Here is a 42,121-nt window from a genome sequence, read left to right as displayed (position 1 = left end):
TCCCGAAGCCGCCCACGATGGTTCCGGTGTCGGCGTTGTAGTCGTTGAAGAAGTTGCCGAGCGCGTTCGGCGAGGTGTGCAGGATGTTTTCCAGATCCATGTGGTGATCGACCAGGTTCTGCGTCACGTCGGCCAGCCGGGCGATCTGCTCGCTGGTCTGGTTGCGCGTCCCGGCGATGAAGCGCTGCACCTCGCCGACCGCCGTCGACAGATCGGTCAGCGCCGCGTCCAGGTCGGATCGGCTGTCGTCGACCACGCTGGTGAGGGTGGCCAGGCGGTCGTTGAACTGGACGATCTGCACGTTGCTGTCGCGCAACGCGCCGACGAAGGTCTGCAGGTTCTTGATGATGTCGACGATGTTGCCGCTGCCGTTGGCGAGGATGCGGCCCACGCCGGACAGTTGGCCGAGGGTTTGCCGCAGCTTGTCGCCGTTGCCGTCGAGCGCGTTGGCGGCGCTGTCGATGAACCGGCCCACCGACGTGCCTGATACACCGCTTTTTGGTCCCAAATCCGTTGCCAGACGCATCAATTGGGTTTTGACCTCGTCCCATTCGACCGGCACCGCGGTTCGTTCCACCGGGATGATCGCGCCATCGCGCATCACCGGTCCGCTGTCGCGATACGCCGGCGAGAGCTGAACGTAGCGGGCGGACACCAGGTTCGAGGCGACGATGACCGCCTTCGCATCCGCCGGAATCGGCACATCGCGGTCGACCTCGAGCGTCATCTTGGCCTGTGTGCCCTGCGGCTGAATGGATTTGATGCTGCCGACCTTGACACCTGAGACCCGCACCTCGTCATGAGGGTAGATCGCGGTGGCGGTGGTGAAGTAGGCGGTGATGGTCTTCGGGCCGAACACCGTATTGCGGACGAGCACGGCAGCGCCTGCAGCGATCAGCCCGACCAGGACAACCGCCGCCACGGCCATCAACCTGTTTCGGGGAATCCGCGAGGTCATTGTGATCCTCCGACCCTGCCGCCCAACGTGCAGCCTGGGCACACCGGAATACCGTTGTACGGCCAGGGAGTCAGCGACCGCGGCAACGGTGACGGGTGGCCGGGGCCCTTCGAAGTATCGAAGGTGCGGAATCCCCAGAGGTAGTCGAAGATCGGTTGGAAGAGTTGTGGGACAAGGAAGTTCGGGACGAAAGCCGAGTAGGCGTACATGCTTGAGATGCCCTCACCGACGGTGACCTCGAATTTCTTGAGCCCTTGCAGCGCTTTTCCGATATTGTCGCGGTTCTTCTCCAGCATCGCGGTCACCGAGTTCAGCTTCTCGAGCGTCGGGGCCAATTTGGCTTCGTTGTCGTGCACCAACCCCGTCAGCTGCTTAGACACCGCCGAGGTGTTCGCCAGCAGGTCGACGATCTCCTGCCGGCGTGCCACCAGCACCTGGAGCAGAGTGTCGGAGTTGAGGATGAGCTTGTTGACCTGCTGGCTACGCTCGGAGAGAATCCCGGTGACGTCGCCGGCGCTCTTGAACAGCTCGCCCAGGTTCTTGTTGCGGCTGTTGAGCGTGCGCGATAACCGGGTGAGTGCATCGAAGGCCGGGCCCATTTGGGGGGCGATCTGGTCGAGCGTCGCCGAAAGCGTGTCCAACGACTGGTTCAGCGCCGCGGTATTGGTTCCGGCAGTATCGGTCGTCAGGTCGCTGACCGCTTCCGTGAGCGAGTACGGCGACGACGTGCGCGAGACGGGAATGAGTGCCATCGGGTGCATCGTGCCGCTGCCGGCGGACTCCAACGCCAGCATCCGCTCGCCGAGCAGCGTGCCGGTACGGATGTGCGCGGACGTCTCCGACCCCAACAGGACGTTGCCCTTCATCGCGAATGTGACCAGCGCATCGCCGTGGCGCAGCCTCACATCCGACACCGTGCCGACCTTCACGCCCGAGACGATCACGGGGTTGCCGGTCGCAAGGCCGCCGGCTTCCGTGAACAGCGCCTGGTACCTGACCATCGTCGCCCACGAGATGAACCGGTCGGGCGACAGGCCCACCAGGATCACCATCACCGCCAAAACGACGCCGATAAGGCCGGCCTTGACGAGCCCAGCTCCGCGATACTTGAGCATCAGGGTTCCGTGCACCTTCCCGCTTCTGACCTGAAAATCGGGGCCTTCACCGTCCTGCCCTGAAGATCCGTACCGCGCAGTTCCAACATGCAGAGGTAGTACGGGATGGTGGCGCCGTTCACGCCGAGTCGGACCAGCTTGCGGTAGTTCTTCGGCGCCTTCTCAATCGCCGCGTCGAGGCGGTCCTTGTCGCCATCGAGAATCGGCGCCAGCCGGCTCAGCTGATCAATGGTGCCCGCGAGCGGGGGGCGCGCGCTGGTCAGCAGATCCGCCAGCGAGGCGGTTCCCCGGTCCAGGGCGTCGATCGCCGAGCCGATGGTGTTGCGGTCGTCCGACAACCCGCTGACGAGCCGCTCGAGACGATCGATCGCACCCGAGAACTTGGTGCCGTCCTTGGAGATCGTGCCGATCACGATGTTGAGGTTGTCGATCAGTTGCTGCACGGTTTGGTCGTTGTCGGCCAACGCGTTTGAGAACGACGTCGTCTTGGAGAAGAGTGATTCGAGCGTTCCGCCCTGCCCCTGGAAGACCTGCAGCAAGCCTGCAGTCAAGGCGTTGACGTCTTGCGCATTCAGCCCCTGGGTCACGGGTTTCAGCCCGCCGAGCAGCAGATCGAGGTCGAGTGCCGGTGCTGTGCGGTCAACCGGAATCTGACCGCCGACGGGCAGCCGCTTGGGTGAGCCCGGACCGTCGACGAGTTCGAGGTAGCGATCCCCCACCAGGTTGAGGTAGCGGACCGCCGCCCTGGTGCCCTCGGTGAGGACGACGTTGCGGTCGGCGTCGAAGTGCACCACGACTTTCTTGTCCGGCTGCAGCGAAACACCGTTGACGGTGCCTACCCGGATGCCGGCGACCCGCACCGACTGCCCGGGCTTAAGACGCGACACGTCGGAGAACACGGCCGAATACCCGTTCGTGGCACCGGTGCGGTACTGGCCGAAGATGAAGAACAGGAAGGCGGTCAGCATCGCCATCACGACCGCGAAGATCGTGAACTTGATCAGAGTGGCGCGGGTTCTCATCCGGGCATTCCCACCATGGCGGAGTTGCGTGGCGGGCCTGCGATCGGCCCGTACAACAGCTGTTTGAGCAGATCGGAGTTGATCAGCAGCTGCGGGTTCCCGTACCCCACAGGGTTGGCGCCGATATCGGTGATGAATTGCGGCGGAGCCGAGTTGAACGGAATTGCCGGCAGTCCCAGGCACTGCGGTCCACCCGTCGCGGCAACCTTGGGCAGGTTTGTCGGATACCGGTAACGCTCGCCGCCCCACGTGAGGCTCGCCGAGATGTTGATGCTCGGTTCCGACAACGGGGGACTGTGGGCTATCGTTACCAACCCGCCGAGACTGCAGGTGAGCGCCTCATGATACTCGTTGGTCAGGTCGGTGGTCGGCACCAGCAGGTGCATCACGTTCGTCAGCGGTTGGCGGTTCGTCGACAAGACGTCGTTGCCGATGTCGGCCAAGCCGATCGCGCTGATCAGCAACGCATCCAGGTTGCGCTGCTCCTCGACGAGCGTCTTGCTGATTCGCGTCGCGTTGGCCGCGGTTTTCACCAGATTCGGTGCCGCGTCGGCGTAGGCGTTGGACACCACCGGCAAGACCGAGAGGTCGTGCCGGAATGCCGGAAGGCTCGGCTCCAGCCTGGCCAAGAACGAATCCAGATCGCTCAGCGACTGGCCAAGCTGTGGACCCCGCCCACTGAACGCCTGGGCGAGCGCACCCAGCGACTCGTTGAGCTTTGGTGGGTCGATGTGCTCGAGGACCGAAACCAACTGCTGGAACACCGTATTGACTTCGACCATGACGTGCTGGCCCTGCAGCGTCTGGCCCGCGTGTAGCCGCTGAGCCGACGGTTGCGCCGGTTCCACCAACAGGACCGACTTCGCGCCGAATACCGTCGATGACGCGATGTCGACAAGCACGTTGCCGGGAATGAAGCGCAATTGCGAGGGGTCCATCGCCAAGTGGATGGCCGCCTTGCCGTCGGGCAGCGAGTCGATCGAGGCGACCTTGCCAACCTGCACGCCGCGCAGCTTGACCTTGGCGTCCGGGTTCATGACCAGACCGGCGCGTTGCGAGATCACGGTCACCGGCACGGATTCGGTGAAGGAGCCCTGAAACAGGCCCACTGCCACGGCGAAAATCACGCCAATGATGACGACAGTCGCCAACCCCAGCAGGGGCGCCAGATAGCTGCGCCCGGCGGGCCGGGCATGGCCGGCGCGCGGAGGTCGCCCGGCGGCCGCGCGACCGGCTGGCACACTCTGCGTCACTGCCGTTCCACCTCCTTCGCTAACCGGACAGGTTGAAGTTGCCGTTCGTACCGTAGATAGACAGCGAGACCAACAGCGTTACGGACACCACGACGATGAGCGAGGTGCGCACCGCGTTACCGGTCGCGTTGCCGACACCGGCAGGCCCCCCCGAAGCGAAATAGCCGTAGTAGGTGTGGATCAGCAGGATCGTGAGCGCCATCAGGATGGCCTGCAGGAACGACCACAACAGGTCGATCGGGTTCAGGAAGGTGTTGAAGTAGTGCTGGTACAAGCCCTGCGACTGTCCGAGCAGGAAAGTCGTGGTGAACTGGCTGGCCACGAACGACAGGATGACGGCGATCGCGTACAAGGGTGTGATGGCCATCATTCCGGCCAGGATCCTGGTGCTCACCAAGTAGGCAACCGGCCGAATCGCCATGCTCTCCAACGCATCGACTTCTTCGTTGATCCGCATGGCACCCAGCTGGGCGGTCACCCCGGCGCCGAAGGTGGCCGCCAGACCGATCCCGGCGACCACCGGTGCCGCGATGCGCACGTTGATGAACGCGGACAAGAAGCCCGTCAGCGCCTCGATGCCGATGTTGCCCAGCGAGGTGTAGCCCTGAATGGCCAGGGTGCCGCCCGCCGCAAGCGTCAGGAAGCCGACGATCACAACGGTTCCGCCGATCATCGCCAAAGTGCCTGCGCCCATGCTTATCTCGGCGACCAGCCGAACGACTTCGCGCGTGTAGCGGGTAGCGGCGAAGGGCACTCCGGCGAGCGCCTTGCCGTAGAACAGGGTGTGGTCGCCGATCCGCCCCAACGAGGCGACCGGCCTCTCGAATTGGCGGATTAATCGCGGATATGTGGCCCTCAGCGCCATTGGCAGCCCCTACTTCGCCGTCATCTTGATGCCGATCGCGGTCACGACCACGTTGACGACGAACAGTGACATGAAGGCGTAGACCACGGTCTCGTTCACCGCGTTGCCAACGGCCTTGGCGCCCCCGCCGGTGATCGAGAGGCCCCGATAGCAGGCCACCAAGCCGGCGATGAGGCCGAAAAGGGCTGCCTTGACACACGAAATGATGACCTCTGGTACGCCCGTGAGCAGCGTGATACCTGCGGCGAACGCGCCGGGATTGACGTCTTGCACAAAGACCGAAAAGACGTAGCCGCCAAGGACGCCGATGATCACCACGAGGCTGTTGAGCAAGAAGGCGACCAGTCCGGAAGCCAGCATCCGCGGGGTGACCAAACGTTGCACCGGGTTGATGCCCAGCACCTCCATCGCGTCGATCTCTTCACGAATTGTTCGTGCTCCCAAGTCCGCACACATTGCCGTGGCACCCGCGCCCGCCACGATCAAAACCGTGACCAGCGGTCCGAGCTGGGTGACCGCACCGAACGCGGCGCCCGCACCGGATAGGTCCGCCGCGCCCAGTTCGCGCAAGAGGATGTTGAGCGTGAAGCTGACGAGGACGGTAAACGGGATGGCTACCAGCAGGGTGGGAGCCAGCGATACCCGCGCGACGAACCAGGACTGCTCCAAGAACTCACGCCACTGGAAGGGCCGGCGGAACACGAATTTGACCGCATCGGCCGACATTGCGAACAACGCTCCGACGGCCTGCATGGGCCCCGACATGTCCCATTTCAGTTTCAGCTGGGGCAATCCCGCTGACCAGTGGTCGGCTCCCTTAGTTGCCATCGGCCTCAGACTCTTTCCTGAGTTACGAGACCGACAGTCTTGTTGTCGCGTACTGACTGCTGTAGATTTGGCCGAAGCGAGGGCCACCGGGGCGTGCAGGCGACGGCGAAACGCCCTGTGGGCGGCCGGAATCCGGCAGATGCCTCGGGCATGACAGCGCTGTCCATCCTCACGCCAGGACCTCCGTTCTGTTGCGTGAGTAGACGCTTCAAAACGTGGGGCCCCGTGTCTTGAAGCGTCCGGCGATTATGACTCATGCCGAGTCCAGGCGGAACGGAAAATGCATAACCGTTATCCGACAATCCATCAGCACACCGCTTAGCCAGGGCGACTGACGCACAACGGACGCGACGGTCGGCACAAACATCAAGGGCTCCTCCGGCTCTAGGTGACGGCGCCGGCCGTCTTGAGTTCGATGATGCGGTCCCAGTCGAGCCCGAGTTCCACCAAGATGTCGTCGGTCTGCTCGGCGAAGCCGGGCGCCGGGCCGGTCTGTGGGGCCGCGACGTCGAACTGGACCGGATTCGCGACCAACTCGAGTTCGCCTGCCTGCACGATGTACTCGTTGGACCGGATCTGTGCGTCTTTGGCGGCTTGCAGGGTGTCCTGCACGGGCGCCCAGGGACCGGCCAGCGTGGCGAAGCGTTCGCTCCACTCTTCCAGCGTGCGGGTGGCGACGACCTTGGTCAGGATCTCCACCGCCTCCGCTGTGTTGGCGGCGATCTTCTCCACCGTTTCGAAGCGCGGGTCCTCGGCCAGCTCCGGCAGGTCGACGTGCCGGCAGACGTCGGCCCAAAACTTGGTGGGCTGCATCATCACGAAGGAGATATAGCGACCGTCGGACGTGGTGTAGAGCCCGACCAAAGGATTGTTGGGGGCGCCGTGCACGCCGGGCGGCGGCGCTTCAAGCCGCTGGCCCAGATAATTGGTCAGCGCGACCGTGTGTCCCATCGACCAAAGCCCACTGCCGAGGAGCGACACGTCGACGACGGACGGCTCGCCGGTGCGCTCCCGTTTGAGCAGCGCCGCTGCGATGCCACCGGCGAGGTTGGTGCCGGAGATGGTGTCGCCGTACGCCGGGCCGGGCGGCCCGATCATTCCCGGCATGCCGGCGGGCGTGATGGTCGCTGCGGTTCCGGCCCGGCACCAGAACGCGGTCATGTCATAGCCGCCCTTGACCGACTCTTCGCCCCGCGGGCCGAGCGCGCTTCCCCGCGCGTAGATGATCTTCGGGTTCACCGCCCTGATGTCGTCGATGTCGATCCCGAACTTCTGGCGGGCGCCGGGCAGGAAGCTGGTGAGGAACACATCCGATCGGCGGGCCAGCTCGTAGAGCACCTCCTTGCCCCCGGGCACCGACATGTCCAGCCCGATGCTGCGCTTGCCGCGGTTCGCGTGTTCGATGTTCGGGTTAGGGTCACCCTCGACGCGCAGCATGCCGGTCTGTCGCAGCCCTCGCTGCGGATCGCCGGTGACCGCGTGCTCGACTTTGACCACGTCGGCGCCCCACTCGGCGAGCACCGCGCCCGCCGACGGGACGAACCCGTACATGGCGACTTCCAGGACGCGGATGCCCTCGAGCGGCCTCACGCCGTGGCCCCGTTCGCCGCCGGAACCGCATACGTTTTGCGTTCCAAGAATTCCTCCAGCCCGGCCACACCCATCTCGCGGCCCACCCCCGACTGCTTGAAGCCACCGAACGGGCTGTCCGCGCCGAAGTAGTTGCCGCCGTTGATCGAGAAGGAACCGGTCCGGATCCGGCGCGCCACCGCAAGCGCCCGGTCCTGGTCGCCGCTGAAGACCGCGCCGGCCAGGCCGTAGATCGAGTTGTTGGCGATGCGCACCGCGTCGTCGTCATCGTCGAACGCGATGACGACGAGCACCGGTCCGAAGACCTCCTCCTGAGCGATCTCGCTGCCGGGATCGACGTTGGTCAGCAGCGTCGGCGCATAGAAGTAGCCCGGCTCCAACCGCTGGCCACCGGTGACCAGGGTCGCGCCCGCGGCGACGGCCCGCTGCACCATGCCGTCGACCTTGTCCCGCTGGCGCTCGTTGATCAGTGGGCCCATGTAGGTTTTCGGATCGGCCGGGTCGCCGTGGCGCACCTTGGCGAAGTTCTCTGCGACCAACGCGACGATCTCGTCGTGATGCGACCTGGGTACCAGCAGCCGAGACGTCAGCGCACATCCCTGCCCCGCGTGGGTCACCATGCTGAATGCCGCGAACATGGCCGCGCCGGCGAAGTCGGCATCGTCGAGCACGATGGCGGCCGATTTGCCACCCAGTTCCAGGAAGACGCGCTTGACCGTTTCACTCGCGGCGGCCATGATCTTGCGCCCCACCGCGGTTGATCCGGTGAAGGTGACGACGTCGACGTCGGGGCTGGTGGTCAGCACCTCGCCCGCCTCGGGGCCCGAGGAGCTGAGCACATTGACCACGCCGTCGGGTATGTCGGTGTGGTTGGCGATCAGCTCACCGAGCGCCAGGGTGATCAACGGTGTGTCCGGCGCGCCTTTGAGGACCACGGTGCACCCGGCGGCCAGCGCGGGGGCCAGCTTCGCCAGCGCCAGCTGGTTTGGGTAGTTGTAGGCGATGATCGCGGCGACCACCCCGGCGGCTTCCTTTTCCACCCAGCGGTGGTGGAGCATGCCGCGCGATTCTTTCTCGCCGAGATCTTCGGAGAACTCGTACCTGCGAAGCAGATCCGCGTAGAAGCGCACGATGGCGATCGGCTCGTCGAGCTGGGCGCCCTGGGTCAGCGCCCGGGTGGCGCCCACTTCGGCGATCGTCAGGTCACGCAACTCGTCGGCGTGTTCGATCAGCGCCCGATGCAGTTGGTCGAGGCAGCGGATCCGCAACTCGACGTCGGTGGGCCAACTGGTGGTGTCGAAGGCACGCCGGGCCGCGGCGATCGCCGCTTCGGCCTCCTCGACACCGGCGTCGGGGGCGTGCCCGACGACAGCGCCGGTGGCGGGATTGATCGACGCGAACGATTTGTCGGTGGTGACCAGCCGGCCGCCGATCAACAGTCGGCGGTCGGAGGCTGATCCAGGCGCGGCATCCGCGATGGTGGCTGCAGTCGCAGTGGCGGGCTCTGCCGTGTCCTGGGCAGGCATTCCGTACTCCCTAATGTGGTGACGGTCACGATAATTTGATTCTCTTCCCCGGCGAATCTTACATTCGAGTCTCGATAATTCAAGAAACCCTCAGGAATGAGGGCGGGCCACTGACCAGCAACGCAGAGGCCAACGGATCGCCACGCCGAGTAGTTTGACGCAGGCCGAACAGGGTTTCCGGAGTGTGTTGCGACAGACTCCCGCGTGAGAGTAAGGTTCTCATAATTGTAAGCGAGATTCTTTGTGACTGAGACGGTCACGTTTGGAGCAGAGGCCTGCACGTGAAGACTGCGGTGGTCACCGGTGGCGGATCCGGCATCGGCCTTGCCGTCGCGCACCGGTTGCGCGCCGACGGTCTCGACGTCGCCACGATCGACCTCCGACCGTCGGACGGCGATCAGTGCTTTACCGCGGACGTCACCGACCGATCGCAGGTGGACGCGGCCTTCGCGGCGATCCGCGCGAAGCTCGGGCCGGTCACCGTCCTCGTCAACGCGGCGGGCCTGGACGGATTCAAGCGCTTCAACAACATCACCTTCGAGGACTGGCAGCGGGTGATCGACGTCAACCTCAACGGCGTCTTCCACACCATTCAGGCGGTCTTGCCCGACATGCTCGAGGCGAAGTGGGGACGGATCGTCAATATCTCTTCGTCGAGCACGCATTCCGGCGCGCCCTATATGAGCCATTACGTGGCGGCCAAGTCCGCGGTGAACGGGCTCACCAAATCCCTGGCGCTCGAGTACGGGCCCAGCGGCATCACCGTCAACGCGGTGCCGCCGGGCTTCATCGACACCCCGATGCTGCGCGCCGCGGCGAAGAACGGATTCCTGGGGGACATCGACGAGACCATCGCGCGAACCCCGGTGCGCCGGATGGGGAAGCCGGAAGACATCGCGGCGGCATGCGCTTTCCTGGTGTCCGACGAAGCCGGCTACATCACCGGTCAGCTCTTGGGCGTCAACGGCGGTCGCAACACCTGAGTACCGATTCGTTCAGCGGTGCCCGGCAACCAGATCAGGTGGGAGGAGACAACCCGTGAAGGTTTGGGTGGATTCAGAACGATGCCAGGGTCACACCCTCTGCGCGATGATCGCGCCGGAGTCGTTTCAGCTCAGCGACATCGACGGCAGTTCTTCCGCGATCGACGAAGTGGTCCCCGTAGACCGGCATGACCAGGTGCGTGAAGCCGCCCAGTCCTGCCCGGAGCAGGCGATCATCATCACCGACGACTGAGTCCTCATCCGGACACTGACCGACGAAATACCCAGGGAGACAGAGCTTTGAGTGTCGACGACGTCGTCAGCGACAGCGACCGCAAAAAGAACCGGTACCACTTCGATCGGCATTCCCCGGAGTACCGGTCGAAGTTCAAGTCGATCACCAAGGAGATGCACACCAAGTGCCCGATGGCGTGGAGTGAGACCTACGGCGGGCATTGGGTCGCGGCGGGCAGCCATGAGGTCTTCGAGCTGGCCCGCTGCCCGGCCGTCTCCAACGATCACGACATCAACGGCGAACGCCGTGGCTACAAAGGCATTTCGATCCCCACCGCGAGCCGGGTCAGCGTGGTGCGCGGCGGCATCCTGGAGATGGACGACCCCGAGCACCGCATTTACCGCACCGTGCTCAATCCCTACCTGTCGCCGGCGGCGGTCAAGCGCTGGGAGCCGTTCATCGACGACGTGACGCGCGCCTGCCTCGACGAAAAGATCGAGGGCGGAAGCATCGACTTCGTCGACGATCTGGCCAACATCGTTCCTGCCGTCCTGACTTTGGCGATGATGGGCATCCCGCTGAAGAAATGGAACATGTACAGCGAGCCGGTCCACGCCGCGGTGTACACGCCCGAGCACTCTCCCGACATCGAGCGCGTCACCGAAATGCACAAGCAGATGGGTCTCGACATGGTGAACAACATGCTCGAGATCCGCGAGAATCCGCGGCCGGGAATCGTGAATGCCCTGCTGCAGATGCGCATTGACGGGGAACCGGCGCCCGACCTGGAAATCCTCGGGAACCTCGGCTTGGTCATCGGCGGCGGCTTCGACACCACCACCGCCCTGACCGCCCACTCGTTGGAGTGGCTTTCCGAGCATCCCGAGCAGCGGGAACTGCTCAGCAACGAACGCAAAACGCTGCTCGACCCCGCCACCGAGGAATTCCTGCGCTACTTCACCCCCGCGCCCGGTGACGGCCGGACATTCTCCGACGATGTCGAGCTCGACGGCACGCAGTTCAAGGAGGGCGAGCGGCTGTGGATCTCGTGGGCGATGGCGAACCGCGATCCAGCGGTGTTCCACGACCCGGATGACATCGTGCTCGACCGTAAAGGCAACCGCCACTTCAGCTTCGGCCTGGGCGTCCACCGGTGCGCCGGGTCGAACGTGGCGCGCACGGTGTTCAAATCGATGCTCACCGCCGTGCTCGATCGGATGCCCGATTATCGATGCGACCCGGAAGGCACCGTCCACTACGAGACCATTGGCGTCATCCAGGGCATGCGCAAGTTGCCGGCCACCTTCAGCCCCGGCCGAAGGCTCGGCGCCGGCCTGGACGAGACGCTGGAGAAGCTGCAGCGCATTTGTGACGAGCAAGAACTCGCCAGACCGATCACCGAACGCAAGGAAGCCGCCGTCATCGACTGAGCCGCTCGCGGTCCAGCGTCGCCATGCAGGGGAAAGCCGGCCATTGACCGCTCCAATTTTTCCGAGTACGCCTGTTCAGCGGGGCCGCGCTCTATATTCAGGCCAGGCGCGTGCGCAGAGACGGGAGACGCATCGGTGAAGACTTTGGCAGCGAGCCTCGCGCTCGCGACGGCCGCGCTGACTCTTACGCCCACTGCCCACGCGGACATGCAGATCGGCAACTACCGGCTGGACACCCCGCGGGATCCCGGCCACAGCTGGATTTTTGCGATTCGGCCGTGCAGATACAATCAGGGACCGGAATGCCTGACCGTACAAGCGATTGCGCAACCCAACGGGCAAGCGGCCTTCTGGAAGTCAGATGCTCACCTTTCCAACGGCCGCTACACCATGGCGGTTGATGTGCCCGACGGGGTGCGCTGCGTGGTCCAGTTCTTTCCCTCGCACGACGTTTACTCGTGGGATGCGGTGACGCTGGCGGGTCAGGTCGATTCGACGTACGACACCGGTTGCGGTGGCGGACCGGGGGGCACCAACAGTTGGCCGTTCTCGCTCGTGCGATGGTAGCCGCGTGAGAGTCAGTAAGCACGATGGCTGAGGCGAAGGAACCGCCCCAAGATTCGGCAAAATCGAAGGCCGACGCAATGGCGTTGCTAGAGGAAGCCGAGGCCGAAGCGGCCGAGGCTGAAGCTCTGGCCGCCGCGGCGCGCGCCCGTGCTCGTGCCGCCCGACTCCGCCGCGAAGCGCAGGCCGAAGCTGAGAAAGAGGCCGAGTCAAAGGCCGCCGAGGAAGCCTCGGACGCCCACGAGGACACCACCGACACCGCCGAGGCGGAGACCAAAGACGACACCACCGACACCGTCGCAGCGGAGACCGAGGAGGAAGTCCCCGCCGAGGCCGCCGATACGGCGGAGCCGGAATCCGAGTCGGCCCGCTCCCGGCGTCGCGTGCGACTGCCACCGTGGTCCGTGGCGTGGAAGGCGGCCGTCATCATCCTCATCTGCGCCTTCGTCGCCGCCAGCGGATACATGATGTGGGAACGCCACGAAACCACCGAGCGCAACCAGCGCACCGCCAACTTCATCGCGGGGGCCAGGCAAGGCGTCGTCAACATGTTTTCGATGGACTTCAACAGGGCCAAGGAGGACGTCCAGCGGGTGATCGACAGCTCGACCGGCCAGTTCCGCGACGACTTCCAGCAGCGCGCAAAGGATTTCACGACCGTCGTCGAGCAGTCCAAAGTTGTCACGCAGGGGACCGTGAATGCGGCGGCCGTACAGTCCATCGACGGGAATTCCGCGTTGGTACTCGTAGCGGCGTCATCGCGCATCAGCAATGCCGCGGGCGCCAAAGACGAACCACGAAATTGGCGGCTCAAGGTGACCGTCACCGACGACGGCGGGCAATACAAGATGTCCAAACTGGAGTTCGTCCCGTGAGCGAAGACAACCGCGGCATCGACACCGCCGACGACCGTTCCGAGCGGGCCGAACCCAGTAGACGCGCACCGCGCAAGGTGAAAGTCGTTCCCGCCGTTCTGATTTTGCTCCTGCTGATCTCCGGCGCCACGGCGACGTGGCTGTACTTCAAGGAGTACCGGCCGGACAAGCAGACCGACCCCAGCGTCGCGAGCGCGGTCGTCAGCTCGGCGTCCGACGGAACGGTCGCGTTGCTGTCCTACTCGCCCGACTCGCTCGACAAAGACTTCGCCGCGGCAAAGTCGCACCTGTCCGGGGATTTCCTGTCGTACTACAACCAGTTCACCGAGCAGATCGTCGCTCCGGCGGCCAAACAGAAGTCGCTGAAAACTAACGCTCGGGTAATTGGGGCCGCGGTCTCGGAGTTACATCCGAATTCGGCCGTCGTGCTGGTGTTGGTCGACCAGAGCACCACGAGCAAGGACAATCCCGAACCCGCGATGGCTTCCAGCAGCGTGCTGGTGAGTTTGACCCGCGTCAACGGCAATTGGCTGATCACCAAGTTCGACCCGGTCTAGCCGGGCCGCCTCGCCGAATCCGAAGCTAGCCGCACACTGTGGTTCGAGTGTGAAGACAGCTTCACACTCGTGGAGGCAAGTCATCCCCGCGGCAGGCCGAGCACCCGCTGGGCGATGATGTTGCGCTGGATTTCCGAGGTGCCCCCGGCGATCGTCCCGGAAAAGCTGCGGGCGTAGCGCTCGAACCAGCTCGCGAAATAGTGGTCGAGGTTCATGTGCGCGTACGGCCCGGTCAGGCCCGGGTGAACGAGCCCTTCGGAGCCCGCCGACGTCAGCGCAAGCTCCATGCCACGCAACTCGGCCTCGGACCCGAGCAGCTTGAGCACCGAGATCGCCGCCACGTCGTCTTCGCCGCGCGACGCGCGGGCCAGGGCCACCGAACCCAGCAGGCGCAACGCCTGCTTGTCCATGATCGTGCTGGCGTACTGATCGCGTTCGACCTCGGTGCTGGGATGGAAGTCGTCGATCATGTTGTCGAGTCGATCGGCGAAGCCCAGCCACATCATCGTGCGTTCGTGCCCCAGCGATCCGTTGGCGACCCGCCAGCCCTGGTCGAGCTCACCGACCAAGTTCTCGGCAGGCACGCGGACGTCGGTGAAGAACACCTCGTTGAAATCCAGATCATCGGCACCGCAGATCGACGGGAACGGCCGGCGCACGAGGCCCGGGGTGTCGGTGGGGATGATCAGCGCGCTGATTCCCTTGTGCTTAGGGGCATCTGGATTGGTGCGCACAAATGTCAGCAAGACGTCGGCGTCGTGGGCGCCCGAGGTCCACACCTTCTGGCCGTTGACCACGAAGTGATCGCCGTCCAGCACCGCGCGGGTCCGCAACGACGCCAGGTCGGAACCCGCGCTGGGCTCGCTCATCCCGAGTGACGCGGTGATCTCGGCCCGCAGGATCGGCACCGCCCAGCGCCGCTTCTGTTCGTCGCTGCCGAACGACAACAGCGAAGCGCCAACGATGTTCACGCCCTGCGGGTTGAAGCTGTGGTAGATCCGCCGGCGGCTGAGCTCTTCAAGATAGACGAACTGCTGAATGACCGTCGCGTTGCGGCCACCGAATTCCGGTGGCTGGCTCGGCAGTAGCCAGCCGTTGTCGAACAGCAGCCGCTGCCAGTCGCGTGCCCACTGCGGCATGCGGGAGACCGACCGGGGTCGCTCGAGCGTTTCGCTTGCGGGAGGCAGGTTCTCGTCGAGGAAGGCCGCGAACTCCGCCCGGAACTCCTCGACGTCGGAATCAAAAGTCAGCTGCACGGTATTCCTCCGCGATCCGCGCCCGGTGCTCGGCGGCGCCGCCGAGCATCAGCTCACCGGCTTTGGCTCGCTTCAGCGCGAACTGCAGATCGTTCTCCCACGTGAATCCCATTGCGCCGTGGAGCTGTAACCCGTGCCGGAACACCAGCGACTGGCACTCCCCCGCCGACGCCTTGGCCATCGCCGCCGCGAGCCGGCGGCGGGGATCGTCGGCCGCGATGGTCAGCGCCGCGAAGTACGCGAGGGCGCGCGCGCGTTCCACCGCGACGTGCATGTCCGCGGCCTTGTGCTGGACGGCCTGGAACGAGCCGATCGGCACACCGAATTGCTGACGGCTGCGGACGTGTTCGAGCACCAGGTCGAGAATGCGTTGGCAGGCACCGACCATGGTGATCGCCATGCCGGTCAGCGCCATGTGGTGCGCGCGTTCGGAATCGACCGTGAGCCGGGCGCTGTCGGGCACCCGAACTTCGCAGAACGACAGGTCGGCGACGTGCAAGACGGGGTCGAAGACGGCGGCGCGACGCACCGACACCTGGTTCGCCGCGGTGAGGAATACCCCAGCGTCGGTCACCACCGCCAGGCGGTCGACGCGATCGCCGTCGAGGACATGGCGGGCCGTACCGTCCAGCAGCCAACCCTCGGCGTCCCGATGTGCGGCGACCCCGGTGTATACGGCGGTGCCCGATTCGTGGGGATCGAAGTGCTCGGCCGCCAACGGGGCGAACTGGGTCATTGTCGCCAGGAACGGGGTGGGGTCGGTCGCGCGCCCCAACTCCTCGAGGACGATGGCCAGTTCGACGGCGCTAATCGGATCGTTCAGCTCGGTCCAGCCCTGATCGACGTACGACTTCCACAACGGGCTGGGATCGACGCCGTCCTCGGCCACGCCGCGCACCAGCGAGGGCGGGCACTGCTTGGCCACGGCGTCGCGAACGGTCTTCTGCCACAGCCGCTGATCGGCATCGAACTCCAACAGCATGAAGGCCGCCTCCTGTCATCACCGACGCCGCGAGAATATCATTCTCGCACGCGGAAGTAATAATCTCGGAAACCGGTTACGGGGTCCCGCGGGGAACGAGGGGTTGCCGGGCCAGCTGGTCAGGCACGCGTCCAGGCCCTGGGCCGGCTCGGCCAGCAGAAAGTTCTGCATGGCGGAAAAGATCGATCCGCCGAGCAGAAGTTCGGATGCGGTCGGATAGTGCTGCTGGGCGAACAGGACGGAGGTGAACTCGCGTAGACCGCGCGGCGGAGTCGCGATGCGAGACTGCGCTTAGGGCGATTGCAATCGCCAACGCCGCCACCACCACCAAGGAGAAGACCATTGGATCGCGAGACCTATCAGCGGGGCCTACACATCCGCTCCGACGTTCTCGGCGAGGAGTACGTCAACCGGGCCCTCGCCGACGCGGACGACTTCACCCAGCCCCTGCAGGATCTCGTCACCGAATACTGCTGGGGCGCGATCTGGGGTCGCGACGAGCTGCCCCGGAAGACGCGCAGCATGCTCAACCTAGCGATGATCTCGGTACTGAACCGGCCCAACGAATTACGCACGCACGTCAAGGCGGCGCTGACCAACGGCGTCAGCCGCGAGGAGATCCGCGAGGTCTTTCTGCAGGTGGCCATTTACGCGGGCGTGCCGGCCGCGGTCGACAGCTTCCGCATCGCGCGCGAGGCCTTCGCCGAACTGGATGAGGACTAGGTCGGCCAGGGCCCCGACTCGGACTTCACGACGGTGATCAAACCGCTCGAGACGGCAGCCGGTGTTATTGGGGGCCGTTCGCCGGCCCAGCCAGGCTCCGCTGGATAGAGGCGGATGGCACTGATCCAGGACCGGGAGAATGGTATTATCGCAATTTAAGAACGACACTTGCACCAGGACCGCGAAAGCACTCGCTACCAGGAACGTTGACTAAACGAAACGCTTACCGGAAACCCGTTGATTGGCTCCCGAGAAGAATGTTAGGTTATCTATCATATGACCCGACTGGGTTCGCTTTGAGCGCCCGAGTCGAAGGATGGCTTTCGTGATCGAACACGCTGACGGAACCAGCACCCCGCTCATCGATGCGAGCGTGCACATCTTCTTCCCTTCCAACAAGGCGCTCCGCAAGACCCTGCGTGAGCCGTTCAAGAGCCGGGGCTTCCCTGATTACGAGATGGACTGGTACGGCGCCCCGGGCGGAGAGTACGCGCCCGATACCGAGGGCCCGGACCGTCAGTACCCCGGTTCGGATCCGGATTTCGTTGCCAATGAGCTCTTTTCGAAACGCGGGGTCGATGTCGCGGTCCTGCACCCGATGGCCCGCGGCATCATGCCGGACCGCCACCTGGGCAGCGCGCTGCACGCCGCGCACAACGAAATGATGGTGTCGGACTGGCTGGAGTCCAGCAAGTTCGGCGAGCGGTTCCGCGGCACCATCCGGGTGAACCCCGACGACATCGCAGGCGCACTGCGGGAGATCGAGAGGTGGCGTGGCCACCCGCGGGTGGTCCAGATCGGCGTTCCGCTGCAGTCCCGCGAGCTCTACGGCAAGCCACAGTTCTGGCCGCTGTGGGAAGCCGCGGTCGACGCCGGCCTTCCCGTTGCCGCACACATCGAAGTCGGGTCGGGCATCGCCTTTCCGCCAACGCCCAACGGGAACACCCGCACCTACGAGCAGTACGTCAGCTTCATGGCGCTGAACTACATCTATCACCTGATGAACATGATCGCCGAGGGCGTGTTTGAGCGCTTCGACGGCCTCAAATTCGTCTGGGGCGACGGCGCGGCGGACTTCGTGACGCCGTTCATCTGGCGGATGGACACATTCGGCCGGCCGCACCTCGAGCAGACACCGTGGGCACCGCGGATTCCCAGCGATTACCTGCCCGGTCACGTGTATTTCGTTCAGGGCAGTCTCGACGGTCCCGGTGACACCGAGTTCGCCGGCGAATGGTTCGGCTTCACCGGCAAGGACGACATGGTGATGTTCGGCTCCAGCTACCCGCACTGGCAGTGCGGCGATATCAAAAAGCTTCCCCGCGCCCTCTCCGCCGAACAACGCGAGAAGTTGTGCTGGCGCAACGCGGCGCAGCTCTACAACATAGACATTCCCGCCGGGGTGGGCGCACAGTAGAAGTACGACGTGATACCGAGGAGTTTCAGATGACGTTGACCCATTCGCAGGAGCGGGTTCCCGCTGCCGAGCGCATAGCCGTCCGGTGCGTCGACTCAGATGTCCACCCGGCACCCAAGCGCGGGGAACTCGTGCCGTACATCCCCGAGCCATGGCGCAGCAAATACTTCCTCACTCGCACCGTGGGTGAGCAGATTTACTACGACGCCCCGGACTACGCCCACTCGTACGCGATGCGGGTGGACTCTTTCCCCGCCAACGGCGAATTCCCTTGCAGCGACCCGGATATGGCGTTTCGCCAGCTGATCATGGAGGCCGGCTCCGACATCGCGATTCTCGAACCGGCCGCGTACCCGGCCCGGCTGCCCGAAGCACAGCACGCGATGTCGAGCGCGTTGAACGACTGGCAGGCCAATCACTGGCTGGACAGCCACAACAACTGGCACCAGCGCTGGCGCGGTTCGATTTGTTGTGCCATCGAGGAACCGCAAGAGTCCGTGCGCGAGATCGAGAAGTGGGCCGGGCATCCCTACATGGCCCAGATTCTGATCAAGGCCGAGCCGCGGCCGTCCTGGGGAAACCCGAAATACGACCCGATCTGGGCGGCCGCCACCAAGCACGACATCACCGTGAGCTGTCACCTGTCACGCAGCCAGTTCGACGAGCTACCGATCCCGCCGGTGGGCTTCCCCAGCTACAACCACGACTTCATGGTGACCTACTCGCTGCTGGCCGCCAACCAGGTGATGAGCCTGATCTTCGACGGCGTGTTCGACCGGTTCCCGACGCTGCGGATCGTGTTCGTCGAGCACGCGTTCACTTGGATCCTGCCGCTGATGTGGCGGATGGATGCGATCTACGAAGCACGCAAGTCGTGGGTCGACATCAAACGCAAGCCGTCGGAGTACGTCAAGGACCACATCAAGTTCACCACCCAGCCGCTGGACTATCCCGAGGACAAGACCGAGTTGACCCGCGCGCTGGAATGGATGGAGTGCGAGAAGATCTTGCTCTTCTCCTCGGACTACCCGCACTGGACGTTCGATGACCCGCGCTGGTTGGTGAAGCACCTGCCAAAGCACGCCCGCGACGCGGTGATGTACAAGAACGGCATCGCGACCTACCACCTGCCCGAGACCGTTCCGGTCCTCGAGGGTCAGACCCGGGTGCTCTGAGTTGACCCGCGAAGAACAGGGGGCAGCCAAGCTGCCCGAGCCCCGTCTCGCCCAGGGCCGTGAGCATGTTGTTGCGACCGTGGACGAGATCCCGCCGGGCAAGCACAAGCTGGTGCCCATCGGGCGGCACGGCGTCGGCGTGTACAACGTCAACGGCAGCTTCTACGCGATCGCGAATTACTGCCCGCACCAAGGCGGTCCGCTCTGTTCGGGCCGCGCAAGGGGACGCACGATCGTGGACGAAACCGCGCCGGGCGACTCGGTCATGGTGCGCGACCTGGAGTACATCTATTGCCCTTGGCACCAATGGGGTTTCGAGCTGGCGACCGGCACAACCGCCGTCAAGCCCGAATGGAGTATCCGTACCTATCCGGTGCGTGTCGTCGGTAACGACGTTGTGGTGCAGGCCTAACTACAGGAGAATCGGGTGCCTTCAATCGAGATCAACGGGGGAAATGTCGTCTACGAAATCCTCGGCGAATCGGGCGATCTCATTGCCCTGACGCCAGGCGGCCGATTCAGCAAGGAGATCGAGGGTTTGCGTCCGCTTGCCGACGCGCTCGCCGCCGGCGGCTATCGCGTGCTGCTGTGGGACCGGCCGAACTGCGGTGCTTCCGATGTGCAGTTCTACGGTCAGAGCGAATCGCACATGCGCGCCGAGACGCTGCACAAGCTGGTGACCGGGCTGGGCTTCGAGCGCTGCATTCTGGCCGGCGGCTCCGGTGGCGCAAGGGATTCCATGCTGACCACGATGCTCTACCCCGAGATGGTCACCAAGCTTGTCGTGTGGAACATTGTCGGTGGCATCTACGGCACCTTCGTGCTCGGCTCCTTCTATATCATCCCGAGCATTCTCGCTGTGCGCGGCACCGGAATGGACGGCGTGGTGAAGGTACAGGAGTGGCGCGATCGCATCGAGGAGAACCCGAACAACAAGCAGCGCTTCCTCGACTTCGACAAAGACGAGTTTCTGAAGGTGATGCTGCGCTGGCTCAACGCGTTCGTTTCCAAACCGGGACAGACCATCCCGGGCGTTGAGGACGAAATGTTCGACCGAATCAAGGTGCCCACCTTGATCATTCGCGGCGGCGAGAACGACATGGATCACCCGAAGCGGACGTCGCTGGAGGTCAGCTGCTTGATCAAGGGATCGAAGCTCATCGATCCCCCGTGGCCGGAGGACGCGTGGGAACGGGCCTCCGAGGACCGCGCGGCGGGGCGGGTGCAGCACTTCAACATGTTCGACACCTGGGTGCAGGCGGCGCCCGCGATCCTCGAGTTCCTGGGTTCGTGATGTCCCTACACGGTACGAATGTGGACCTCGCAGTTGAGCGACGCCTCGAGGGCCGTGTGAACCCGGCTCTCCGGTATGCGTTCGAGGTCCCTCTCACGCAGCGTCACGTACACGATGTCGAAACCGTCGTCCCCGGGCGTCCGCTCGATGTCACCGGTGAGCCCGAAGCCGGACAACACACCGTGGGCGTCGTCGTCGGTCCCCCGGCTGATGAAGGTGACGACTCCTGGAGCCGGTTCGGCGGCGAACACGCTGCCGCACAGGCGGATCGCCAAATCCCTGGCCTCGTCTACGTCTTCGGCCGTGATCAGCAATTCGACTTCGCGGCGCGCCGCGGGCATCGCCGCGAGGTCGTTCTCCACGACGTCTGCACCCGCATCACGCGCGAGCCCGAGGAGCGCCGCCATGCCGTCGCGTAGCTGCGAGACGGTGCAAACGCTCTCCGGGTCGACGTTGACGCGCACCACCGCAGTTCGCATGTGCCCAAGCCTAACTAAGACGATGACGGGCCAGCCGTGAACACCGCCCCATCCACCACGATCACCACCGTGACGTTCCCCGGTGTGGAACCCCGGCTGCTCTTCGAACGAGCCGGCCAAACCCGCGAGGACTTCACGGCGTATCGAAGGGTCGGTGGGTATCGTCCCCTTGCCGACGCCGATGCATTGCTGAGCGAGGTCGAGGCCAGCGGGCTGGTCGGCCGCGGTGGTGCGGCCTTCCCGCTCGCGATCAAATTGCGCACGGTGCGCGACAACGGGCGCATTGCCGGCGGCGCCGTCGTCGTCGCCAATGGCGAAGAGGGCGAACCGGCTTCGATCAAGGACCGCTGGCTGCTGCGCAACCGCCCCCACCTCATCCTGGACGGGCTGAGGCTGGGCGCCGCGATCGTGAGCACCGACCGCGCATACGTCTACGTGTCCGACCAGGAATCGGCCCACAGCGTCGAAACCGCGCTCGGCGAACTAGATTCCGACGCACTCGGCGGCATCACGGTCGGCATGCTGACGGTGCGGCCCGGATACGTGGCCGGGGAGGAAACCGCCGCCGTCCGCGCGATCAACGGCGGCCCGGCCAAGCCGACGGACAAGCCGCCACGCCCATTCGAATCCGGCGTCGATGATCGCCCGACACTGGTGAGCAATGTCGAGACCCTGGCCAACCTGCCTTTCCTGCAATGCCACGGCTCGGCGGCGTTCCGCTCGCAGGGCACGTCGCTGTCCCCGGGCACCTTCCTGGCCACCATTACCGGGGCGGACCGTCCGGCCGTGCTCTACGAACTTCCGCAGGGCTTGCCGTTCACCGAAATGCTTGCCCTGCACGGCGTTTCACCTGACCAGGTCCGCGGGGCGTTGATGGGCGGCTATTTCGCCGGCCTGCTCAACCGTGCCGTGCTCGAAACAACTTTGGACCACGAGACGATGCGGCGGCTCGGCAGCGGGTTGGGGGCCGGCGCCATCGCGGTGCTCACCGACGATTGCCCGGTCGCGGTCGCCGCGTCGGTGCTGGCCTACTTCGACCGCGAAAACGCAGGGCAGTGCGGCTCGTGCTTCAACGGGACGGCGGCGATGGCCGCCGCTGCCGGGGCGCTGCGCGATGGAGCGGCGACGACCGAAGACGTCAACCGGTTGCGTCGCTGGTCGGTGCTGCTGCGCGGGCGCGGCGCGTGCGCAATGCTGGACGCCGCCACCAACATGGCCGCCAGCCTGCTCAGTCAGTTCCCGGACGAAGTCAGCGCACATCTCGAGGGCACGTGCCAAGGCTGCGCCCGCGGGCCTTTCCGCGCAGACCGTCCCTACGAGGCGGAAGCTATGAGGCTCGCATGAAAATCCGCTTGGACCGCACCGTCTGCGACGGCTTCGGCATCTGCGCCAAATACGCGCCCGGATACTTCTCGCTCGATGACTGGGGCTACGCGTCCCTGATCGGTGATGGCACCGTGGCGGAGGCGGACCGTGACGCCGTCATGCGCGCCCTGATGGACTGCCCGGTGCACGCCATCGCCGAGATCGGTGAGCGCACCTCGCCTTCCGCACACCCTCCCCTCGCCGATGCGGACGATCCGGCCGAGCGCCTCAAAACCGAAGAGAACGAGGCGGAGTGGGGCTTCACCCGTTGACCCCGTCGCGCTTTTCACAGAGCCGGACGTCACGAGGGTAAATTCGGTATCGCGTTGCTTGCCTGGTCATGGCGGTTTCAAGGGAATAAGCTGAGACCCGCCAAGGTCAGGACGGCCCCACTGGAGGCCCACCATGAGATGGTTTGTCCTTCGTCTGACCGCCGTCGTCGCGGTCGGCTTCATGGCGATGGCGGTCGCGGCGATAGCGACTCCGGGAATCAGCTCGGCGCAGTGCGATCACAACATGTCGTTCAATCCGGCGACCTTCGAGTGCAAACCGCCACCGGCGGCGCCGGCGTGGTACGTGTCCCCGCCGGCATACGCGCCGTCATTCGCCGGGCAGGATGTGCCGCCGCCTCCCCCGCAGCCATGGTGGACGTCGGAGGCCCCGATGTGGAGTGTCGGCTTTCACCAGTGGGGCATTTACGTGGGCGGCGTCTGGGTGCCGCTCTGACGGGTCAGGCAGGCGCGCTCGACGGTCACCATCTCGATCGACCTTGCCCGCGGGTGATAACGTAATTCTCCGATTCGTATAACGGGCCTACCAGACTGCATCCGGGGACCGTTCGACTCGCGGAGGTGACGTGTCTGCACCGGGACGCCCGCTGCCCCTGATCACTCAAGACAACGAGTTCTTCTGGACCTCGGGCGCCGACGGGAACCTGCGCCTGCAGAACTGCAATGGTTGCCAGTCGCTGATCCATCCGCCCGCACCGGTGTGCCGGTATTGCCGATCCCGCGACATGGGCGTGCGGGTGGTCTCCGGCAAGGGGACGCTGGCCGGCTTCACCATCAATGAGAGGTTCAGTCTGCCCGGCCTGCCGGCGCCCTACGTGGTCGCCCAGGTCGCAATTGCCGAGGACCCCCGCGTGCGACTGACCACCAACATCGTGGAGTGCGAACCCGATCAGCTCGAGCTCGGCCAACAGGTGGAGGTCGTCTTCGAGCAGGCCGAGGATGTGTGGTTTCCGCTGTTTCGACCGGCCGCGAACTCTCAACGCGCCTCCTTGCCGGACGACGAAATCGCGCCCGAACGGTTCGGCGAACACGTCCGGCCGATGCTGACCGCCGAGAAGTTCGAAGACAAGGTCGCGCTCACCGGGATCGGCATGTCGCCGATCGGACGCCGATTGATGCAGCTGCCGCTGGCGCTGACGGTGCAAGCCTGCGAAGCGGCGATGGCCGACGCCGGCCTGACGTACGCGGACATCGACGGACTGTCCACCTACCCCGGCGCGATCAATGTCGGCGGATTCGGGGAGGGCGGCGTCACCGCTCTCGAAGCGGCACTCGGCATTCGGCCGACATGGCACAACGGCGCCATGGAGACGTTCGGCCCAGGGGGATCGTTGATCGCGGCGATGCTTGCGGTCGCCGGCGGTCTGGCGCGTCACGTGCTGTGCTTCCGCACACTTTGGGAGGCCACCAACGGCGAACTGATGAAGCAGGGCAAGATCCGCCCGTCGGGTGGCCGGATGTCGGGCTGGCAGATGCCGTTCGGCGCCATGTCGGCGGCCCACACGCTGGCCATGAACGCGCAGCGGCACTTTCACCGTTACGGCACCACCAAGGAGACCCTTGGCTGGATCGCGTTGAACCAGCGGGCCAACGCCGAGCTGAACCCGACCGCCATCTACCGGTCGCCGATGACGATGGACGACTATCTGAACGCCCGACCGATCACCACGCCCTTCGGTCTCTACGACTGCGACGTACCGTGTGACGGCGCGATAGCGGTGATCGTCTCCGCCATCGACGCCGCCCGCGACCTCGCCAAGCGACCGGTGCTGGTGGAGGCGGTGGGTACGCAGATCGTCGAGCGAATCGACTGGGACCAAAGCACTTTGACCCATGAGCCGCAGGTGCTGGGACAGGCCGCGCACGTATGGACCCGCACCGCACTGCGGCCGGCCGACGTCGACGTCGCCGAGCTCTACGACGGCTTCACCATGAACTGCCTGTCTTGGATCGAGGCGTTGGGGTTCTGCGGGATCGGCGAGGCCAAAGACTTCCTCGACGGCGGCAAGAACATCGCCCGCGACGGCCAGCTGCCGCTCAACACGCACGGCGGCCAGCTTTCTCACGGCCGCACCCATGGCATGGGCCTGGTCCACGAGGCCGTCAGCCAACTGCGAGGGGAGGCCGGCGACCGCCAGGTCGCCGGCGCCCGGGTTGGCGTGGTCAGCAGCGGTGGCCTCACACCCAGCGGCGTGCTGCTGTTGCGGGCGGACTCATGAACCTGCCCGCGCCCAAGCCGAGGCTGGTGATCGTCGACGGGGTGCCGATGTCGGCGCTGACCGCCGAATCCCCCGATCCCAAGGCCGTCATCGTGGCCATCCACGGCGGGGGCACCACCGCGATCTATTTCGATTGCCCGGGCCATCCGTCGTACTCGCTGTTACGGACCGGTGCGGCAGCGGGATTCACCGTGGTGGCCCTGGACCGGCCGGGCTACGGTAGCTCGGCACCGTATCCCGAGGCGATGGAACAGGGAGAGCAGCGCGTCAACCTCGCTTACGGTGCGGTCGATCGGATTCTCGGCGAACGACCCCGTGGCGCAGGCTTGTTCGTGCTGGGGCATTCGGGCGGGTGTGAGTTGACGATGCGGATGGCGGCCGACGAGCGCGGCGCCGATCTGCTCGGCATCGAATTGGCGGGCACGGGCCGGCGCTATCACCCGGCGGCCCGGGAAATACTCAAAACGGCGACCCGCGAACGCCGTCCCGCGGGCATGCGCGACCTGCTGTGGAGCCCCGAAGAGCTGTACCCGCCCGAGGTCCTCGGCGGCGCGACGGTTTCCCCGTCGGCGCCCGCCTATGAGGATCAAATGGTGTCGGACTGGGCGCGACAAACCTTCCCCGCCCTCGCGCCGGCCGTGCGCGTCCCGGTGCATTTCAGCATCGCCGAACACGAAAAGGTTTGGCAGGCTGATGATTCAGCGGTCACGGAGATTACCGGCCTGTTTTCCGCCGCGCCGCGATTCGCCGTGCATCGACAATCCGGCGCCGGGCACAACATCAGTCTCGGCCACACTGCGCCCGACTACCACGCGACGGTCGTGGAGTTCGTCCATGAGTGCGTGGCCGGGCGTTCAACGGAGACGGAATCCGATTTGGAGGCCGGTTGATGAGAGTCGGATTCATCGGGCTGGGCAGTCAGGGCGGCCCCATGGCGCGACGGATCGTCGAGGGCGGCTACGACACCACGCTGTGGGCGCGCCGACCCGCAACCCTCGAGCCGTTCGCCGACACCCCGGCCAAGGTCGCCGGGTCACCGGTCGAGCTCGCCGCGGCCAGTGACCTGGTCTGCCTTTGCGTCGTGGGCGACGCCGACATCGACGAGATCACCCGCGGCGAGGGCGGGCTGTTGGCGGCGATGGAGCCGGGTGGCGTGATCGCCGTGCACAGTACCGTGCATCCCAACACTTGCCGCGAGCTCGCGAATGCCGCTGCTGCCAAGGGTATTTCGGTGATCGATGCGCCGGTGAGCGGTGGCGGCCCGGCGGCCGCCGAAGGACGGCTGCTGGTGATGGCCGGCGGTGACGCCGACGTGGTCGAGCGTTGCCGTCCCGTCTTCGCGACGTACGCCGACCCCATCGTCCACCTCGGTGAGCTGGGTTCGGGTCAGACCACCAAGCTGCTCAACAATCTGCTTTTCACCGCCCACCTGGCCACCGCGGCCACCGCGCTGTCACTGGCCCGTGCCCTCGGGGTCGACCCGGACCGCCTCACCGAGGTCGTGTCCCGCAGCAGCGGAAACAGCTTTGCGCTCAACGCCCTTGGCGGCATCGGCGGCCTGGACCGGCTCGCCGGCGTCGCGGGCACGCTGCTGCAAAAGGATGTCCGCCTGGTGGTCGACTTGGCCGGCCGGGCCGGGGCAGACGGCGGTGCCGTGCTCGATGCGGCCGACGCCGCCTTGATCCTCATGGGCCATCCGCGGTGAGAGTCGGTTTCATCGGCGCGGGGCGGATGGGCCGCCCTATGGTGACCCGCCTGATAGCCGCGGGGCACGACGTCTGGGCCGTGGGCCGGACCGCGGACAAGCGGAGCGATCTCGAGCAGCTCGGCGCCCGCGCGGTCCACGACGCGGCCGGGGCAGGGGCGCGCGCCGATGTCGTGGTGCTCAGCGTGTTCAGTGACGAACAGGTGCGGGAGGTATGCCTGGACGGCGGGTTGCTCTCCGCCATGCAGCCGGGTGCGGCGCTGGTGGTGCACACCACCGCCAGTCCGAAGACAATCGACGCCGTGGCCGCTCGCGCCGACGGCGTCGATGTCATCGATGCAGCGGTCAGCGGGGGTCCGCACGACATCGCCGCCGGCCGGCTCACCCTCTTCGTCGGTGGCACCGACGAAGCGGTGAGGCGGGTACGGCCACTGCTGAGCTGCTACGGCGACCCCGTCTTGCACGTCGGGCCCACCGGAACCGGGCAAAAGGTGAAGCTGGTCAACAACGCCTTGTTCGCGGGGCATATCGGGCTGCTCGCGGAATCGATCGGGCTGGGCGAGCGGCTTGGCGTGCCGGAGTCGACGCTGCTGGCCGCGCTCGCGCACGGCAGCGCGGGCAGCCGCGTCCTGAGCCTGGTGGCGGCGAGCGGTTCCGTCGCGTCGTTCATGGAGATTGCCGGCGAATTCGTCGACAAAGACGTTTCCCTGGTCCGTGGCATCAGCGAAGAGCTCGGCGCCGATCTGGGTGCCCTGGACGGCGTCATCAAAGCCCCCGAATCTGAGACTGCACCCGCCAGGAGGGTTTGAGATGCCCGCGTTTCGGTCTTCCCGGTTCGTCACGAAGGTATTACCGTTACCGTTACAGTGAACGACTCCGCTGTAACGGGTTCAGCCCGCCCTCGCCGCTGAGGAGGATTCAGTGACAAAACCGAAGGTCGTCTTCGATCCGTACTCCGAGGACTACTTCAAAAACCCGTTCGACACTTATCGACGGATGCGCGAGGAAGCGCCGCTGTACTACGACGAAAAAGAGGACTTCTACGCGCTGACCCGGCACGAGGACGTCGCGGCCGCGTTCAAGGACTTCGAGACCTATTCCTCGGCGCGCGGTTGCGACCTGGCGATGGTGCGCAAGGGCGTACCCGCCGAGAACAAATCGATCATCTTCATGGACCCGCCCGAGCACCGGCACATGCGCAGCCTGCTCAACAAGGCGTTCACCCCGCGGGCGATCCAGTCGCAGCGCGAGACGATCATCGAAGTGATCGACAAGTATCTGGGCACCGCCGACCCCGACAACTTCGACGTCGTGCAGGACTTCTCCGGGCCGTTCCCGGTGGAAGTCATCACCCGAATGGCCGGAGTGCCGGAGGAATACCGCCAGCAGGTGCGCCACTGGATCGACACCAGCCTGTCCCACGAACCGGGCCAGATCGAGGTCAGCGAAGCGGGCATGCAGGCCAACATCGATGCGGCGATGTACTACTTCAGCCTGGTTCAGGAGCGGCGCCAGGAACCACAGGACGACATGATCAGCCGGCTGATCGCGGCCGAGATCCCGGGCCCCGACGGCCAGCTGCGCAAGCTCGACGACATCGAGATCTGCGGGTTCGCAACCCTTCTGGGCGGCGCGGGCGCCGAGACCGTCACCAAACTGATGGGCAACGCGGCGGTGATCTTCGCCCGTCATCCCGACCAATGGCAAAAGCTGCAGGATGACCGCGACAAGATCCCGGGGGCGGTGGAAGAACTACTGCGCTACGAGGGTCCGGTGCAATACAACGTCCGCTACACCCTTAAAGAGGCGCACGTCAGCGGTGGCGTGATTCCCGCGGGCAAGCCGGTGTTCCTCTGCGGCGCAGCGGCGAACCGCGATCCGGAGGCCTTCACCGACGCCGACACGTTCGACATCGAGCGTGACCAGACCGAGGCGCAGCATCTCGGTCTCGGGTACGGAATCCACAGCTGCCTCGGCGCCGCGCTGGCCCGCCTGGAAAGCAGGATCGCGCTGGAGCGGCTCCTCGACTTCATGCCCCGCTATGAGGTGGACTGGGCGGGGTGCAAACGGGTGAACATGCAAAACGTCGCGGGCTGGAAGAACGTGCCCGTCAAGGTGCTTCGGTAAGGGGGTTGTTGCCGTGACGAAGAAGATCGAAGTCGATTGGGGGCTCTGCGAGAGCAACGGTGTCTGCATGGGCATCAATCCGGAGATCTTTCTCCTCGGCGACGACGACATGTTGACCGTCTTACAGGAGGAGGTCACCCCGGAGAACGAGGCGGATGTGCGCGAGGCCGTGCGTCAGTGCCCCCGCCAGGCCATCTCGATCGTGGGCGAGTAGCGATCAGAAACCGGCGATGATGACGGCGTTGCAGTCGGCCGCGGCCTGCCGCAGTTTCGCCGCCTTCTGATAAGCCTCGGACTCGTACCACGCGCGGGCCGCATCGACCGATTCGAATTCCAGCACGACGGTCTGGTCGCCGTGCCAGTCGCCTTCGACCACTTTGGGGGCGGTGTCCACCGCGAGAATGGTGGCACCCGCCATCGCCGAACCTGCCGCCTGGGCATAGGCCTTCATGCCCTCGGGATCCTTGATGGCCTCCGTGAGGATGACGTACCCTTTCGCCACTGAATCTCCTTAGATTGTGCTGATGGCCTGTTCGGGACAGCACTCGATGGCCTCTTGCGTTGCGGCCTCGAATTCCGTTGGGACGTCGGACGGTATCGCCTCCGCGTATCCGTCGTCAGTGAGGCTGAATACCTGCGGGCACAGCGTCGTGCAGACGCCGTGGCCGCGACAGCGCTGGTCGTCGACTGTGACTTTCATGCCGGTGTGAACTCCAGGTGCAGCTCTGTCAGGCCGCGCAGGATGTACGTCGGAACGTATTGGTAGCGGCGGGCGTTCGCCGGGCCGTGCACGTCCTCGTTGATTCTGATGTCCGACGTCCGGTCGAGCAGGCGCTCGATCGCCACCCGGGTCTCGGCGCGCGCCAGCGGCGCGCCGGGGCAGCTGTGGATACCGCGCCCGAACGAGATGTGCTGGCGGGCGTTCTTGCGGGCCGGGTCGAAAGTGGCGGGGTCGTCGAACCGGCGGGGGTCACGGTTGGCGGCCGCTTGGACAACCATGACGGTGGTTCCCGCGGGCAGGTCGACGCCACCGACGTTGGCGGGCACCCGATTCAATCGGAAGTCGCCCTTGACCGGGCTCTCGTGGCGCAACGACTCTTCGATGAAGTTGGGGATCAGGCTGCGGTCCTTGCGCAACTGCGCCTGGATGTCGGGCCGCTCCCCCAGCGTCTGCAACGCCGCACCCAGCAGCCGCACGGTGGTCTCCTGGCCCGCCGAAAAGACATTGCTGGCCACCCGCGCCACGTCTTCCACGTCAGGGGTCGAGCCGTCCGGGTAGGTGGCAGTGGCCAGGCCGGTCAGCACATCGTCGCGGGGCTCGCGCCGGCGGTCGATGACGTAATCGGAGAAAAGACCGTAGAGGAATTCCAGCGGGCTGTGCGCCAGCGAGCCCTTGGTGCCCCCGACGCCGCCACCCGAGTGGTCGCGGATGCCCTTGACGAACTTGTCGCGATCCTCCTCGGGCACGCCGAGCAGATCGGCGATGACCAGCAAGGTGAACGGGCCGGCGAAGCCCTTGATCCAGTCGCCTCGGCCGGGCGCCAGGAACGTGTCGAGTACCTGGTCGGCGAGCACCCACATGGCGTCCTCGTTCTCCTTGAGGCGCTTCGGGGTGATCAACCGCATGAGCAGCGAGCGGTGGTTGGTGTGGGTCGGAGGGTCGAGGGTCGGCAGCTGATCGCTGAACGGCAATTCGTCGCGGTGTTTGTCGATCAGGTCGGTGATGTCGTCGCCTTCCAGCGGTACCGGAAAACCAGGAAACGGACCGGTGACGGAGATGCATGAGGACCACGTCTCGGCGTCGTTGAGGACCGAGCACGCCTCGTCCCAACCGGTGATCATGGTGACGTTGTGATGGGTCTCCCGCGTGACGGGGCACTGCCGGCGCAGCGCCTCGTAATAGGGGTACGGGTCTTCGATGAGCTCGCTGCCGCGAAAGAAGTCCAACTCGGAGAATTCGTTCGCCATCTCCCGCTCCTTGAATCTCGGCTAGTGAGAATATGCCTCTCGCAGATGAGTATTACATTTCCACACGGCGTGGTTGGCCGTCAACGAGGGGTCGGCCGTCGCCGACGGTGTGAGGGCGCGGCGTTAGCTGGCGGGGACCAGATCGGCGGCGACGGATGGCCAGGCCAGCAGCCCGCTGCGGAAGGTCTCCACCCGGCCGATCGAGCCGTGCGGCACCGCGGCCGCGGCCAGGGCCTGGGCTTTGAAGGTGTGGGCGGCCATGCTCAGGCGGTGCTGCACCAGGCCGACGCTGTCGTCGAGCTCCGCGGGCCAGCTCTCGCCCCACAGGGTGACCTCGGTGACGCCGTGATCAAGGGCCTGCAACACCCCTTGCCGCACCCGAGGGTCGCAGCCGAACAAGTCCGCCGCCGCCGCCAGGGCCTGCGGACGAGGACGAGATTGCACCGACGCCAACGCGCCTTCGAGGTCGACCACCCGGGCGCCAAGGATCTGCAGCGGCCGGTCGTCGGCGTTATCGGCCAAGTCCGCCAGGAGCACGGTGACGTCCCACCCGGCCATCGCCCGATCGAAAAGCCAGCCGCCGGCGAACCGCACCACGTCGACGACGGTGGCGGCGACCACGTCGAGCCGGTATCTCATGTCTTCGCGCCGCTCTTCTAAGGAGCGAAGTCCCGCGCCAGAGTCTCGGCGTACTGCTTGAACACCTCGGTTAGCGGTATCGATGGATCGAGCAACCATGTGGTTTCCATTCCGTGGACGAAGGCGAGTATTTCCACTGCCTTGACGGCGGGGTCTATGTCCGTGCGGTACCGGCCATCCGCCTGCCCGCGGCGGATCAGGTCGGCGACGATGTCGGTCGCGGCGCGATGCCTGGCCAGCATCCGGTCGTGCAGCGGAGCGTCGGGAAGGATGTTTTCGACCAGCAGCACGGTGAACGTTCCGACGAGTTCCGGGGCCCGATTGAACCGGTCGGCGACCTGGGCGATCTGGGCGAAGAGGTCCCCGGTCCGGTCGGCATGGAGGTCGTCGTCGAGATCACGCGCGTCGAGGACGGCGTGCAGCAGTTGCTCTTTGGACTCGAAGTGATGCAGCAACCCTGCGGGGGTGACCCCGGCCTCGCCGGCGATCTGGGCGAGGGTGGTGCTGCGCCAGCCATTGTGGGTGAGCAGCCGTTGCGCGACGTCGAGTATCCGCTGCTTGCGGTCCTCGCCTTTGGCGAGCAACGTGTCGTATCGCCGTGCGTCGGGCACCGGACTCCTTTGGCCGATCGGCGGGCATGAACCAACCTAGTGAACACACAGTAGGTTAGTTTGGCCGCTGTGACAAGCGTCACGCGGGGGTGCCTGTTTCGCCCGCGGCCGTGCCGCGGACTACCGCACGAGCTCGACCAGGGTGGCGTTGGCGGTGCCGCCGCCCTCGCACATGGTCTGCAGCCCGTACCGAATCCCGTTGTCGCGCATGTGGTGGGCCATTCGCGTCATCAACACCGCACCGGAAGCGCCCAGCGGGTGGCCCAGGGCGATGGCACCGCCGAGCGGGTTGACCCGCCCGGGGTCCGCCCCCGTTTCGGTGAGCCATGCCAGCGGCACCGGCGCGAAGGCCTCGTTCACCTCGAACGCGCCCACCTCCGGGAGGGGTATGCCGGCCTTCTTCAGCACCTTCTCGGTCGCCGGGATGGGCCCGGTGAGCATCAGGACAGGGTCCGCCCCGGTCACCGCCCCGGCCAGGTAGCGAACCAGCGGGGTCAGCCCCAACTCGACCGCCATCTCCGCCGTCGTCACCAGCAGCGCGGCCGCGCCGTCGGAAATCTGCGAGGAATTGCCGGCGTGGATCACCCCGTCTTCGGTGAAGGCCGGTTTGAGTCCGCCGAGTTTCTCGACCGTGGTCCCCCGCCGGATCCCTTCATCGGCGGCGACGACCGTTTCGTCCTCGGTGAACACCGGCACGATCTGGTCGGTGAACGCGCCGGCGTCCTGGGCCGCGGCGGCCCGTTCGTGGGACTGGGCGGAGTATTCGTCGAGCCGGGTGCGGGAGAATCCCCACTTCTTGGCGATCATCTCCGCCGACAGGCCCTGGTTGAAGGAAAAGCCGTCGTAGCGGGCGAGGACCTTTGGGCCGTACGGCATGCCGGTCGCCCTGGCCGAACCGAGCGGAACGCGGCTCATGACCTCGACACCGCCGGCTACGACGACATCCTGCTGGCCGGACATCACGGCCTGCACGGCGAAATCGAGCGCCTGCTGACTGGAACCGCACGCCCGGTTGACGGTCGTCCCGGGGATGGTCTCGGGCCATCCGGCGGCCAGCACGGCGTAGCGGCCGATGTTGCTGGACTGATCCCCCACCTGGGACACACATCCCCAGACCACGTCATCGACGATCTCCGGGTCGACACCCGTGCGTTCCAGCAGCTCGTTGAGGACGACGGCGGACAGGTCGGCGGCGTGCATCCCGGACAGGCCGCCGTTGCGCTTTCCCACCGCTGTACGCACGGCTTCGACGATGACTGTTTCCCGCATATCCCTACTCCGCTTCCTTCTCCGATTTCGACAGCGCCCACCGGCCAGTAAACGACGGCTCCCGCCGCTCCGCGAAAGCGGCATACGCGGCGGCCGCGTCCGCCGTCGCGAAATTGCCCACCTGGGCGCGGGCGTCGTTGGCCAGCGCATCGCGCAAGGTGCTGTCGGCGAGCACGGGTTCGCCGGGCGCGGTCAATAGCTCCTCGGCAACTTCAGGACGTTGGCTCCCAGGAAGTTGAGAATCATCTCCTGGCTCACGGGCGCGATCTTCATCAGCCGGGCCTCCCGGAAGTAGCGCGTGATGTGGTACTCCTCGGCGTATCCCATGCCGCCGTGCGTTTGCAACGCCCGGTCCGCGGCGGTGAAGCCGGCATCGGCACACAGATATTTTGCCGTATTCGCCTCGCGCCCACAGGGTTTGCCGTTGTCGTATAACCAGGTTGCCTTGCGCAACATCAGCTCGGCGGCGTCAAGGCGTGCCAGCGAGTCGGCAAGCGGGAACTGCAGTCCCTGGTTCATGCCGATGGGCCGGCCGAACACCTCACGTTCGTTGCCGTATTTCACCGCCTTTTCCAGCGCCACCCGGCCGATGCCGAGCGCCTCGGCGGCGATCAGCATCCGCTCCGGATTCAGACCGTCCAGGATGTACTGAAAACCCTTGCCTTCATCGCCGATTCGGTCCTCGACCGGTACCTCGAGATTGTCGATGAACAACTCGTTGGAGCTGACGGCGTTGCGGCCCATCTTGCGGATGGGGCGGACGTCGACGCGGCTGCGGTCGAGATCGGTGATGAACAACGTCATCCCGTCGGTCTTCTTAGTCACTTCCTCATATGACTGGGTACGCGTCAGCAGCAGGATCTTGTCGGACTCCATGGCTTTGGAGATCCACACCTTCCGACCGTTGACGATGTAGCGATCACCGTCGCGCTTGGCGAAGGTGGTGATGCGCGAGGTGTCCAGTCCGGCACCGGGTTCGGTCACGCCGAAGCAGACGTGCACTTCGCCGGTCGCGACCTTGGGCAGTGTGCGCGCCTTGAGTTCGTCGGAGCCGTGCACCACCACCGGTTGCATGCCGAAGATGGACAAGTGGATCGAACTGGCGGCGTTCATGGCGCCGCCGGATTTGGCGACCTCCTCGAGCAGGATGGTGGCTTCGGTGATTCCGAGGCCATGGCCGCCGTACTCCGGGGGAATCGTCATACCCAGCCAGCCACCCTGTGCGATGGCGTCGTAGAACTCGGTCGGAAATTCGTGCGCCTGGTCCTTCTCCATCCAGTACTGGTCGTCGAACTTGCGCGCCAACTCGGCGACCGACCGGCGGATCAGCTCCTGGTCGTCGGTCAGCTCAAAGTTCATTCCGGCGCCGGGCACTGCTGGGTCTCCTCATTCGTTGCGGACGGCGAGATTGCCGTAGTGGTCGTGGGTTGTCGAAAATCGCGACCCCCACCGCAATCTCGACGCAGCGCACCCAGCCCGAGCCGGTGGCCTCAGTCCGTGTTGCCGGTGAGAGCCTTCGCGTTGGCCGCGAAGTCCGCGAAGGACGAGCCGCCCCGGCTGTCCTTGTCGTGGCCCTTCGCCTTGATCGACACGTCGTGGCCCTCGGCGGCCTTGCGCAGCGCGCCGACCGTGGCCTGTTCGCGCGAGATGTGGGTGAACGGGTCGAACGAGTACCAGCGCATGGCGTTCTCGTGCGTCATCTTGTTGATCTCGTCGTCGGGAACATTGTTGAGGGACAACACATCCCAGAGCTCTTCGGGCGCCCCCGGCCACATCGAGTCGCTGTGTGGGTAGTCGGCCTCCCAGCAGATGTTGTCGATGCCGATCATGTTGCGCAGCGCCACGCCGACCTTGTCGCTGATGAAGCAGGTCAGGAAGTGGTCGCGGAAGACCTCGCTGGGCAGCTTGCCCTGGAAGTTCTGGTGCGTCCACGCGGAGTGCATCTCATAGGTCCGGTCCGCGCGCTCCAGGAAGTAGGGAATCCAGCCTGTTCCACCCTCGGAGAGCGCGATTTTCAGGTCCGGGTACTCCTTGATCGGCCGCGACCACAGCAAGTCGGCGGCGGCCTGCACGATGTTCATCGGCTGCAGCGTGATCATCACGTCCATCGGCGCATCCGGGGCGGTGATGGCCAGCCGGCCCGAGGAGCCGATGTGCACGTTCATCACGGTGTCGGTTTCCACCAACGCTTTCCACAGCGGGTTCCAGTACTCGTCGTGGAAGCTGGGATAGCCCATCGCGGCGGGGTTTTCGGTAAAGGTCAGCGCGTGCACGCCCTTCTTCGACACTCGACGCACCTCGGCGGCACACGCCTCGGCATCCCATATCACCGGGATCGCCATCGGAATGAAGCGCGCGGGGTAGGCGCCGCACCACTCGTCGATGTGCCAGTCGTTGTAGGCCTGCACCAGCGCAATCGAGAAGTCGTTGTCGTCGGTGGCGAACAGCCGCCCGGCGAAGCCCGGGAAAGACGGGAAGCAGATCGAGGCCAGGATGCCGCCGGCGTTCATGTCCTTGACGCGCTCGTCGACGTTGTAACAACCCGGCCGGATCTCGTCGAGCCCCGTCGGCTCGATGCCGTACTCCTCCTTGGGCCGGCCGGCGACCGCGTTGAGCGCGACGTTGGGGATCACGGTGTCGCGGAACTTCCACATGTCCGAGCCGTCGGCGTTGTGCACCAGCCGCGGCGCGTCGTCCTGGTACTTCTTCGGCAGGTGGTTCTTGAACATGTCCGGTGGCTCGACGGTGTGGTCGTCAACGCTGATCAGGATCATGTCTTCTTTGTTCATGGCCGTTGCCCTTCCATCGAATCCGTCTGTTCGATTCCGCTCCCACGCAGCCTCGGCGAATAGCTGTCCCGTGCCAAGATCACTAAATTGAAAACTATCTTCTCGCCAAGCGAGAATCAACATCCAGCGGAGGCCACGGCCGGTGGTGGCCGCCTGACCAGGGGCGGAGCGCGGCCGCTAAATTGCCGGGTTCCCGGCGACCATGCGCTGAGGTAAATGCCTGCGCCGCCCCGCAGCCCGTCCGCCGCCCCATGTCCGCTCGAAGTCGGGCATCCCGGCGGACCGGATCGGCGATCGTGCCCTGCCCATGCCCCGCCGCCGGCATTGACCGGCCGCTCGATCCGTGCAAGTCTATTGGTTGGAAATGAGAATATGATTCTCCTAGGCTGAGAGGTGGTCGGGAGGACGGCGAGAGGAGAGCACGGATGCGGTTGCCGCCGCTGCCGGCTGATCAGTGGGACGAGGCGACCCACAAGGCACTCTCGGCAATGCGTGACCCCGCCGCCAACAACGCGCTCAGCACCCTCGCCCACCACCCGGCCCTGGCCAAGGCGTTTCTGCGGTTCAACGTCCACCTATTGACCTCGTCGACGCTGCCGGCGCGCGTCCGCGAGTTGGCCATCCTGCGCGTCGCACATCGTCGCGAATGCGCCTACGAGTGGTCTCACCACGTCAGGATGGCCAAGGCCGAGGGAATCACCGACGACCAGATCGCCGCTGTGCTGGGCGGTGCCGGCGAGGACGTCGGCCACCTAGACACGTTCGACCAAACGGTGCTCACCGCCGTCGACGAACTCGAAGACAAATCCGAGTTGTCCGACGAGACGTGGGCCGCGCTCGGCGAGCACCTCAACGACCAGCAGCGCATGGATTTCGTCTTCACGGTCGGCTGCTACGCCCTGCTGGCCATGGCCTTCAAGACTTTTGGCGTACAGCCCGAACACGCCGATCAGCACTGACAGAGGAGTAAGAAAGTTGCCGCACTTCCCGAAGCCAGCCGCCGGCAGCTGGACAGAAAACTATCCCGAACTGGGGACCGCGCCGGTCGATTACACGGACTCGATCGATCCGGCGTTCTTCGAAGCCGAGCGCGAGGCGGTCTTCAGGAGGACCTGGCTCAACGTCGGCCGGGTCAACCGCCTGCCGCGCACCGGCAGCTACTTCACCAGGGAACTGCCGTCGGCGGGCAAGGGCACCTCGGTGATCATCACCAAGACCAAGGACGGATCGGTCAAGGCCTATCACAACGTCTGCCGCCACCGCGGAAACAAGTTGGTGTGGAACGATTTTCCCAACGAGGAGACCTCCGGCACCTGTCGGCAGTTCACCTGCAAGTATCACGCCTGGCGCTACAGCCTCGACGGTGACCTGACCTTTGTCCAGCAGGAAGAAGAGTTCTTCGACCTCGACAAAAGCAGATTCGGGCTGGCGCCGGTCCGCTGCGAGGTGTGGGAAGGCTTCATCTTCATCAACTTCGACGACAACGCGGCGCCCCTGATCGACTATCTCGGGCCGCTGGCCAAGAGCATCGAGGGCTACCCCTTCGGCGAGATGACGGAGACCTACTCCTACCGGGCCGAGGTCGGGAGCAACTGGAAACTGTTCATCGACGCGTTCGTCGAGTTCTACCACGCGCCGATCCTGCACCAGGGGCAGTACACCAAGGAAGAAGCCGCCAAGATCCAGAAGTACGGCTACGAGGCGCTGCACTACGAGCTCTGCGGACCGCACAACCTGCAGTCGACCTGGGGCGGTCAGGCGCCGCCCCCGGACATGTCCATGGTCAAGCCGATGGACCAGGTGTTGCGCAGCGGTCTGTTCGGTCCCTGGGACAAGCCCGAGATCATCGAGAAGCTGGAGCTGCCGCCGGGTGTCAACGTGAAGCGGGTGCCGCAGTGGGGCATCGACTCGTGGCTCTTCTACCCCAACTTCATGCTGTTGATCTGGGAGCCGGGCTGGTTCCTGACCTACCACTACTGGCCCACCGCCGTGGACAAGCACATCTTCGAGTGCACCCTGTATTTCGTCCCGCCGCGCAATGCGCGGGAACGCCTGGCCCAGGAGTTGGCCGCCGTAACCTTCAAGGAGTACGCGCTACAAGACGCCAACACGCTGGAGGCGACCCAGACCATGATCGGCACCCGGGCCGTCAAAGAATTCCTGCTCTGCGATCAGGAAGTCTTGATCCGCCATCTGCACAAGACGACCGGCGACTACGTGAAGGAGTATCAGAACAATGGCCACGTCGTTGCTGCCCGCTGAATTCGCCGACCTGGAACCGTTTTTGGGCTGGGACCTGGCGACCGAACCCGAGCGCTACGCCAAGCGGCTCAACTCGACGATGGCCGAGATGCAGGCGTTCTACGACGCCGCGTTCCCGCGCCTCAACGACGTGATCGCCTACTGTGACAAATACCCGCTGGACGATCTCCCCGAGGACGCAAAGGCTCTCATGCACATGATGCAGTCGCTCGTCACGGTGTCGTTCCCCATCGAGGCGTGGAAACAACCAAGGGTGCCTGACAGCGGCGCGGCCTGGGTCGAGTGCATCAGGGAACCGGTGATTTAACCGGTGTTGACGCTCAAGGCCGCCGGGCTGCTCGACATCGACGCCGGCGAGATCGTCTCCCCCGGCGTCATCCGGATCGACGGCGACCGGATCGCGAGTGTCGGCGGCTCAGGCCCGGAGGGCCCGGAAGACTCGGTCATCGACCTCGGCGAGGCGATCCTGCTGCCCGGGCTGATGGACATGGAGGTCAACCTGCTGATGGGCGGCCGCGGGGAGAAACCCGGCCTGTCCCAGGTTCAGGACGATCCGCCGACGCGGGTGCTGCGCGCGGTTGGCAATGCGCGGCGCACGTTGCGCGCCGGATTCACCACCGTGCGCAACCTCGGCCTGTTCGTCAAGACAGGCGGCTACCTATTGGACGTCGCGCTGGGCAAGGCCATTGACGCCGGCTGGATCGACGGTCCGCGGGTGGTGCCGGCGGGCCATGCCATCACGCCGACCGGCGGCCACTTGGACCCGACCATGTTCGCGGCGTTCGCGCCGCACGCCCTGGAACTGACCGTCGAAGAAGGGATCGCCAACGGCATCGACGAGATCCGCAAGGCGGTGCGCTACCAGATCAAACACGGCGCCGAGCTGATCAAGGTCTGCTGTTCGGGCGGAGTGATGTCGCTGACCGGTCCGCCCGGCGCGCAACACTATTCGGATGAGGAGTTGTGCGCGATCGTCGACGAGGCCCACCGGCGTGGGCTGCGCGTCGCGGCGCACACGCACGGCGCCGAAGCGGTCAAGCACGCCGTTGCGGCCGGCATCGACTGCATCGAGCATGGCTTTCTGATCGACGACGAGGCGATCGCGTCGCTGGTCGAGCATGGCACGTTCCTGGTGAGCACCCGGCGCCTGGCCGACGGCGATGCGATGGACGTCTCGCACGCTCCCCCAGAGCTGCAGGCCAAGGCGGCCGAGATGTTCCCGAAGGCGAGGACCTCCATCCTGGCCGCCTACCAGGCCGGCGTGAAGATCGCGGTCGGCACCGACGCGCCCGCGATCCCACACGGCCGCAACGCCGACGAGTTGGTCACCCTCGTCAATTGGGGGCTGCCGCCGTTGGCGGTTTTGCGGGCGGCGACGGTGACCGCGGCCGAGCTGATCAACTCGACGGACCGGGGGCGGCTCGCGGCCGGGCAACTCGCCGACATCATCGCGGTGCCGGGAAACCCCTTGGAAGACATCACCGTTACCCAGCAGGTGAGCTTCGTCATGAAAGGCGGCAAGGTCTATGTCGACAAATCGGCCAACCCGAACTGACGACCTGGTCGAGATCCAGCAGCTGCTCGCCCGCTACGCAGTGACCATCACCCAGGAAGACATCGACGGGCTGATCGGCGTCTTCACCCCGGACGGCACCTACAGCGCGTTCGGCTCTACCTATAAGTTGGACCGGTTTCCCGAGCTGGTGGCCGCCGCGCCAAAGGGGTTGTTCCTCACCGGAACTGCCTTGATCGAGAACCTTGACGGCGATGCCGCGAGCGGCACCCAGCCGCTGTGCTTCATCGACCATGCCACCCACGACATGCGGATCGGCTACTACCGCGACACCTACTCCCGCACCGCCGACGGGTGGCGGCTGAAAACCCGTGCCATGACGTTCATCCGCCGCAGCGGCGTGCACGACTCCGGGCGCCCGCACGCGGTCGGCCGTCCCACGCCGTGAATGTCGAGGAGTTCCGCGCGGGACTGCGCGCGTGGCTCGACGACAACGATCTGACGCCCGGGACCGATCACTCGCTGCAGTGCCAGATGCGGCAGTTCGCCCGGGTCAGCCGAGCGCTCTACGACGCCGATTGGATGCGCTATGGCTGGCCCACCGAGGTCGGCGGGTTGGGTGGTCCCGCGGTGCTGCGCGCGATCGTCGGCGAGGAAGTGGTCGGTCGCCGCCTCGCGGAACCCGGACCCTATTCGATGCTCGAGGTGCTCGCGCCGACGATGATCGATTACGCCCCGGCCGGGCTGGCCGCGGAGATGGTGCCGCGGCTGCTGAGCGGCGAAGAGCAGTGGTGCCAAGGCTTTTCCGAGCCGGGGTCGGGCAGCGACCTGGCCTCGTTGACCACCCGGGCGACGCAGCAAGGCGATGACTGGATCGTCAACGGGCAGAAGGTCTGGACCAGCTTCGCGCAGTTCTCGACGCGCTGCGTCCTGCTCACCCGCACCGCGCCCGGACACGACGGGATCACCGCGTTCTTCGTCGACCTCGACACCCCGGGCATCACCATCCGGCCGCTGCGGACGATGCATGGCGTCGACGAATTCTGCGAGGTCTATTACGACGACGTGGTGATCCCGGGGAGCCGGATGCTCGGGCGGCCGGGCGACGGCTGGCGACTCGCCATGGACCTGCTGCCCTATGAGCGGTCCACCTGCTTCTGGCAGCGCATCGCGTATCTGTACTCCCGCTTCGACGAACTCATCGCGCAGACGTCCGGTGCCGGTGAGTCGAACGAATCCTCGCTCGGTGCGGCGTATCTGGCGCTGCACACACTGCGCTGCCGATCCCGGGACACCCAGCACAGGCTCCGCGACGGAGCCCGCCTGGGACCCGACACGTCCATCGACAAGGTGCTGCTCGCCGGCGCAGAGCAGCGACTCTACGACACCGTCCGTGACCTGCTGCCCGGGGCGCTCGAGCTGGACGACACGCCGTGGCGCGCGGAATACCTGTACTCGCGCGCGGCGACCATTTACGGCGGCACCGCCGAAATCCAGCGCAACATCATCGCCCGCCGGCTACTGGGCCTCGGGAAGGAGTGAAGCGTGGAGCCGACGGATCCTGAGTCGCTGCGACTGCTCGAAGGTTCGCTGCGGACCACGATGACGGCCGCATCGGGGGTCAAGCTCGATGCGGCACTGGCCGACCTGGGCTGGCGCGACATGCTGGACGAAATGCCAGACATTGCCACACCTTTGGTGTTCCGCCTGCTCGGCGAGACGGGTACGCACGCGCCGGTGCTCAACGACGTGGTGTTACGCGAGAGCGGCGCACCGCCGGGCGACACGGTGCCGCTACCGTTTGCCGGTAGCTCCTGGGTGAGATGGGAACGGGGCGACGCGGGCGCGAACTCGGCAATTGACGAGTCGCTGCCGATACACCGTGTGCCACAAGGGGATCCTTTGCCGCCGGCCGCGCTACACGCGGGACGGCGGGCACTGGGTTGGTGGTTGGTCGGCGCCAGCCGGGCCATGCTCGCGCTGGCGCGCCAGCATGCCCTCGACCGCGTCCAGTTCGGGCGGCACATAAGCTCGTTCCAGGCGATCCGACACCGGCTGGCCGAAACGCTCGTTGCGATCGAGGGCGCCGAGGCGGCGCTGCACGTCGCGGCGCAAGCACACGATCACGACGGCCTGGCCGCCCTGCTGGCGAAGGCCGCCGCCGGCCAGGGCGATTCGGAGATTGTTCGCTTCGCCTCGCTGCACGCGTCTGCGCGCGATGTCACCCGTGATCACCG

General features: G+C 65.5%; 46 protein-coding genes and 2 pseudogenes. 27 read left to right on the top strand and 21 right to left on the bottom strand.

Annotation, left to right across the window (positions count from 1 at the left end; translation table 11 throughout):
• From A5709_RS09310 to A5709_RS09275, 8 genes are all read right to left on the bottom strand, one after another.
• On the bottom strand, positions 1-958 hold a 958-nt coding region (locus tag A5709_RS09310), incomplete at its 3' end, for an MCE family protein (RefSeq protein WP_156673227.1).
• Complete coding sequence (locus A5709_RS09305; protein WP_067945353.1) at positions 955-2,073, bottom strand: MCE family protein; 1,119 nt, start codon at positions 2,071-2,073, stop codon at positions 955-957. The genes A5709_RS09305 and A5709_RS09310, both read right to left, overlap by 4 nt.
• On the bottom strand, positions 2,073-3,095 hold the full coding sequence (locus A5709_RS09300; RefSeq protein ID WP_067945237.1) for an MCE family protein: 1,023 nt from the start codon (positions 3,093-3,095) through the stop codon (positions 2,073-2,075). The genes A5709_RS09305 and A5709_RS09300 overlap by 1 nt, the downstream gene beginning before the upstream one ends.
• Entirely contained in the window at positions 3,092-4,348 is a 1,257-nt protein-coding gene (locus tag A5709_RS09295; RefSeq protein ID WP_067945239.1) for an MCE family protein, read from the bottom strand. Before A5709_RS09295 ends, A5709_RS09300 begins: the two co-directional genes overlap by 4 nt.
• Before the next feature lie 19 nt (positions 4,349-4,367).
• Positions 4,368-5,213: an ABC transporter permease gene (locus tag A5709_RS09290; RefSeq protein ID WP_067945242.1), complete on the bottom strand. Its 846-nt coding sequence runs from the start codon at positions 5,211-5,213 to the stop codon at positions 4,368-4,370.
• Between the two features lie 9 nt (positions 5,214-5,222).
• Positions 5,223-6,041, bottom strand: coding sequence for an ABC transporter permease (locus A5709_RS09285; RefSeq protein ID WP_067945244.1), 819 nt, complete (start codon positions 6,039-6,041; stop codon positions 5,223-5,225).
• A 384-nt stretch (positions 6,042-6,425) separates the two neighbouring features.
• Positions 6,426-7,631 carry a CaiB/BaiF CoA-transferase family protein gene (locus A5709_RS09280; protein ID WP_067945246.1) on the bottom strand — a complete coding sequence of 402 codons (1,206 nt, stop codon included), beginning with the start codon at positions 7,629-7,631 and terminating at the stop codon, positions 6,426-6,428.
• Entirely contained in the window at positions 7,628-9,157 is a 1,530-nt protein-coding gene (locus A5709_RS09275) for an aldehyde dehydrogenase family protein (RefSeq protein ID WP_067945248.1), read from the bottom strand. Before A5709_RS09275 ends, A5709_RS09280 begins: the two co-directional genes overlap by 4 nt.
• 281 nt (positions 9,158-9,438) lie before the next feature.
• On the opposite strand from A5709_RS09275, the gene A5709_RS09270 reads away from it, so the two are divergent.
• The 6 genes from A5709_RS09270 (at position 9,439) to A5709_RS09245 (ending at position 13,801) form a co-directional block, all read left to right on the top strand.
• The gene (locus A5709_RS09270) at positions 9,439-10,140 is read left to right on the top strand and encodes an SDR family NAD(P)-dependent oxidoreductase (protein WP_068010022.1); all 702 of its coding nucleotides are present in this window, start codon (positions 9,439-9,441) and stop codon (positions 10,138-10,140) included.
• 55 nt (positions 10,141-10,195) lie between these two features.
• Positions 10,196-10,393, top strand: coding sequence for a ferredoxin (locus tag A5709_RS09265; protein ID WP_068010020.1), 198 nt, complete (start codon positions 10,196-10,198; stop codon positions 10,391-10,393).
• 47 nt (positions 10,394-10,440) lie between these two features.
• Positions 10,441-11,805: a cytochrome P450 gene (locus tag A5709_RS09260; RefSeq protein ID WP_068010016.1), complete on the top strand. Its 1,365-nt coding sequence runs from the start codon at positions 10,441-10,443 to the stop codon at positions 11,803-11,805.
• Positions 11,806-12,012: 207 nt separating this feature from the next.
• Complete coding sequence (locus A5709_RS09255) at positions 12,013-12,372, top strand: hypothetical protein (protein WP_068010014.1); 360 nt, start codon at positions 12,013-12,015, stop codon at positions 12,370-12,372.
• A gap of 23 nt (positions 12,373-12,395) precedes the next feature.
• Complete coding sequence (locus A5709_RS09250; protein ID WP_068010008.1) at positions 12,396-13,244, top strand: hypothetical protein; 849 nt, start codon at positions 12,396-12,398, stop codon at positions 13,242-13,244.
• Positions 13,241-13,801 (top strand): hypothetical protein, encoded by a 561-nt coding sequence (locus A5709_RS09245; RefSeq protein ID WP_068119603.1) that lies wholly within the window; start codon positions 13,241-13,243, stop codon positions 13,799-13,801. Before A5709_RS09250 ends, A5709_RS09245 begins: the two co-directional genes overlap by 4 nt.
• Before the next feature lie 80 nt (positions 13,802-13,881).
• On the opposite strand, the gene A5709_RS09240 is transcribed toward A5709_RS09245, so the two are convergent.
• The 3 genes and pseudogenes from A5709_RS09240 to A5709_RS27340 all read right to left on the bottom strand — a co-directional run.
• Positions 13,882-15,057, bottom strand: coding sequence for an acyl-CoA dehydrogenase family protein (locus A5709_RS09240; RefSeq protein ID WP_068119600.1), 1,176 nt, complete (start codon positions 15,055-15,057; stop codon positions 13,882-13,884).
• Positions 15,041-16,039, bottom strand: coding sequence for an acyl-CoA dehydrogenase family protein (locus A5709_RS09235; protein ID WP_067945266.1), 999 nt, complete (start codon positions 16,037-16,039; stop codon positions 15,041-15,043). The genes A5709_RS09240 and A5709_RS09235 overlap by 17 nt, the downstream gene beginning before the upstream one ends.
• A 111-nt stretch (positions 16,040-16,150) precedes the next feature.
• A pseudogene (locus tag A5709_RS27340) lies at positions 16,151-16,291 on the bottom strand (nitroreductase); the annotation flags it as partial.
• Positions 16,292-16,381: 90 nt separating this feature from the next.
• Here A5709_RS27340 and A5709_RS09230 point away from each other — a divergent pair.
• The 5 genes from A5709_RS09230 to A5709_RS09210 all read left to right on the top strand — a co-directional run bounded on the left by A5709_RS09230 (position 16,382) and on the right by A5709_RS09210 (position 20,648).
• Positions 16,382-16,762 (top strand): carboxymuconolactone decarboxylase family protein, encoded by a 381-nt coding sequence (locus A5709_RS09230; RefSeq protein WP_067945268.1) that lies wholly within the window; start codon positions 16,382-16,384, stop codon positions 16,760-16,762.
• A gap of 325 nt (positions 16,763-17,087) precedes the next feature.
• A complete protein-coding gene (locus A5709_RS09225) occupies positions 17,088-18,179 on the top strand; it encodes an amidohydrolase family protein (protein ID WP_068119606.1) in 1,092 nt (363 codons plus the stop codon).
• Positions 18,180-18,208: 29 nt separating this feature from the next.
• Positions 18,209-19,354: an amidohydrolase family protein gene (locus A5709_RS09220; protein ID WP_067945270.1), complete on the top strand. Its 1,146-nt coding sequence runs from the start codon at positions 18,209-18,211 to the stop codon at positions 19,352-19,354.
• Between the two features lies 1 nt (position 19,355).
• On the top strand, positions 19,356-19,766 hold the full coding sequence (locus A5709_RS09215) for a Rieske (2Fe-2S) protein (RefSeq protein WP_068119597.1): 411 nt from the start codon (positions 19,356-19,358) through the stop codon (positions 19,764-19,766).
• A 15-nt stretch (positions 19,767-19,781) separates the two neighbouring features.
• On the top strand, positions 19,782-20,648 hold the full coding sequence (locus A5709_RS09210; protein WP_067945272.1) for an alpha/beta fold hydrolase: 867 nt from the start codon (positions 19,782-19,784) through the stop codon (positions 20,646-20,648).
• A gap of 5 nt (positions 20,649-20,653) precedes the next feature.
• Here the strand turns inward: A5709_RS09210 and A5709_RS09205 are convergent, their stop codons facing one another.
• Complete coding sequence (locus A5709_RS09205; protein WP_068119594.1) at positions 20,654-21,127, bottom strand: hypothetical protein; 474 nt, start codon at positions 21,125-21,127, stop codon at positions 20,654-20,656.
• Positions 21,128-21,163: 36 nt separating this feature from the next.
• Between A5709_RS09205 and A5709_RS09200 the strand changes: the two genes are divergently transcribed.
• The 9 genes from A5709_RS09200 to A5709_RS09160 all read left to right on the top strand — a co-directional run bounded on the left by A5709_RS09200 (position 21,164) and on the right by A5709_RS09160 (position 29,047).
• Positions 21,164-22,471: an NADH-ubiquinone oxidoreductase-F iron-sulfur binding region domain-containing protein gene (locus tag A5709_RS09200; RefSeq protein ID WP_068119591.1), complete on the top strand. Its 1,308-nt coding sequence runs from the start codon at positions 21,164-21,166 to the stop codon at positions 22,469-22,471.
• Positions 22,468-22,764: a ferredoxin gene (locus tag A5709_RS09195; RefSeq protein ID WP_068009970.1), complete on the top strand. Its 297-nt coding sequence runs from the start codon at positions 22,468-22,470 to the stop codon at positions 22,762-22,764. Before A5709_RS09200 ends, A5709_RS09195 begins: the two co-directional genes overlap by 4 nt.
• A 133-nt stretch (positions 22,765-22,897) precedes the next feature.
• Complete coding sequence (locus tag A5709_RS09190) at positions 22,898-23,218, top strand: hypothetical protein (protein ID WP_067945280.1); 321 nt, start codon at positions 22,898-22,900, stop codon at positions 23,216-23,218.
• A gap of 130 nt (positions 23,219-23,348) precedes the next feature.
• Complete coding sequence (locus tag A5709_RS09185; RefSeq protein ID WP_068119588.1) at positions 23,349-25,001, top strand: OB-fold domain-containing protein; 1,653 nt, start codon at positions 23,349-23,351, stop codon at positions 24,999-25,001.
• Entirely contained in the window at positions 24,998-25,891 is an 894-nt protein-coding gene (locus tag A5709_RS09180; RefSeq protein ID WP_067945284.1) for an alpha/beta hydrolase, read from the top strand. Before A5709_RS09185 ends, A5709_RS09180 begins: the two co-directional genes overlap by 4 nt.
• Complete coding sequence (locus A5709_RS09175) at positions 25,891-26,706, top strand: NAD(P)-dependent oxidoreductase (RefSeq protein ID WP_068009960.1); 816 nt, start codon at positions 25,891-25,893, stop codon at positions 26,704-26,706. Before A5709_RS09180 ends, A5709_RS09175 begins: the two co-directional genes overlap by 1 nt.
• The gene (locus A5709_RS09170) at positions 26,703-27,515 is read left to right on the top strand and encodes an NAD(P)-dependent oxidoreductase (RefSeq protein WP_082973829.1); all 813 of its coding nucleotides are present in this window, start codon (positions 26,703-26,705) and stop codon (positions 27,513-27,515) included. The genes A5709_RS09175 and A5709_RS09170 overlap by 4 nt, the downstream gene beginning before the upstream one ends.
• 112 nt (positions 27,516-27,627) lie before the next feature.
• Entirely contained in the window at positions 27,628-28,833 is a 1,206-nt protein-coding gene (locus A5709_RS09165; protein ID WP_068119582.1) for a cytochrome P450, read from the top strand.
• Positions 28,834-28,846: 13 nt separating this feature from the next.
• The gene (locus A5709_RS09160) at positions 28,847-29,047 is read left to right on the top strand and encodes a ferredoxin (RefSeq protein WP_066957765.1); all 201 of its coding nucleotides are present in this window, start codon (positions 28,847-28,849) and stop codon (positions 29,045-29,047) included.
• Between the two features lie 3 nt (positions 29,048-29,050).
• Here the strand turns inward: A5709_RS09160 and A5709_RS09155 are convergent, their stop codons facing one another.
• The 9 genes and pseudogenes from A5709_RS09155 to A5709_RS09120 all read right to left on the bottom strand — a co-directional run bounded on the left by A5709_RS09155 (position 29,051) and on the right by A5709_RS09120 (position 36,109).
• Complete coding sequence (locus A5709_RS09155) at positions 29,051-29,284, bottom strand: DUF1330 domain-containing protein (protein WP_231986947.1); 234 nt, start codon at positions 29,282-29,284, stop codon at positions 29,051-29,053.
• Between the two features lie 60 nt (positions 29,285-29,344).
• The gene (locus tag A5709_RS09150) at positions 29,345-29,533 is read right to left on the bottom strand and encodes a ferredoxin (RefSeq protein ID WP_068119576.1); all 189 of its coding nucleotides are present in this window, start codon (positions 29,531-29,533) and stop codon (positions 29,345-29,347) included.
• Positions 29,530-30,801 (bottom strand): cytochrome P450, encoded by a 1,272-nt coding sequence (locus tag A5709_RS09145; protein ID WP_068119575.1) that lies wholly within the window; start codon positions 30,799-30,801, stop codon positions 29,530-29,532. The genes A5709_RS09150 and A5709_RS09145 overlap by 4 nt, the downstream gene beginning before the upstream one ends.
• Before the next feature lie 123 nt (positions 30,802-30,924).
• The gene (locus A5709_RS09140) at positions 30,925-31,440 is read right to left on the bottom strand and encodes a hypothetical protein (RefSeq protein WP_068119572.1); all 516 of its coding nucleotides are present in this window, start codon (positions 31,438-31,440) and stop codon (positions 30,925-30,927) included.
• 17 nt (positions 31,441-31,457) lie between these two features.
• On the bottom strand, positions 31,458-32,051 hold the full coding sequence (locus A5709_RS09135; protein WP_067945302.1) for a TetR/AcrR family transcriptional regulator: 594 nt from the start codon (positions 32,049-32,051) through the stop codon (positions 31,458-31,460).
• Positions 32,052-32,171: 120 nt separating this feature from the next.
• The gene (locus tag A5709_RS09130) at positions 32,172-33,320 is read right to left on the bottom strand and encodes a thiolase family protein (RefSeq protein ID WP_068119571.1); all 1,149 of its coding nucleotides are present in this window, start codon (positions 33,318-33,320) and stop codon (positions 32,172-32,174) included.
• Positions 33,321-33,324: 4 nt separating this feature from the next.
• Positions 33,325-33,489 (bottom strand): annotated as a pseudogene (locus tag A5709_RS27335) (enoyl-CoA hydratase); the annotation flags it as partial.
• A 23-nt stretch (positions 33,490-33,512) separates the two neighbouring features.
• Positions 33,513-34,679 (bottom strand): acyl-CoA dehydrogenase family protein, encoded by a 1,167-nt coding sequence (locus A5709_RS09125; RefSeq protein WP_068119568.1) that lies wholly within the window; start codon positions 34,677-34,679, stop codon positions 33,513-33,515.
• A gap of 131 nt (positions 34,680-34,810) precedes the next feature.
• Positions 34,811-36,109: an amidohydrolase family protein gene (locus A5709_RS09120; RefSeq protein WP_067945310.1), complete on the bottom strand. Its 1,299-nt coding sequence runs from the start codon at positions 36,107-36,109 to the stop codon at positions 34,811-34,813.
• A gap of 425 nt (positions 36,110-36,534) precedes the next feature.
• On the opposite strand from A5709_RS09120, the gene A5709_RS09115 reads away from it, so the two are divergent.
• From A5709_RS09115 to A5709_RS09085, 7 genes are all read left to right on the top strand, one after another.
• Entirely contained in the window at positions 36,535-37,068 is a 534-nt protein-coding gene (locus A5709_RS09115) for a carboxymuconolactone decarboxylase family protein (RefSeq protein ID WP_068009948.1), read from the top strand.
• Positions 37,069-37,084: 16 nt separating this feature from the next.
• Positions 37,085-38,371 carry an aromatic ring-hydroxylating dioxygenase subunit alpha gene (locus tag A5709_RS09110; RefSeq protein ID WP_068119563.1) on the top strand — a complete coding sequence of 429 codons (1,287 nt, stop codon included), beginning with the start codon at positions 37,085-37,087 and terminating at the stop codon, positions 38,369-38,371.
• Positions 38,346-38,678, top strand: a complete 333-nt coding sequence (locus A5709_RS09105; RefSeq protein ID WP_068119558.1) for a hypothetical protein — start codon at positions 38,346-38,348, stop codon at positions 38,676-38,678. The genes A5709_RS09110 and A5709_RS09105 overlap by 26 nt, the downstream gene beginning before the upstream one ends.
• A 3-nt stretch (positions 38,679-38,681) precedes the next feature.
• Positions 38,682-39,926, top strand: coding sequence for an amidohydrolase family protein (locus tag A5709_RS09100; protein ID WP_067945318.1), 1,245 nt, complete (start codon positions 38,682-38,684; stop codon positions 39,924-39,926).
• The gene (locus A5709_RS09095; protein ID WP_068119556.1) at positions 39,898-40,332 is read left to right on the top strand and encodes a nuclear transport factor 2 family protein; all 435 of its coding nucleotides are present in this window, start codon (positions 39,898-39,900) and stop codon (positions 40,330-40,332) included. Before A5709_RS09100 ends, A5709_RS09095 begins: the two co-directional genes overlap by 29 nt.
• Positions 40,329-41,426, top strand: coding sequence for an acyl-CoA dehydrogenase family protein (locus A5709_RS09090; RefSeq protein WP_068119554.1), 1,098 nt, complete (start codon positions 40,329-40,331; stop codon positions 41,424-41,426). Before A5709_RS09095 ends, A5709_RS09090 begins: the two co-directional genes overlap by 4 nt.
• Before the next feature lie 60 nt (positions 41,427-41,486).
• A partial coding sequence (locus A5709_RS09085) for an acyl-CoA dehydrogenase family protein (protein WP_156768001.1) occupies positions 41,487-42,121 on the top strand: 635 nt, incomplete at its 3' end.

Source organism: Mycobacterium sp. E1386, assembly GCF_001672745.1.
In the GTDB taxonomy this organism is placed as follows: domain Bacteria; phylum Actinomycetota; class Actinomycetes; order Mycobacteriales; family Mycobacteriaceae; genus Mycobacterium.
This window is presented reverse-complemented; position numbering and strand designations above follow the sequence as displayed.

Bases quoted from the DNA above. Each gene is read 5' to 3' on its own strand.
- A5709_RS09305 (WP_067945353.1), bottom strand. From the start codon at position 2,073: ATGCTCAAGTATCGCGGAGCTGGGCTCGTCAAGGCCGGCCTTATCGGC.
- A5709_RS09300 (WP_067945237.1), bottom strand. From the start codon at position 3,095: ATGAGAACCCGCGCCACTCTGATCAAGTTCACGATCTTCGCGGTCGTG.
- A5709_RS09290 (WP_067945242.1), bottom strand. From the start codon at position 5,213: ATGGCGCTGAGGGCCACATATCCGCGATTAATCCGCCAATTCGAGAGG.
- A5709_RS09285 (WP_067945244.1), bottom strand. From the start codon at position 6,041: ATGGCAACTAAGGGAGCCGACCACTGGTCAGCGGGATTGCCCCAGCTG.
- A5709_RS09275 (WP_067945248.1), bottom strand. From the start codon at position 9,157: ATGCCTGCCCAGGACACGGCAGAGCCCGCCACTGCGACTGCAGCCACC.
- A5709_RS09255 (WP_068010014.1), top strand. From the start codon at position 12,013: ATGCAGATCGGCAACTACCGGCTGGACACCCCGCGGGATCCCGGCCAC.
- A5709_RS09250 (WP_068010008.1), top strand. From the start codon at position 12,396: ATGGCTGAGGCGAAGGAACCGCCCCAAGATTCGGCAAAATCGAAGGCC.
- A5709_RS09235 (WP_067945266.1), bottom strand. From the start codon at position 16,039: ATGCTGTTGGAGTTCGATGCCGATCAGCGGCTGTGGCAGAAGACCGTT.
- A5709_RS09220 (WP_067945270.1), top strand. From the start codon at position 18,209: ATGACGTTGACCCATTCGCAGGAGCGGGTTCCCGCTGCCGAGCGCATA.
- A5709_RS09205 (WP_068119594.1), bottom strand. From the start codon at position 21,127: ATGCGAACTGCGGTGGTGCGCGTCAACGTCGACCCGGAGAGCGTTTGC.
- A5709_RS09195 (WP_068009970.1), top strand. From the start codon at position 22,468: ATGAAAATCCGCTTGGACCGCACCGTCTGCGACGGCTTCGGCATCTGC.
- A5709_RS09190 (WP_067945280.1), top strand. From the start codon at position 22,898: ATGAGATGGTTTGTCCTTCGTCTGACCGCCGTCGTCGCGGTCGGCTTC.
- A5709_RS09180 (WP_067945284.1), top strand. From the start codon at position 24,998: ATGAACCTGCCCGCGCCCAAGCCGAGGCTGGTGATCGTCGACGGGGTG.
- A5709_RS09175 (WP_068009960.1), top strand. From the start codon at position 25,891: ATGAGAGTCGGATTCATCGGGCTGGGCAGTCAGGGCGGCCCCATGGCG.
- A5709_RS09155 (WP_231986947.1), bottom strand. From the start codon at position 29,284: ATGAAGGCCTATGCCCAGGCGGCAGGTTCGGCGATGGCGGGTGCCACC.
- A5709_RS09150 (WP_068119576.1), bottom strand. From the start codon at position 29,533: ATGAAAGTCACAGTCGACGACCAGCGCTGTCGCGGCCACGGCGTCTGC.
- A5709_RS09145 (WP_068119575.1), bottom strand. From the start codon at position 30,801: ATGGCGAACGAATTCTCCGAGTTGGACTTCTTTCGCGGCAGCGAGCTC.
- A5709_RS09140 (WP_068119572.1), bottom strand. From the start codon at position 31,440: ATGAGATACCGGCTCGACGTGGTCGCCGCCACCGTCGTCGACGTGGTG.
- A5709_RS09130 (WP_068119571.1), bottom strand. From the start codon at position 33,320: ATGCGGGAAACAGTCATCGTCGAAGCCGTGCGTACAGCGGTGGGAAAG.
- A5709_RS09125 (WP_068119568.1), bottom strand. From the start codon at position 34,679: ATGAACTTTGAGCTGACCGACGACCAGGAGCTGATCCGCCGGTCGGTC.
- A5709_RS09120 (WP_067945310.1), bottom strand. From the start codon at position 36,109: ATGAACAAAGAAGACATGATCCTGATCAGCGTTGACGACCACACCGTC.
- A5709_RS09115 (WP_068009948.1), top strand. From the start codon at position 36,535: ATGCGGTTGCCGCCGCTGCCGGCTGATCAGTGGGACGAGGCGACCCAC.
- A5709_RS09105 (WP_068119558.1), top strand. From the start codon at position 38,346: ATGGCCACGTCGTTGCTGCCCGCTGAATTCGCCGACCTGGAACCGTTT.
- A5709_RS09095 (WP_068119556.1), top strand. From the start codon at position 39,898: ATGTCGACAAATCGGCCAACCCGAACTGACGACCTGGTCGAGATCCAG.